The organism is Tistrella mobilis (assembly GCF_041468085.1).
In the GTDB taxonomy this organism is placed as follows: Bacteria; Pseudomonadota; Alphaproteobacteria; order Tistrellales; family Tistrellaceae; genus Tistrella; species Tistrella mobilis_A.
Genome location: NZ_CP121017.1, coordinates 4,464,536 through 4,521,545 on the forward strand (window position 1 = coordinate 4,464,536; position 57,010 = coordinate 4,521,545).

Annotated in this window: 51 protein-coding genes, 1 tRNA gene and 2 pseudogenes (1 of these 54 only partly in view); 27 read left to right on the plus strand and 27 right to left on the minus strand. The window is 67.8% G+C overall.

Annotated features, from left to right (window positions below; genetic code table 11):
- Positions 1–28: 28 nt before the first annotated feature.
- Both P7L68_RS25710 and P7L68_RS25715 read left to right on the plus strand, forming a co-directional pair.
- On the plus strand, positions 29–592 hold the full coding sequence (locus tag P7L68_RS25710) for an SCO family protein (RefSeq protein WP_372002643.1): 564 nt from the start codon (positions 29–31) through the stop codon (positions 590–592).
- Positions 593–960: 368 nt separating this feature from the next.
- Positions 961–2,187, plus strand: coding sequence for a polyhydroxyalkanoate depolymerase (locus tag P7L68_RS25715; RefSeq protein ID WP_372002644.1), 1,227 nt, complete (start codon positions 961–963; stop codon positions 2,185–2,187).
- Between the two features lie 91 nt (positions 2,188–2,278).
- Here P7L68_RS25715 and P7L68_RS25720 read toward each other — a convergent pair whose 3' ends face one another.
- The 9 genes from P7L68_RS25720 to P7L68_RS25760 all read right to left on the minus strand — a co-directional run bounded on the left by P7L68_RS25720 (position 2,279) and on the right by P7L68_RS25760 (position 13,053).
- A complete protein-coding gene (locus tag P7L68_RS25720) occupies positions 2,279–3,694 on the minus strand; it encodes an alanine/glycine:cation symporter family protein (protein WP_372002645.1) in 1,416 nt (471 codons plus the stop codon).
- A gap of 156 nt (positions 3,695–3,850) precedes the next feature.
- Positions 3,851–4,462: a hypothetical protein gene (locus tag P7L68_RS25725; protein WP_372002646.1), complete on the minus strand. Its 612-nt coding sequence runs from the start codon at positions 4,460–4,462 to the stop codon at positions 3,851–3,853.
- Between the two features lie 24 nt (positions 4,463–4,486).
- On the minus strand, positions 4,487–5,272 hold the full coding sequence (locus P7L68_RS25730; protein ID WP_372002647.1) for a gamma-glutamyl-gamma-aminobutyrate hydrolase family protein: 786 nt from the start codon (positions 5,270–5,272) through the stop codon (positions 4,487–4,489).
- A 56-nt stretch (positions 5,273–5,328) separates the two neighbouring features.
- On the minus strand, positions 5,329–6,705 hold the full coding sequence (locus tag P7L68_RS25735; protein WP_372002648.1) for an MATE family efflux transporter: 1,377 nt from the start codon (positions 6,703–6,705) through the stop codon (positions 5,329–5,331).
- A 24-nt stretch (positions 6,706–6,729) separates the two neighbouring features.
- On the minus strand, positions 6,730–7,410 hold the full coding sequence (locus tag P7L68_RS25740) for an outer membrane lipoprotein carrier protein LolA (RefSeq protein ID WP_372002649.1): 681 nt from the start codon (positions 7,408–7,410) through the stop codon (positions 6,730–6,732).
- Positions 7,411–7,435: 25 nt separating this feature from the next.
- Complete coding sequence (locus tag P7L68_RS25745) at positions 7,436–9,853, minus strand: DNA translocase FtsK (RefSeq protein WP_372002650.1); 2,418 nt, start codon at positions 9,851–9,853, stop codon at positions 7,436–7,438.
- A gap of 68 nt (positions 9,854–9,921) precedes the next feature.
- Positions 9,922–11,133, minus strand: coding sequence for an aminotransferase class I/II-fold pyridoxal phosphate-dependent enzyme (locus P7L68_RS25750; RefSeq protein WP_372002651.1), 1,212 nt, complete (start codon positions 11,131–11,133; stop codon positions 9,922–9,924).
- A 228-nt stretch (positions 11,134–11,361) separates the two neighbouring features.
- On the minus strand, positions 11,362–12,687 hold the full coding sequence (amt, locus tag P7L68_RS25755) for an ammonium transporter (protein ID WP_372002652.1): 1,326 nt from the start codon (positions 12,685–12,687) through the stop codon (positions 11,362–11,364).
- A gap of 27 nt (positions 12,688–12,714) precedes the next feature.
- Entirely contained in the window at positions 12,715–13,053 is a 339-nt protein-coding gene (locus P7L68_RS25760) for a P-II family nitrogen regulator (RefSeq protein ID WP_372002653.1), read from the minus strand.
- 358 nt (positions 13,054–13,411) lie between these two features.
- On the opposite strand from P7L68_RS25760, the gene P7L68_RS25765 reads away from it, so the two are divergent.
- Together P7L68_RS25765 and P7L68_RS25770 are read left to right on the plus strand one after the other, a co-directional pair.
- Positions 13,412–14,635 carry a UbiH/UbiF/VisC/COQ6 family ubiquinone biosynthesis hydroxylase gene (locus P7L68_RS25765; RefSeq protein ID WP_372006963.1) on the plus strand — a complete coding sequence of 408 codons (1,224 nt, stop codon included), beginning with the start codon at positions 13,412–13,414 and terminating at the stop codon, positions 14,633–14,635.
- Positions 14,636–14,771: 136 nt separating this feature from the next.
- Positions 14,772–14,966 (plus strand): hypothetical protein, encoded by a 195-nt coding sequence (locus P7L68_RS25770; protein WP_372002654.1) that lies wholly within the window; start codon positions 14,772–14,774, stop codon positions 14,964–14,966.
- Positions 14,967–15,116: 150 nt separating this feature from the next.
- On the opposite strand, the gene P7L68_RS25775 is transcribed toward P7L68_RS25770, so the two are convergent.
- The 10 genes from P7L68_RS25775 to P7L68_RS25820 all read right to left on the minus strand — a co-directional run bounded on the left by P7L68_RS25775 (position 15,117) and on the right by P7L68_RS25820 (position 22,513).
- Positions 15,117–15,533, minus strand: a complete 417-nt coding sequence (locus P7L68_RS25775; protein WP_372002655.1) for a gamma-butyrobetaine hydroxylase-like domain-containing protein — start codon at positions 15,531–15,533, stop codon at positions 15,117–15,119.
- A gap of 4 nt (positions 15,534–15,537) precedes the next feature.
- On the minus strand, positions 15,538–15,768 hold the full coding sequence (locus P7L68_RS25780) for a Trm112 family protein (RefSeq protein WP_372002656.1): 231 nt from the start codon (positions 15,766–15,768) through the stop codon (positions 15,538–15,540).
- A 20-nt stretch (positions 15,769–15,788) separates the two neighbouring features.
- Positions 15,789–16,457 carry an LON peptidase substrate-binding domain-containing protein gene (locus tag P7L68_RS25785; RefSeq protein WP_372002657.1) on the minus strand — a complete coding sequence of 223 codons (669 nt, stop codon included), beginning with the start codon at positions 16,455–16,457 and terminating at the stop codon, positions 15,789–15,791.
- Between the two features lie 115 nt (positions 16,458–16,572).
- Positions 16,573–17,490 carry a thioredoxin gene (gene trxA / locus P7L68_RS25790; RefSeq protein ID WP_372002658.1) on the minus strand — a complete coding sequence of 306 codons (918 nt, stop codon included), beginning with the start codon at positions 17,488–17,490 and terminating at the stop codon, positions 16,573–16,575.
- A gap of 167 nt (positions 17,491–17,657) precedes the next feature.
- Positions 17,658–18,158 (minus strand): prolyl-tRNA synthetase associated domain-containing protein, encoded by a 501-nt coding sequence (locus P7L68_RS25795; protein ID WP_372002659.1) that lies wholly within the window; start codon positions 18,156–18,158, stop codon positions 17,658–17,660.
- Positions 18,159–18,254: 96 nt separating this feature from the next.
- A complete protein-coding gene (locus P7L68_RS25800) occupies positions 18,255–19,325 on the minus strand; it encodes a TRAP transporter substrate-binding protein (protein WP_372002660.1) in 1,071 nt (356 codons plus the stop codon).
- Between the two features lie 75 nt (positions 19,326–19,400).
- Positions 19,401–19,895, minus strand: coding sequence for a DUF3237 domain-containing protein (locus P7L68_RS25805; RefSeq protein ID WP_372002661.1), 495 nt, complete (start codon positions 19,893–19,895; stop codon positions 19,401–19,403).
- Between the two features lie 23 nt (positions 19,896–19,918).
- Positions 19,919–21,238, minus strand: a complete 1,320-nt coding sequence (locus tag P7L68_RS25810; RefSeq protein ID WP_372002662.1) for a TRAP transporter large permease — start codon at positions 21,236–21,238, stop codon at positions 19,919–19,921.
- Entirely contained in the window at positions 21,238–21,876 is a 639-nt protein-coding gene (locus P7L68_RS25815; RefSeq protein ID WP_372002663.1) for a TRAP transporter small permease, read from the minus strand. Before P7L68_RS25815 ends, P7L68_RS25810 begins: the two co-directional genes overlap by 1 nt.
- 139 nt (positions 21,877–22,015) lie before the next feature.
- The gene (locus P7L68_RS25820; protein ID WP_372002664.1) at positions 22,016–22,513 is read right to left on the minus strand and encodes a MarR family winged helix-turn-helix transcriptional regulator; all 498 of its coding nucleotides are present in this window, start codon (positions 22,511–22,513) and stop codon (positions 22,016–22,018) included.
- A 233-nt stretch (positions 22,514–22,746) separates the two neighbouring features.
- On the opposite strand from P7L68_RS25820, the gene P7L68_RS25825 reads away from it, so the two are divergent.
- From P7L68_RS25825 to P7L68_RS25840, 4 genes are all read left to right on the plus strand, one after another.
- Positions 22,747–24,024: a flavin-dependent oxidoreductase gene (locus P7L68_RS25825; RefSeq protein ID WP_372002665.1), complete on the plus strand. Its 1,278-nt coding sequence runs from the start codon at positions 22,747–22,749 to the stop codon at positions 24,022–24,024.
- Positions 24,025–24,119: 95 nt separating this feature from the next.
- Positions 24,120–24,194 (plus strand) — tRNA-Gly (locus P7L68_RS25830).
- Between the two features lie 203 nt (positions 24,195–24,397).
- The gene (locus tag P7L68_RS25835; RefSeq protein WP_372002666.1) at positions 24,398–25,267 is read left to right on the plus strand and encodes a DMT family transporter; all 870 of its coding nucleotides are present in this window, start codon (positions 24,398–24,400) and stop codon (positions 25,265–25,267) included.
- Positions 25,268–25,475: 208 nt separating this feature from the next.
- Positions 25,476–30,317, plus strand: a complete 4,842-nt coding sequence (locus P7L68_RS25840; RefSeq protein WP_372002667.1) for an NAD-glutamate dehydrogenase — start codon at positions 25,476–25,478, stop codon at positions 30,315–30,317.
- A gap of 84 nt (positions 30,318–30,401) precedes the next feature.
- Here P7L68_RS25840 and purH read toward each other — a convergent pair whose 3' ends face one another.
- Both purH and P7L68_RS25850 read right to left on the minus strand, forming a co-directional pair.
- On the minus strand, positions 30,402–31,985 hold the full coding sequence (gene purH / locus P7L68_RS25845; RefSeq protein WP_372002668.1) for a bifunctional phosphoribosylaminoimidazolecarboxamide formyltransferase/IMP cyclohydrolase: 1,584 nt from the start codon (positions 31,983–31,985) through the stop codon (positions 30,402–30,404).
- A gap of 107 nt (positions 31,986–32,092) precedes the next feature.
- Complete coding sequence (locus P7L68_RS25850; protein ID WP_372002669.1) at positions 32,093–33,121, minus strand: YbhN family protein; 1,029 nt, start codon at positions 33,119–33,121, stop codon at positions 32,093–32,095.
- Positions 33,122–33,234: 113 nt separating this feature from the next.
- On the opposite strand from P7L68_RS25850, the gene P7L68_RS25855 reads away from it, so the two are divergent.
- Positions 33,235–33,882 carry an SOS response-associated peptidase gene (locus P7L68_RS25855; RefSeq protein WP_372002670.1) on the plus strand — a complete coding sequence of 216 codons (648 nt, stop codon included), beginning with the start codon at positions 33,235–33,237 and terminating at the stop codon, positions 33,880–33,882.
- A gap of 56 nt (positions 33,883–33,938) precedes the next feature.
- On the opposite strand, the pseudogene P7L68_RS25860 reads toward P7L68_RS25855, so the two are convergent.
- Positions 33,939–34,883: pseudogene (locus tag P7L68_RS25860) on the minus strand (adenylate/guanylate cyclase domain-containing protein); the annotation flags it as partial.
- Between the two features lie 98 nt (positions 34,884–34,981).
- The gene (locus P7L68_RS25865) at positions 34,982–35,701 is read right to left on the minus strand and encodes a Bax inhibitor-1/YccA family protein (protein ID WP_372002671.1); all 720 of its coding nucleotides are present in this window, start codon (positions 35,699–35,701) and stop codon (positions 34,982–34,984) included.
- 274 nt (positions 35,702–35,975) lie between these two features.
- On the opposite strand from P7L68_RS25865, the gene P7L68_RS25870 reads away from it, so the two are divergent.
- From P7L68_RS25870 to pqqE, 7 genes are all read left to right on the plus strand, one after another.
- Complete coding sequence (locus tag P7L68_RS25870; protein WP_372002672.1) at positions 35,976–36,530, plus strand: invasion associated locus B family protein; 555 nt, start codon at positions 35,976–35,978, stop codon at positions 36,528–36,530.
- Positions 36,531–36,597: 67 nt separating this feature from the next.
- On the plus strand, positions 36,598–37,863 hold the full coding sequence (rlmN, locus tag P7L68_RS25875; RefSeq protein ID WP_372002673.1) for a 23S rRNA (adenine(2503)-C(2))-methyltransferase RlmN: 1,266 nt from the start codon (positions 36,598–36,600) through the stop codon (positions 37,861–37,863).
- A 113-nt stretch (positions 37,864–37,976) separates the two neighbouring features.
- Positions 37,977–38,102 (plus strand): pyrroloquinoline quinone precursor peptide PqqA, encoded by a 126-nt coding sequence (gene pqqA / locus P7L68_RS25880; protein ID WP_372002674.1) that lies wholly within the window; start codon positions 37,977–37,979, stop codon positions 38,100–38,102.
- Positions 38,103–38,108: 6 nt separating this feature from the next.
- A complete protein-coding gene (pqqB, locus tag P7L68_RS25885) occupies positions 38,109–39,020 on the plus strand; it encodes a pyrroloquinoline quinone biosynthesis protein PqqB (protein ID WP_372002675.1) in 912 nt (303 codons plus the stop codon).
- A 17-nt stretch (positions 39,021–39,037) separates the two neighbouring features.
- Positions 39,038–39,781: a pyrroloquinoline-quinone synthase PqqC gene (pqqC, locus tag P7L68_RS25890; protein ID WP_372006965.1), complete on the plus strand. Its 744-nt coding sequence runs from the start codon at positions 39,038–39,040 to the stop codon at positions 39,779–39,781.
- Positions 39,778–40,068, plus strand: coding sequence for a pyrroloquinoline quinone biosynthesis peptide chaperone PqqD (pqqD, locus tag P7L68_RS25895; protein ID WP_372002676.1), 291 nt, complete (start codon positions 39,778–39,780; stop codon positions 40,066–40,068). The genes pqqC and pqqD overlap by 4 nt, the downstream gene beginning before the upstream one ends.
- On the plus strand, positions 40,065–41,129 hold the full coding sequence (gene pqqE / locus P7L68_RS25900; protein WP_372002677.1) for a pyrroloquinoline quinone biosynthesis protein PqqE: 1,065 nt from the start codon (positions 40,065–40,067) through the stop codon (positions 41,127–41,129). Before pqqD ends, pqqE begins: the two co-directional genes overlap by 4 nt.
- Positions 41,130–41,133: 4 nt before the next feature.
- Here pqqE and P7L68_RS25905 read toward each other — a convergent pair whose 3' ends face one another.
- Both P7L68_RS25905 and P7L68_RS25910 read right to left on the minus strand, forming a co-directional pair.
- The gene (locus P7L68_RS25905; protein WP_372002678.1) at positions 41,134–42,036 is read right to left on the minus strand and encodes an MBL fold metallo-hydrolase; all 903 of its coding nucleotides are present in this window, start codon (positions 42,034–42,036) and stop codon (positions 41,134–41,136) included.
- A 6-nt stretch (positions 42,037–42,042) separates the two neighbouring features.
- Positions 42,043–42,735, minus strand: coding sequence for a glutathione S-transferase family protein (locus tag P7L68_RS25910; RefSeq protein ID WP_372002679.1), 693 nt, complete (start codon positions 42,733–42,735; stop codon positions 42,043–42,045).
- Between the two features lie 155 nt (positions 42,736–42,890).
- On the opposite strand from P7L68_RS25910, the gene P7L68_RS25915 reads away from it, so the two are divergent.
- Complete coding sequence (locus tag P7L68_RS25915; protein ID WP_372002680.1) at positions 42,891–44,222, plus strand: adenylate/guanylate cyclase domain-containing protein; 1,332 nt, start codon at positions 42,891–42,893, stop codon at positions 44,220–44,222.
- A 60-nt stretch (positions 44,223–44,282) separates the two neighbouring features.
- Here P7L68_RS25915 and P7L68_RS25920 read toward each other — a convergent pair whose 3' ends face one another.
- Positions 44,283–44,798, minus strand: coding sequence for a hypothetical protein (locus P7L68_RS25920; RefSeq protein WP_372002681.1), 516 nt, complete (start codon positions 44,796–44,798; stop codon positions 44,283–44,285).
- A gap of 284 nt (positions 44,799–45,082) precedes the next feature.
- Here P7L68_RS25920 and P7L68_RS25925 point away from each other — a divergent pair, with 284 nt between their 5' ends.
- Positions 45,083–46,198 carry an ISAs1 family transposase gene (locus tag P7L68_RS25925; protein WP_372006792.1) on the plus strand — a complete coding sequence of 372 codons (1,116 nt, stop codon included), beginning with the start codon at positions 45,083–45,085 and terminating at the stop codon, positions 46,196–46,198.
- A gap of 451 nt (positions 46,199–46,649) precedes the next feature.
- Positions 46,650–46,970 carry a hypothetical protein gene (locus P7L68_RS25930; RefSeq protein WP_372002682.1) on the plus strand — a complete coding sequence of 107 codons (321 nt, stop codon included), beginning with the start codon at positions 46,650–46,652 and terminating at the stop codon, positions 46,968–46,970.
- 201 nt (positions 46,971–47,171) lie between these two features.
- Here P7L68_RS25930 and gluQRS read toward each other — a convergent pair whose 3' ends face one another.
- On the minus strand, positions 47,172–48,080 hold the full coding sequence (gene gluQRS, locus P7L68_RS25935; protein WP_372002683.1) for a tRNA glutamyl-Q(34) synthetase GluQRS: 909 nt from the start codon (positions 48,078–48,080) through the stop codon (positions 47,172–47,174).
- Positions 48,081–48,381: 301 nt separating this feature from the next.
- Between gluQRS and P7L68_RS25940 the strand changes: the two genes are divergently transcribed.
- The 8 genes and pseudogenes from P7L68_RS25940 to P7L68_RS25975 all read left to right on the plus strand — a co-directional run.
- Positions 48,382–49,368: a hypothetical protein gene (locus P7L68_RS25940; protein ID WP_372002684.1), complete on the plus strand. Its 987-nt coding sequence runs from the start codon at positions 48,382–48,384 to the stop codon at positions 49,366–49,368.
- 69 nt (positions 49,369–49,437) lie between these two features.
- Positions 49,438–50,202 (plus strand): TenA family transcriptional regulator, encoded by a 765-nt coding sequence (locus P7L68_RS25945; RefSeq protein WP_372002685.1) that lies wholly within the window; start codon positions 49,438–49,440, stop codon positions 50,200–50,202.
- A 90-nt stretch (positions 50,203–50,292) separates the two neighbouring features.
- A complete protein-coding gene (locus P7L68_RS25950) occupies positions 50,293–51,246 on the plus strand; it encodes an aminotransferase class IV (RefSeq protein WP_372002686.1) in 954 nt (317 codons plus the stop codon).
- A gap of 50 nt (positions 51,247–51,296) precedes the next feature.
- Positions 51,297–52,685, plus strand: a complete 1,389-nt coding sequence (locus P7L68_RS25955) for a hypothetical protein (RefSeq protein WP_372002687.1) — start codon at positions 51,297–51,299, stop codon at positions 52,683–52,685.
- Between the two features lie 41 nt (positions 52,686–52,726).
- Complete coding sequence (locus tag P7L68_RS25960; RefSeq protein ID WP_372002688.1) at positions 52,727–53,437, plus strand: RraA family protein; 711 nt, start codon at positions 52,727–52,729, stop codon at positions 53,435–53,437.
- Positions 53,438–53,558: 121 nt separating this feature from the next.
- Positions 53,559–54,968 (plus strand): sensor histidine kinase, encoded by a 1,410-nt coding sequence (locus tag P7L68_RS25965; RefSeq protein ID WP_372002689.1) that lies wholly within the window; start codon positions 53,559–53,561, stop codon positions 54,966–54,968.
- A 96-nt stretch (positions 54,969–55,064) separates the two neighbouring features.
- Positions 55,065–55,682: pseudogene (locus tag P7L68_RS25970) on the plus strand (HNH endonuclease); the annotation flags it as partial.
- A 239-nt stretch (positions 55,683–55,921) separates the two neighbouring features.
- Positions 55,922–57,010, plus strand: partial view of a pyridoxal phosphate-dependent aminotransferase gene (locus tag P7L68_RS25975; RefSeq protein WP_372002690.1) — the 5' portion only. 120 nt of this gene lie beyond the right edge of the window; only the first 1,089 of its 1,209 coding nucleotides appear in the window; the start codon lies at positions 55,922–55,924; the stop codon falls past the right edge of the window.

Consider the following 57,010-nt stretch of genomic DNA (forward strand, 5'->3'; position numbering starts at 1 on the left):
CATTCTGGCCGTTATCGCAATCGCGGCGGTGGTCGCGATCGGCGGCGTGCTCGCACTGCGCTGGGTGGAGATGTCGGCGGATCGCGCCGGCGGCGTTTCCTCCGGCCGGGCGCTGATCGGCGGACCCTTCGCGCTCAACGATCAGACCGGCAAGCCGGTCACCGACAAGGATTTCCGCGGCCGGCTGATGCTGGTCTATTTCGGCTACACCTTCTGTCCTGACGTCTGCCCCACTGATCTGCAGAAGATTTCGGCGGTCATGGAGATACTTGGGGCAGATGCCGACAAAGTGGCCCCTGTGTTCATCACCGTCGATCCAGAGCGTGATACCACCGACCAGATTGCACGCTATCTCAGCCTGTTCAACGATCACATCACCGGGCTGACCGGAACGCCGGAAGCCATTGCGGCGGCGGCCAAGGAGTATCGGGTCTATTATCAGGCAGTCCGCGACGACGCCAGCGCCACCGATTACCTCGTCGACCACAGCGCCTTCATCTATCTGATGGATCGCGAGGGGGCGTATCTCACCCATTTTAACCGCGGAGACACGCCCGATACGATCGTGGCGGCAATAAAACAGCGTCTTTGATGGCGCATGGTTGCATTTTGCAACGGGTCCTGCCGTTCCGGGTGACCATTCCGGGTCGTTGTCGTGGATTTTCGGCAACGTCTTCGGAACTCATTTACTTTTTCAGCGGATAATGCCTAATTGAAACAGATGTTTAACACGGGCGCTCTCCGACAGCGCGCGAAGGGGCCTTTTCGGCCGTCCACGCAGCGGATGTAAAGCCCGGACCGAAGACCGTACCAGCCTCGACCGACCGAGCCGGCGCCCGCGAATGGCGCCGGTCGCATCAAAGATCGACAGTGACAGACGGCATCGACCACGAGGGAGGTGGACGATGCCGCCGCAGCCGGCGGCTCTCCCCAGCTCCGCCGGACAGCGCGTGAGGGGTCATGCTTTACCAACTCCACGAACTGCACGCCGCGACCGTGACGCCCATCCGTCTGATGGCGAAGGCCGCGCAGCGCATCCACAGTTCGCCGTTCAATCCGATGTCGTACTCGCCCTATGGCCGCATGGTTGCGGCCGCGGCCGAGGTGATCGAGCGTGTCACCGACCGCTACGAGAAACCCGCCTTCGGGCTTGACCACACCGTCATCGACGGCCGCACCGTGCCGGTGGTCGAAGAGATCGTCCACGATCTCACCTTCTGTAAACTGCTGCATTTCCGCCGCGACACCGAGGGTCTGAACGACCCGAAGCTGCTGCTGGTGGCGCCGCTTTCGGGGCATTACGCCACCCTGCTGCGCGGCACGGTCGAGGCCCTGCTGCCCGATCACGACGTGTACATCACCGACTGGGTGGATGCCCGGATGGTGCCGGTCTTTGAAGGGCCGTTCCATTTCGACGACTATGTCGAATACGTCATCGAATTCCTGCACCTGCTGGGCCCCGGCACCAATGTGATGGCGGTCTGCCAGCCCTCGGTGCCGGTGCTGGCGGCTGTGTCGCTGATGAACGCGGCCGACGATCCGTGTGCGCCGGCTACCATGACCCTGATGGGCGGCCCGATCGATACCCGCGAGAGCCCGACCCAGGTCAACCAGCTGGCCATGACCCGGCCGTTGAAGTGGTTCGAAGACAATGTCATCCACTCGGTGCCGGGCATCTACCCGGGTGTGATGCGCAGGGTCTATCCGGGCTTCGTACAGCTCACCGGCTTCATGACCATGAACCTGGAGCGTCATATCGGCGCCCATGTGAAGCTCTACGAGCATCTGGTGCGTGGCGATGGCGACAGTGCCGAGGCACACCGGTCGTTCTATGACGAGTATCTGTCGGTGATGGACCTGCCGGCGGAATACTACATCGAGACCATCGACCGTGTGTTCCAGCGCCACCTGCTGCCCAAGCGCGAGATGGTTGTGAACGGCAAGCTGGTCGATCCCTCGGCCATCACCCGGACCGCGGTGATGACGGTGGAAGGCGAGCTGGACGACATCTCGGGCATCGGCCAGACCCGTGCCTCGCATAAGCTGTGCAACAATCTGCCCGAGCATATGCATGCCCATTATGAGCAGGCGGGCGTTGGCCATTACGGCATCTTCAACGGCCGTCGCTGGCGCGAACAGGTGAAGCCGCGTATCGCGGCCTTCATCCGGGCGCATGCGCCGGCCTGATTGATCCCGGTCCCCGACCGGACGGATCCGATGGCAGAAAGGCCGGCCTCCCTGCGGGGAGGCCGGCCTTTCTTTTGGTCTGTCCGTCTGATCAGCGGCTCCAGATGTCCTCGTCGATCTCGCCCGCCAGTTCGGGATAGTCGGCGGCGTGGAAGACGGGGGTCTGGCCGCCGCGGCGCTGTTCCAGATAGTCGCGGGTGAGCTTGGCAACCGTCCCCGACAGCAGGACGATGGCGATCAGATTGATCACCGCCATCAGGCCCATGGAAGTATCGGCGGCATTGAACACGGTGGAAACGCTCTCATAGCTGCCCCAGAGCACCATGGCGAGGGTGCCGCAGCGCAGGATGGTGATGCCGATCGTGCTGTCCGCCTTCACGAAGACCAGGGCGTTCTCGGCATAGGCGTAGTTGCCGATGATCGAGGTGAAGGCGAAGAAGAAGATCGCCACCGCCACGAACCAGGCGCCGGCATCGCCGATATGGGCGGTCAGCGCCTCCTGGGTCAGCTGGGTACCGGTGACGCCCGAGCCGGGCACCAGCCGGTCGGAGAGCAGGATCATGATCGCGGTCGCCGTGCAGATCAGCAGGGTGTCGATAAACACGCCCAGCGACTGCACGAAGCCCTGCGAGGAGGGGTGGTGAGGGTCGGGTGTTGCGGCGGCGGCGATGTTCGGTGCCGAGCCCATGCCGGCTTCGTTCGAGAACAGACCGCGCTTCACACCGTTGAGCATGGCGGCGGCCATGCCACCGACGATGCCGCCTGCCGCCTGCTCCAGGCCGAAGGCGCTGCGCAGGATCATGCCGATCGCCGCCGGCACTTCCGTGATGTTGACGGCGATCACATAGAGCGCCACGGCCAGATAGACCACCGCCATGAACGGCACCACCAGCTCTGCCACCCGGGCGATCTGGCGGATGCCGCCGAAGATCACGACCGCGGTCAGCACGGCGATGGCGAGGCCGATCCAGATCTTACCCAGGCCGAAAGCCGCCTCTCCGGCCTCGGCGATGGAATTCGCCTGGACCGCGTTGAAGACCAGGCCGAAGGTCAGGATCAGGAAGACCGAGAACAGCCAGCCGGCCCAGGGCGCCTTCAGCCCCTTGGCCATGTAGAAAGCCGGCCCGCCACGATACTGCCGGTGGCCGTCGCGCACCTTGTAGAGCTGGGCGAGGCTGCTTTCCGCATAGGCGGTTGCCATACCGATCGCCGCCACCACCCACATCCAGAAAATCGCGCCCGGCCCGCCCAGATAGAGCGCCACGGCCACGCCGGCCAGATTGCCGGTCCCGACGCGCGAGGCGAGGCTCGTGCACAGCGCTTGAAAGGGTGAGATGCCCGACCGGTCATTGTCGCCCGAGCCGATCACCGCCCGAATCATCTCGGGGAAGTGCAGGATCTGGACGAAGCGCAGACGGAGGGTGAAGTAGATGCCCACCGCCAGCAGGCCGTAGATCAGCACATAGTTCCAGAGCAGGGTGTTGAGAAAATCGATGACTGCATCCATGCGGGCCGGACCCCTTTCGGCTGGTCGGACCCGTGGTTGGAGGTTTCGAATTCAGGCCCGACCGCCCCATTTGAACCGATGACGCGAACTGGCGCCAGTGACACGGCGATCTCCGCCATGCCGCTGTCCGGCCATCGGCATAGGCGGGTCTTGTGATCAGAACAGGTTGAAGCTCTCTCCGGTGATCGAGACCGGCCAGCGGCCTCGCTCGTAGAGCCGGAATTTCAGCGCGAAGGGATGCTCGGCCCCCAGGCCTGCGGCCAGGACCAGCGCCGCCTGGTGGCAGGCCTGAACCGCATGGCCGGCTGCGGCCCGGGCCAGAGCTTCGTCGTCGAGCCCGCCCACCCGCATCGAGAGCACCGCCGCCGGGCCGACCAGAGAGGCGGCCTGATGAGCGACATGGGAGAGCGCCACGTCGAGCGCCTCTTCATCGGTGATCTCAAGCGCGGTTTCATGGGCGACCGCGCGGAGATGCTCCTCCTCCTCCCAGGAGAGGGAGTGCATGTCCAGCGCCTCGGCGCAGTCCGCCGCCTCATACCAGTCGCCGACCGGGACCACTGCGGCGCCGGGGAAGCCCAGCGCCGAGAGGTAGTCTTCCGCAGCTGCCCGGTCCTCGGCATCCAGCCGGTCACCGACGCGCGAGAACCAGGGGATGGTCTCCAGCATGCGGGCGAAGCGGGCGACCGCCGCCAGTGCCGGCTGATCGGCCAGCGGGTGATCGGGGTCGAAACCGTCGTCGTCGTCGAAATCGTCGGGCAGGCGGGGCATGAGGCAGGTATCCGGGGCAGATCGTCAGGCAGCAGCTTCGGCACGGGCGGCACGTTCACGGGCAGCCTGTCCGAAGGCTTTCAGGATGGCGTCGTGGGCGGGATCGATCCGCCACAAGGCCTCGGGATGCCACTGCACGCCCAATACGAAGCGGCGGCCGGGTACGGAAACCGCCTCGATCAGACCATCTTCGGCCCGGGCCTCGACACGAAGCCCGGAAGCGAGCCGGTCGATGGCCTGGTGGTGCAGGGAATTGACCAGGAAGGGCGTGACACCGCCCTGAATCCGGGCAAGGAGGCCGCCGGTTTCGGGCGTTACCGGATGGGCATGGCCGAAGCGTTCTTCCCAGGGCAGGCTGGCATCGTCGCGATGATCCATCATGCCCGGCACCTCGTGGACATGCTGGTGCAGACTGCCGCCCAAGGCGACGTTCAGCTCCTGATGGCCGCGGCAGATTGCAAGCAGCGGCAGGTCGCGGTCGATCGCCCTGCGGATCAGCGGCAGGGTCGTGGCATCGCGTGCCGGATCGGCCTTGTTACCGGGCCGCGGTGCCGGTCCGCCATAGATTTCGGGGGCCACATTCGAGGTACTGCCCGTCACCAGCACGCCGTCGGCGAGGTCGAGCACCTGATCGATGTCGATACCCGCGCCAAGCGCCGGCAGGATCAGCGGCATGCCGCCGGCACCATCCGCCGCGGCTTCGACATATTTCATGCCTGCAGCATGGGAGGGGCTGCCCTCCACCAGCTTGATGCAGGCGGTGACGGCGATGACCGGCCGACGGCCGGAGGGAATGGGCGCGCTCGACAAGGCGATCGGCTCCGATGGCTGGTGCGGCCGCTGCGACAGGCCGCGAGGTGGCGTGGTCAGATGCTGGGTCGTTGAGGCTGGGGGGAGAGGCGTCGCCGGCGGGCCAGGTACCAGCCGGCCATCGCCAGACCGCGTGCCGCGAACAGGCTGAGGAAGGCGATCCACAACCCGTCCGCTCCCATCATATCGGGCAGAAGCAGTGCGGGTCCAAGGTGTATCGCGAAGGCGATCAGCATGGCGTCGCGCATGGCACCCGACCAGGTGACGCCAATGAACACGCCGTCCAGCCAGAAACAGACCCAGGCGATCAGCGGCAGGATCACGACATAGGGCAGAAGGTCGCCTGCCGCCCGCCGCACTTCCGCGAGATCGGTGAGGGCCGCGATCAGGGTCGGGCCGGCGAGCGCGAAGATCAGCGCGGTGAGCAGGCCCAGCATGGCTGTCCAGAGCCCGGTCATGCGCACCGCGCGATCGAAGCCCGCCAGATCGCCGGCGGCAAGCGCACGGCCGGCAAGCGACTCTGCGGCGTAGGCCATGCCGTCCAGCCCCTGCGAGGCCATGCTGAAGAAGGTGAGCAGCAGGGCGGTGGCTGCCAGCTGGGTGGTGCCGAGCCGGCCGGCCAGGCTCATGAACAGGGCGAAGCCGCCGATCAGCAGCAGGGTGCGGACGAAGATGTCGCCATTGATCCGGGCCATGCGGGCGATGGCTTGCCAGTCGAGCAATGCCTTGCCGTCGGGGCGGGGCGTGCGCTCACGGGCAAGGGTGCGGAGGGCGGCGGCAAGTCCGATCAGACAGCCGGTCCAGTCCGCCACGGCGCTCGCGATCGCCAGCCCGTCGAGGCCGAGGCCGATATGCAGGGCCAGCAGCAGATCGAGGCCGGCATTGACCAGATTGGTGGCCAGAATCATGGCAAGTGGCAGGCGGGCCTCGCCCCGGCCGACGAACCAGCCGACCAGCACCAGCATGCCGAGGGCGGCCGGTAGCCCCGTAAGGCGGATCAGGATATAGCCGGCTGCCAGATCCCTGACGGCGGGTGCCGGACCGAAGAGGCCGAGCAGCAAGGGCAGGGCGATGCCCAGGACGAGGCCGAGCAGGGCAGAAAGCCCGAGCGCCAGCGCCAGCCCGCGCCCCAGCACGGCAGCCCCTTCCGGACCATTCCCCCGGCCGGCGGCCCCGGCGGAAAGGCCGGTGGTGCCCATGCGCAGGAAGCCGCAGCACCAGATGAAATACGACAGCAACTGCCCGCCGATCGCGGCGGCGGCAAGGCTGTGTGCCGACCCCAGATGGCCGGCGACACCGGTATCGACGGCGCCGAGGGCCGCGACCGACAGGTTGGAGAGGATCATCGGCCCGGCGATCCGCCAGATCGCGCGGCTGTCGATCCCAGGCCGCGCCGCGTGACCGGCACCGGCCATTCCGGCGGTGCCGGTCACGGGGCAATCACGTCCCGACCCTCGTCACTTCTTCGGCGCGAAGCGGTTGAAGACGAAGAGGTCGCTGTCCAGCGTCGGGTCCAGCTTCACGTCGGTCAGCGTAACCCGGGTGACCCCGCGCTGCGGATCGGTCACCACCCACTGGCGCAGCTGCACCGGGTTGTCGGTGAAGACCAGGGCCAGCGAACCCAGATCGGGGTTCTTGGCATCGCGGAGCGTGATGGCGAAGGCATTGGCGTCGCGTTCGTAGCCGGCGAATTCGAGCAGCGGATCATCGAAATCGAAGGTCTCGCGGGTCAGCAGCCCGGCGGGCGTCTGGCTGAGCGGGATGTAGGAGGGCTGATCGAGCTTGCGGTCGTAATGGATCAACTGCGCGCCGTTCGCGACCAGAAGCTGATCGACCGGCGGGTCGTAATCGACCCGGAGCCGGCCCGGGCGGGACAGATAGAAGGTGCCTTCCGAGGTCGAGCCGTCGGCGGCGACCTGGGTGAAATGCGCCTTCATGCGCCGGAAGCCGTTCAGATAGGCCTCTGCGCGATCCATGTCGCGTCTGGCCTCGGCCGCGGCGACATTGGGTGCCTTCGCAGGAGCGGCAGCCGGCTTCTGCTGCGCGAGGGCGGCCTCGGGCAGGGCCGTGGCGATCACCGCGAGGGTACCCGCGGCGAGAGCGGCACGGCGAAGGGTGCCTGGCAGGCGAAGGGACATGGGGGGAAACTCCTCGTATCGGCGCTCAGTCGTCGCGGGGCTCGCCGAGCAGCACTTCCCGGCGGCCGGTGCGATCGGCCCGGCTGACGACGCCTTCGTTCTCCATGCGCTCGATCAGCCGCGCCGCCCGGTTGTAGCCGATCTGCAGGTGGCGCTGGATGAAGCTGGTCGAGGCCCGGCGTTCCCGGAGCACGACGGCAAGGGCCTGATCGTAGAGATCATCCTCGCCGCTGCCGCCGCCGGCTCCACCACCCTGGATGATGTCGGCGGTGCTGCCGGAGGCAAGCTCCGGATCGTCGGTCACCGCTTCGATGTAGGTTGGCGCACCCTGTTCTTTAAGGGCCCGCACCACCTTCTCCACCTCTTCATCCGAGACGAAGGGGCCGTGGACGCGGGTGATGCGGCCGCCGCCTTCCATGTGCAGCATATCGCCCTGGCCCAGCAGCTGTTCCGCGCCCTGCTCGCCCAGAATGGTGCGGCTGTCGATCTTGCTGGTGACCTGGAAGGAGATACGGGTCGGGAAATTGGCCTTGATCGTGCCGGTGATCACGTCTACCGACGGCCGTTGCGTGGCCATGATCAGATGGATGCCGGCGGCGCGCGCCATCTGGGCCAGGCGCTGGATCGCCGCCTCGATATCCTTGCCCGCCACCAGCATCAGATCGGCCATTTCGTCGACCACGACCACGATATAGGGCATGGGTTCAGTTTCGAGGGTCTGTTCCTCGAAGATCGGTTTGCCGGTCTCGGGATCGAAGCCGGTCTGGACGGTACGGGTCAGGATCTCGCCGGCGTCACGGGCCTCGGCGACACGCTTGTTGTAGCCCCCGATATTGCGCACGCCCAGGTTCGACATGGCGCGGTAGCGGCCTTCCATCTCGCGCACTGCCCATTTCAGAGCCACCACCGCTTTGCCCGGCTCGGTCACCACCGGTGCCAGCAGATGCGGAATGCCCTCATAGACCGACAGCTCCAGCATCTTGGGGTCGATCATGATGAACTTGCACTGGTCGGGCGACAGCCGGTAGAGCAGCGACAGGATCATGGTGTTGATCGCGACCGACTTGCCCGAGCCGGTGGTGCCGGCGACCAGAAGATGCGGCATGCGGGCGAGGTCGGCGATCACCGGCGCACCGCCGATATCCTTGCCGAGTGCCAGTGCCAGCCGAGAGGCGGTGACCTCGTAGGCCTCGCTTGCCAGCAGCTCGCGCAGGAAGACCATCTCGCGCTTCGGGTTGGGCAGTTCGATGCCGATGGCGTTACGGCCGGGGATGACCGCGACGCGCGCGGAAATCGCGCTCATCGAGCGGGCGATGTCGTCGGCAAGGCTGATCACGCGCGACGATTTGATGCCGGGCGCCGGCTCCAGCTCGAACAGCGTGACCACCGGCCCGGGGCGGACTTCCACGATCCGGCCCTTGACGCCGAAATCGTCGAGCACCCCTTCCAGCGCCCGGGCCTGTTCGGCAAGCAGCCCCGGGTCCTGGCTGCCGGTGCCGCCCCGCGGTGCCAGTGCCAGCAGATCCAGGGCCGGCAGCCGGTAGTTGGAGGCTTCGTCCAGGTCGAGCGGGTTGCGGCGACGGGCCTCGGCAGCAGCTGCCTCGACATTGCGTCGGGGCGTGCCGATCCGCGGGCCACCGGCAGCGGGCATCTCGGCGGGTTCGGGGGCGCGCCGCCGCGGCGGCGCGGGGACCGGTCCGGCATCGTCGTCGAAACGTGGTTCTGCCATCCGGCGGGCAGTGTCGCTTCGCGCGGGGCGCCGACGGGCCGGCGCTGTGTCGTCTTCGGCAGTGTCGCGCCGCCGCAGCAGGGCGGCCAGGCGGTTGCCGCCACGGCCGGCGAGGCCACCGGCGGATCCGATACCCCGGCCGATGCTGCGCCAGTCACCGAGACCCATGCCGGCAGCGGCCAGCATGCCGCCGAGCGCCAGGCCAAGGGTGACGACCAGATAGGGCCCGACGCCGGTGACGGCGGTCAGCCGGGCGTAAAGCAGCATTCCGACCACGCCGCCGAGCCCGCTTTCCAGCGGCCAGCCTTCAGGCCGGCCGAAGGCGGCGGCGAGGCCGGCGGTCGCGACCAGGGCGACGGGCAATACGGTCAGGTTCAGCCACAGCATCGGCAGCCCGCGGCCGCGCATCAGCCGCCAGGACCAGCCGAGCATCACCATCGGCAGGATCAGGGCGCCCAGCCCCAGCGCCTGCAGGGACATGTCGGCGAAATAGGCGCCGGCCATGCCCATCATATTGGCGACAATGGGGAATTCTGCCGTGTGGTTCAGCGACGGATCGTTCTGGTCATAGCTCGCCAGGGCCAGGATCAGACAGATCGCGATCACCGCCAGAACCAGCCCGCCGGCGGCGCGGGTCAGGCGCTGGGCAAGGCCGGCGGCGCCGGCGGGCAGGAAGCGGGTCGTCCGATCGGTTCCGGTCGAGCGTGCGGCCATGGGTCTCGGCTGATCGTGTCTGGAAGACGGGATGTCCACGGGGGGACGGTGGCGGAAGGCGGCGGCGGTCAGCCGGCGAGGGTGCGGGCGATGCGGGTCAGCCCCTCCTCGACGACATCCGGTGCGTGGACGAGCGCGATGCGAACATAGCGGGCGCCGGGATTGTCTGGTGCGAAGCCATGGGCGGGGTCGCCCTCGCGGGAAAGATAGGCGCCGGGCAGGACTTTGACACCGGCTGCGGCCCAGAGCCGGCGCGCCGCGGCCTCGCCATCGCCGACATCGGCCCAGGCGAAAAAGCCTCCGGCCGGCATGGTCCAGCCGAAGGCCGGTCCCAGGATCCGTTGCGCGGCCGCCATCGAGGCCCGGTACCGGGCGCGATTGATCTCGACATGGGCTTCGTCGGACCAGAGCGCTGCCGCAGCGGCCATCAGCGGCGGCGACAGGAAGCCGGTCGAATAGGTGCGCATCCGCAGCAGGCCGGCGATCAGTTTCGGGTCACCGGCGATGAAGCCCGCACGCAGCCCCGGCGCACCCGAGCGCTTGGACAGCGAATTCATGACCAGCAGATTGTCGAGGCCGAGCCCGTGCTTCGCCGCCACTTCGAGCAGGCCCGGAGGCGGGGTCTCGACCCAGATTTCAGAATAGCATTCGTCCGCGATCAGCACCGCATCATGCGCACGCGCCATGCGGATCAGATCGAGCATCGCTGCCTCGCTCAGTACCGTCCCCTGGGGGTTGGCGGGTGAGCAGACGATGGCCGCCGAAGCGCGCCGCCAGAGATCGGGCGAGACGGCGGCGAGATCGGGCTGGAAGCCGGTCTCTGCGATCGCCGGCACGAAGACCGGTTCGGCCCCGGCCATCACCGCGCCGCCGGCATAGACCTGGTAGAAGGGGTTGGGCATCAGCACCACCGGGCGGGCACCGTCCTTCGTCTCGGGCGTTACCGCCTGAAGGGTGGCGAACAGCGCTTCGCGGGTGCCGGCCGCGGCCAGGACCGAGGTCTCGGGGTCGAGGAAGCCGTCGGGCAGGCCGTAGCGGCGGGTGGCCCAGGCGGTGATCGCCCGGCGCAGATCCGGCGTGCCGGCCACCGCCGGATACTTTCCGAAGCCTCCAGCCTCGGCTGCCAGGATCTCGGCGATCATGGCCGGGGCGCCACCCTGCGGCTCCCCCAGCGACATCATCAGCCGCGTGATGCCTTCCGGCGGCTCGGCGCCGGCGATCAGCGCGTCCAGGCGCCTGAACGGGTAGTCGGTGAGCGCGGCGAGCCGGGGATTGAGCATGGATGACGCCAGAGGATTGAAGTCGTTCCGAAACCGCCGTCCGTCGGTCGTGCCGCCAGGGTGGTGGCCTGGGGCGCCAAGGGTGCGGGCCGCGGGGGTGCCGGGGCACCTTACGGCGCATAACCGCCTCGCCGCAAGAGCGGACGCCCCGGCCTTCACCAGAAGACCGGGGCGTCGGAGGCGGGACCGGCTGCCGGGGCAGCCGGGTTGTTCCGGTGGGCGGTGGCGTCAGAGGGTCTGCGACCCGCGGCCGAACTCGGGGTAGGCTTCGAGGCCCAGCTCTGCCTTGTCCATGCCGCCATGCTCGACCTCTTCCGAGACCCGGACACCGACGGTGAACTTGATCAGCAGCCAGGCGACGGCCGAGAACACCGCAGTGAAGGCGCCGATCGCGATGATGCCGACGATCTGGGTGCCGAAACTGGCGTCCGCGTTGGTGATCGGCACGGCGATCGTGCCCCAGATGCCGCCGACGAGGTGCACCGGAATGGCACCGACCACGTCGTCGATCTTCAGCTTGTCGAGCAGCGGCACCGTCAGGCTGGCGAGCACACCGCCGACCGCGCCGATCAGAATCGCCCCGCCGATGGAGGGGGTGTCGGGACCGGCCGTGATCGAGACCAGGCCGGCGAGGGCGCCGTTCAGCGCCAGAGTGAGGTCGACCTTCTTGTAGAGCAGCTGCGAGAGGATCATCGCGGCGACGATGCCGCCGGCAGCTGCCATGCTGGTGTTCGCCACGACATTGGCCATGCCGGTGGCGTCGGCACCGGTACCCAGCGCCAGCATCGAGCCGCCGTTGAAGCCGAACCAGCCGAGCCAGAGAACGAAGGTGCCGAGGGTGGCGAGCGCCAGGTTGGAGCCGGGCATCGGGTTCACGCGGCCGTCACGGCTGTACTTGCCGATGCGCGGGCCGATGATGATGGCACCGACGAGCGCGGCCCAGCCGCCGACGGAATGCACCAGGGTGGAGCCGGCAAAATCGACGAAGCCCATTTCCGACAGCCAGCCGCCGCCCCAGACCCAGGAGCCGGTGATCGGATAGCTGATGGTGGTGAGCAGCACGACGAAGAGCAGGAACGACCAGAGCTTGCTGCGTTCCGCAACCGTGCCCGACACCACCGAGGCTGCGGTGGCCACGAAGACCATCTGGAAGAACCAGTCCGACGCCGAGGCGTAGGTGCCGGCCTCGTAGACGATCGCGTCGCCCGTAGCGTCGCTCTGCGACCAGATGGCCAGGCTGCCGATCCAGCCGCCGTCGACGTTCATGTACATCAGGTTGTAGCCGACGAGGTAGAAGGTGATGCCGGCCACGGCGAAGAGCGAGATGTTCTTGAGCAGGATGGTGGCGACGTTCTTGGTCCGGGCCAGGCCGGATTCGAGCATCGCGAAGCCCGCGGCCATCCACATGACCAGGGCGCCGTTGATGATGAACGAGAAGGTGTTGAGGATATACTGAACCTCGGGGTCGACTTCGGCCCGCGCCGGTGCCGCGACGAGGGTGAGAGCGATCGCCGCAAGGGCGGCACGCCGGAAGTTGGTGGCCGTCAGCGCCATCTCTGGTGGGTCTCCTTCCCAGTTGGCTCAGAGAGCGTCCTTGTCGGTTTCGCCCGTGCGGATGCGCACCACACGTTCGAGGTCGAACACGAAGATTTTGCCGTCGCCGATCTTGCCGGTCTGGGCATTGGTCTGGATCGCTTCGATCGCTGCTTCCAGCAGATCGTCGTTGAGGGCGATCTCGATCTTCAGCTTGGGCACGAAATTCACTTCGTACTCCGCGCCGCGATAGATTTCGGTCTGGCCCTTCTGCCGGCCGTAACCCTTCACCTCGGTGACGGTCAGGCCCTGGATGCCCAGATCGGTCAGCGCCTCGCGAACGGCTTGCAGCTTGAAGGGCTTGATGATCGCAGAGATCAGCTTCATGGCGCCCTGTTCCTTTCCCCCGCAGCCTCGATGTTCTGGCGGCCGGCGCCCTGGGCGCCGGCGGTCCGGACGGGACACTTCAAGACCCGTGCCAATTTCGTGTCACCGGCGGGATTCTGCCCTGCAATGCACGATGGACGGGCAATTCACCCGGGGCGGCCCGGCCCGGATGGGGCGATGGCAGATGATTTTGTCTGTTTTTTGTGCAGATTATCCAGCGATGGGCAATTCCTGGTCACGCCATGAATTGCCGGCCATGGCTGGACTTTCGGAACCGGCGGGCCGATCTTGCGCGTCGGGGCCGGGCAAAGCGGCCCGGCGTGACCGAGCAGGCGTGACGGAGCGGAGGCCTATGGAGATGATCACGGGGCAGATGACGGCGGGCGACCTGGTGATCGTGGGCGGCGGGCTGGTCGGCATGACGCTGGGCGTTGCGGCTGCCGCGGCCGGGCTCGATGTGATCATCGTCGATCGTGAGGATCCTACGGCACAGCTCGATTGCGGCTTCGACGGCCGGGCCAGTGCCATTGCCCATGGGTCGAAGCAGGTGCTGGCGGCGATCGGCGTCTGGCCGTTGGTGACGGAGACCGGCGCGATCGAGCACATCCGGGTCACCGACGGCCCCAGCCTGATGCATCTGCATTTCGACCATGCCCAGGTGGGGGAAGAACCGCTGGGCTGGCTGGTCGAGAACCGCCACATGCGAGCTGCCCTGGCGCAGCGTGCCGCGGCACTTGCCGATCGGCTGACCGTGGTGGCCCCGGCAGGCGTGGTCGCGGTGGACCGGCAGGGCGCGCGGGCGACCGTCACCCTGGCCGATGGCCGGGTTTTGCGTGCACCGCTGGTGGTGGCGGCCGATGGCCGCCGGTCACGCCTGCGTGACGAGGCCGGGATCGCGGTGACCGAATGGGGCTATGGGCAGACCGGGCTGGTCTGCACGGTGGCCCATGAATACCCGCACGAGGGTGTGGCGCATGAACGCTTCCTCACCCCTGGCCCCTTCGCCATCCTGCCGCTGGCCGGCAACCGCTCATCGATCGTCTGGACCGAGCGGCACGAAGATGCGGCCCGGATCCAGGTCCTGGACGATGTGCGGTATCTGGAGGAACTGCGTATCCGCTTTGGCGATTTCCTGGGGCAGCTCCGGCTGGAAGGCCCGCGCTTCGCCTATCCGCTGGCGTTGACGCTGGCGCGGCGCTTCGTCGACCGGCGTCTGGCGCTGGTGGGCGATGCCGCCCATGCCATCCATCCGATCGCGGGGCAGGGCTTCAATCTGGGCATCCGCGACGTGGCGGCCCTGGTCGAGGTGATGGTGCAGGCGCGGCGCCTGGGCGGCGATGTCGGGGCACCGGATGTGCTTTCCAGGTACGAAGGCTGGCGCCGCACCGACACCATGGCGCTGGTGGCAGCGACCGACGGGCTGAACCGGCTGTTCTCCAACGATGTGGCGCCGGTACGCCTGGCGCGTGATCTGGGGCTTGCCGCGGTGAACCGGCTGGGGCCGGTGAAGAGGCTGGCCATGCGCCACGCAATGGGCGAACTGGGCCGCCTGCCGGCCCTGGTTCAGGGACGTATGCCCTGAAACGCATTTTCAGGGCGCCCCCCATGATCGGGGGCTGGCCGTCTTCCGCTACCGCTGGTAATCATCAGACAAACTAACAACGTGGCGGACCGGATGGGCGCATCCCGTCGGGCCGATGTGTGCAAGGAATGCCCTCATGACCATGGTTCGCCCCCCGCGCGGCCACGCCATCTCCACCCCGGCGACGGGCCGCGTCGCCGTGCCGGCACCACGTTCCGCCGGTCTGCGTGCCGCTGCCGAGACGCCGCGGCGCGGCCGCACCTACCGCGGCCCCGGCACGGGTACGGGCACCGGCAGCCGCAATCCGCGCCGCCGCCGCATCGCCCGCTAAGGCCGCACCAATCTCCGGACAGAAGATCGCGGGAGGGAAGGTTTTCCGATCCCGTACCGCCTGACTTCAGAAAGCTCGGGCCCGATCACCCGAAGCCTGGCCGTCGCGACATGCCCCGTCGCGGCGGCCATTTTTCATCGGCCGGTGCGGTCAGCCCCGGCTCTGTCCCGCGGCGGCAAGGGTGTCGAGATAGGTTTCCCAGCGCCGGTCGTGCTCGCGGGCGAGTTCGGCCAGATAGCCCCAGCCGTAGATGCCGGTGGAATGGCCGTCATCGAAGACCAGCCGCACGGCATAGTTGCCGACCGGCTGAACGTCGACGATTGCCACATTGCGTTTGCCGGCCGGCACCTTCTTCTGCCCCGGGCCATGACCCTGGACTTCGGCCGACGGGCTTTCGACGCGCAGATATTCGGCGCCCAGCCGGACGTGGTTGCCGTCGTCGAAAGTGACCTCCAGAACCCGTGCCGACCGTTTCAGGCGGATGTCCACCGGCCAGGGGGCAACGGGTGCGGGCGTGTGGCTGTGCCCGTGGTCATGCTCATGATCATGCCCGTGAAGACCGGCCATCGGATCAGGCTCCGGCCGCATCGTCGAGTGAACGGGCTTCATCGACCAGCATGATCGGGATGCCGTCGCGGATCGGATAGGCGAGCTTTGCGGCGTCGCTGATCAGCTCCTGGGCGGCGGCGTCATAACGCAGCGGCTCACGGGTCAGCGGGCAGACCAGAATCTCCAGCAGGCGCGGGTCGACGGTCGCGGGCGGCACGGCGGTCTGGTCGGCAATGGGGGTGGCGTCGGACATGGGGCATGAAATCCTTGCGGTCAGTGACGCGGCGCGTCGTCGTCTTCCTCTCCGGTATGCAACGCCATCTCGATCATGTCGAGGATCAAGGCGGCGCGTTCCGGCAGCGAGGGCGCCTCAAGCAGGGCCTGCTTTTCCGCCTCCGAGAAGGGGCAGATCATCGCGAGCGAGGTGATCAGTGCCTGATCCGATGCCTGATCGATCGCCTGCCAGTCGGCAGACAGTCCCTGCAGAGAGAAATAGCGCTTCAGCCGGTCGGTCAGCAGGGCCCTGTCCAGCCCGGTCGGCGCCGGTTCACCTCGATCTGCCTCGAAGGCGGTAAAATCGGTGCGGACCTGGCGATACGGGGTGGTGACGGCCAGTTCCTCGGCCACCCGGAACCGGGCAACGCCGGTCAGGGTGATCAGATAGCGGCCGTCGCCGCTTTCCTGGAAGCTGCTGATCCGGCCGGCACAGCCGACACCGTAGATTTCCGGCGTGCCGGAGACGAGACCCAGATTGGTGCCGAGCCCGGCGCGGGCCGGCTGGACCATGCCGATCAGCCGGTGGCTGCCGAGCGCGTCGTCGATCATCGCCAGATAGCGCGGCTCGAAGATGTTCAGCGGCAGCCGCCCGCCGGGCAGCAGGATGACACCGCCGAGCGGGAAGATCGGCAGCACCGGCGGCAGGACGTCATGGGCACGGATCATGGCAGGTTCGGGCTCTGCTCGGTCGGCCGGCGGGGTTGCGGGAGTGGGATCCGGAAGGCGGGGACGCGCCGGTCGCCCGCCGCCTCGTCCGGGATCCCCCAGACATGCCAGAAGATCAGGCGAACAGGATCGAGGTCAGCTTGCGGCGGCCGCTCTGGGCCACCGGGTCCTTAGGGCCGAGCGCATCGAAGATCTCGAACAGCTGGGTGCGGGCGGCATTGTCGTTCCACTCGCGGTCGCGGCGGACGATCTCGAGCAGCTGGTCGATCGCGGCTTTTGCGTCACCTGCGGCATAGAGCGCCATGGCGAGCTCCATGCGGGTGGCATGGTCGCCCGGGTCGGCCGCAAGCTTTGCTTCCAGTGCCGCGGTCTCACCGGCACCGGCTGCCTTCTCGGCCAGGTCGATCGCCGTGCGGGCGCGAACCAGATGGGGATCTTTCGCCATCTCTTCAGGGGCGTGGGCCAGCACCTCGCGGGCCTTTTCCAGATCGCCCATCTTCACGTAGACCTGGGCAAGTCCCGCCAGTGCCTCGGTGCGCGAGGGATCGGCCTGCAGAACCTGAGTGTAGAGGCCACCAGCCATGCGCACATCGCCGGCTTCCAGCAGCTCGGCCGCCTGGGCCAGCGCCTCGTCGATCATCCGGGTTTCGTCGTCGCCGCCCGCGCGAAGCAGGTTGTCGACGAACTGCCGGATCTGGCTTTCCGGCAGTGCCCCCATGAACCCGTCGACCGGCCGGCCGCCCACGAAGGCATAGACGGCCGGAATCGACTGGATGCGCATCTGCTGCGCCAGTTCCGGGTTCTCGTCGATGTTCATCTTGACCAGCCGCACCTTGCCCTTGGCGGCCAGGACCACCTTTTCGAGCACGGGCGTCAGCTGCTTGCAGGGCCCGCACCAGGGCGCCCAGAAGTCGACGATGACCGGCGTCTCACGCGAGGCCTCGATGACGTCGGCCATGAAATGCGCGGTGTCGGTGTCTTTGATCACATCCGCCGGGGCAGTGCCCCTGGCGCCGCCGATGATGGTCTGCATGGCAACGGTCCCGTTCTTTTTCGAAGCGCGATGGCGAAACTCTGCCTGCGCCCGGAAGGCCGGCCGCGGCCTCCCGCTTGTAGCATGAAAGATGGCACGGCGCGCGTCTCCAGCAAGGGGCGCCCCAGCCGGATTACGCCTCAGACGCGATCCGTCGCCGTCACCGCTCAGCTGAGAGCGTCGAGATCGACGATCCGGACGTCATGGCCGAAGCTTGCCACGAAGCGTTTCAGCCCGTCGCCCGAGACCACGGTCGAGGCATCGTTGAACAGCGGATGGGCGTTGACCCGATCCGCATCGGCCACCCGCCGGTCGAGGGCGAACACCACCCGGCGATCGGGATCGTTGATCAGTGCGAAGGGCGTGACCGAGCCCGGGCTGACGCCCAGCACCTCCATCAGCAGATCCGGCTTTCCGAAGGAGAAACGGCCGGCGCCGAGCAATGCCTGAAGATGCTTCAGATCCACCCGCCGGTCGGCGGCGACGGTGGCCAGCCAGAGATCGCCACGCTTGTCCTTCAGGAACAGGTTCTTGACGTGCAGCCCCGGCACATGGGCAGTCTCTGCTTCCGCCTCTTCGACGGTGAAGACCGGCGCATGGTCAAAGGTCTCATGCGCGATGCCCAGGGCATCGAGACGGGCGAAGAGGTCGGCACGGGTGGCAGGCATGGCGGATCCGATGGTTCTGGCGGCAGAAAAGACGAGGCGGGGAAGCGGATCATCGCCGCTTCCCCGCCCCGCCTGCAAGTCCCCTTGCCGGCCCCGTCAGGGCCGGGCGGCATGCTTTGCGACCAGAGCCTTGGCTTCTTCAATCAGCGCCGGGCCGTCGATGCCACGAGCGGTCATGCGCTCTGCCCAGGCCTTTTCGACCTCGGCGCCGACGGCGCGGAAGCGATCAGTCTCTTCAGGCGTCAGTGCGATGATCCGGTTGGTGGTCGACTTTTCGATCGAGGCGACCACCGGCGCATCGGCCTGATCCATCACGCGGCCGATCGCGCGGGCCTCGGCGATGCCGGCATTGTCGTCGATGACCTTCTTCAGGTCGGCGGGCAGGCCGTCATATTTCGCCTGGTTCATCGCCACCAGCATCATGGTGGTGTAGAGCGCATTCTCGCCTGCGAACACCATATGACGGTGAACCAGTTCCTGCAGGCGCAGCGCGTCCAGCCCTTCCATCGGCAGCACGGTGCCGTCGATCACGCCGCGCGACAGCGCTTCTGCGGTCTGCGGCACCGGCATGCCGACCGGCTCGGCACCAAGCGCTTCGATGAAGGAATTGATCAGCCGCGACGGGCCGCGCAGCTTCAGCCCCTTCATCTCTTCGGGCGTGCGGACCTCGCGATCGCGGGTGTGGATCAGCCCGGGGCTGTGGGTATGGGCCGCGATCACCTTCACGCCCTCGAAGCGGCCGGTGAGGTGCTTCATCGCGAATTCATGCGCGGCCTGGCTGGTGATCTCGGCCGAGCGCGGCAGGAAGGGCAGATCGAAGACCTCCGCTTCGGGGAAGCGGTCGGGGGTGTATCCCACCACCGTCCAGATGATGTCGGCCTGGCCGGTGCGCGCCTGATCGAACAGCGAGGGCGGAGTGCCGCCCAGCTGCATGGCCGGGTAGATCTTGACCTCGATCCGCCCGGCGGACTGGCTCTCCACCCGCTGCTTCCAGTCGGCGAAGTACTTGGAATGAACCGCCGACGTCGGCGGGAAGAAATGGTGCAGGCGCAGCGTCACCTCTGCTGCGGCCGCCTGGCCGGCGATGCCTGCCGCCAGCACCATGCCGGCTGCGCCGGCTGCCATTCGTGCGGCGAGCCGCCGCCAGCCCGTTGCAATCCCCGTCATCGGTCTTTCCTCCCTGATCTTGCGGATGTTGAGGGGCTGCCGCTTCTGGACGGGCGGCATGCCCGGCTGCTGCGGTCAGCCGACCGCGAAGACCTCGATCTCGACCCGCGCCGCCAGACGTCGGCCCCGGGCCACGAACAGCGTCCGGTTCATCCAGCCGAGAACCGGATGACCGGTGGTGAAGCGTGGGGTGGTGCGGAAGTAATAGAGCGCCGGGTCGACGTCCTCGCCCGCCGCCACCCGGGCCAGCACGTCGGCCGGACCGTGGCGCATGCCGGGATTGCGGATGTCGACCAGCGCCTCGACGGCCATGCCGTCGACCTCGGTGAGGGCGAGAGTGTAGCGGGCCTCGATCTCGGCCAGGCCGTCGGGCCGCACGGTCTGCCAGTCGGCCCCGCCGGGCAGCACCCGCCCGGCCAGCCGGGCGCCGGAGACCCGACCACCCAGGATCGGGATGATCCGGCGCTGGCCGTCGACAAGCGTCCCCAGTTCCTGGGGCGCGCCGATCTCGGCCTCGATCAGGGCCACGGGGGAGAGCACGGGCGGAGTGGCGGGAAAGCCGGTGGTCATGGGCGGCGGACCTTTCCTGAAGATCAGTAGAGCAGGCGCATCAGGCCAAGCGTGATGCCCGGAAAGGCCACCAGTGCCAGGATGCGCAGCACGTCGGAGACGAGGAACGGGATCACGCCGGCGAAGGTGTCGCGCATGGGGGTGCCGCCCGACATGGCGTTGATCACGAAGACATTGAGCCCGACCGGGGGGGTGATCATGCCGACCTCCACCACCACCAGCGCCAGAATGCCGAACCAGATGGCGGCTTCTGCGGGCGGCAGGCCGAAATCCAGCGCCATGATCAGCGGGTAGAAGATCGGCACGGTCAGCAGGATCATCGACAGGCTGTCCATGATGCAGCCGAGCGCCAGGTAGAGCACCAGGATTGCCGCCAGCACCACGATCGGCGGCACGTCGAGCCCGCCGATCGCCTCGGCCGCCTGCATCGGCAGGCCGGTGAGTGCCAGGAAGCCGTTGAAGGCGGCGGCCCCCAGCACGATCATGAAGATCATTGCGGTGCCGGATGCGGTCTCCATCACCACCTCGGTGAAGGCACCGCGGCGGAGCCCGCCGCGGACCAGCGCGAACAACCCGGTGGCGGCAGCCCCCACCGCGGCTCCTTCGGTGGGCGTGAAGACGCCGGCATAGATGCCGCCGATGACCAGCACGAAAATCAGGAAAACCGGCCAGGTGCGGGCGAGGCCGCGGAGACGTTCCGACCAGCCGATCCGGGCGACGGCCGGCGCGGCTTCCGGCTTCAGCATCACCTGAACCCTGATTGCTGCCATATAGCCCAGAGCGGCAAGCACGCCCGGCACCAGGGCGGCAATGAACATCCGGTCGATGTTCTGCCCGGTCAGCACCGCATAGATCACCAGCACCACCGAGGGCGGGATGAGGATACCGAGCGTACCGCCGGCCGCCAGAACGCCGGTCGCCAGCCCGTCGTCATAGCCATGGCGGCGCATTTCGGGCAGGGCGACCCGGGTCATGGTCGCGGCGGTGGCGAGTGACGAGCCGCAGATCGAGCCGAAGGCGGCGCAGGCGCCGATCGCGGCCATGGCGAGGCCGCCGCGGCGATGGCCCAGCCAGTCGCGGGCAGCATCGAACAGCAGCTGCGACAGGCCGGCCCGCCCGGCGAAGGCGCCCATCAGCAGGAAGAGCGGCACGATCGACAGCGCGTGATTGGAGAACTGCTCCACCGGCAGGGTGGTGAGCCCGGCCATGATGCCCATGGGGCCTGCGACCGCCATACTGCCCAGGATGCCGGCCAGCAGCATGGCGAGCCCGACCGGCACGCGCAGGGCCATGGCGATGAGCAGACCGGCAATGCCGAGAAGACCGATGGTGGTATCGCTCATCACCGGTTCTCCGCCCTGGCCGGTCCGGCCTCTGCCGCCGCGATCTCGGCTTCGGTCGGCGGCACGGCGCCGCGCAGCGTGGCGCCAAGCGTGGTCAGGCAGGCGAGGGTTGTGAGGGCCATGAAGGCCACCCCCGGCACATAGACCCACCATTGCGGCAGACCCAGAATCATCGTGGTCTCGCCATAAGTCAGCCGTTCTTCAAGACCGATGGTCAGCCGCCAGGCGAGCAGGGCGGACGTGACGGCGAAGAGGAGATCGGCGATGACGCCCAGCGCCCGGCGCAGGCCGGGGCCGGCGCGCATGGTGAAGAGGTCGACGGTGACATGGGCGCGGGCGAGCTGGGCCTGGGGCAGAAAGCAGAAGACCGCGATCGCGGTACCTGTTTCGACCAGTTCGAAATCGCCCGGCACCGGCCCCAATTCCAGCCCGGCGATGCCGGTGCCGGCAAACCAACGGCCGATGATGCTGATCACCGACATCGCGGCGATCGCAACCAGCATCAGCCCGCCGGCCATGGCGACCAGACGGCACAGGACCCCGACGGGGCCGAAACCGGTACGGAAGGGGCCGCCGGACCGCGACGCCTTCCGACCGCGGCCCTGCACGCTGTGCGGGGCCGGGTCTGCCCTCGACATGGGGCGCCTCTCCTCCCTGGGCGGCGGGATCTTGTTGCCCCGCTCGTCTCCGGCATCCGCCAGTGCGGATGCCGCCTTGTGTTGTCTCAAGCCCCGCGAGCAGATCGCGTGCTCAAAACCTCGCGAGCAGATCGCGTGCTCAAAACCTCGCGAGCAGATCGCGGAGCGTGACCTTCTCCGCCTCGCTCAGCCGCGCCGAGACGCGGTCGTCATGGGCGCGGATCCGCCGGATCAACTCGTCGAGCACCGCCTCGCCATCGGGCGTGAGGGCAAGCTGGTTGACCCGCCGGTCGCCGGGGGTCGGCCGGCGCTCGACATAGCCCGCACGTTCCAGCCGATCCACCAGGGCCATGGTGCCCGAGCGGGCGATGCCCACCACCCGGCCGAGCCGGCTCTGGTTGAGGCCGGGGTTGTTCCGGATCAGCACCATCGACGAGAACATCGGCGGTGTGATGTCCAGATCTGCGACGGTGGCGAAGAAATCCTCGTAGATGGCGATCTGGGCCCGGCGCAGCGCATAGCCCATCAGCTCGCGCAGCACCCCGAACTCAACATCCTCCGGCCATTGCTCAAAAGCATCGCCGCGACCGGCCGGCCGCGGCAGGACGCTGGAGGTCGTCCGCCGTCCGCGTGTCATTCCCGTCTCCCGATGATCCGGCCCCGGGCTGGCTTCGTTCTGATCCCGGGCGGTGCATCGGCCACCATAAACCGGTTTTCTGCCGGTTTCCTCAGATTAGTTCGCAGAACGGATGATCGTCAATTCGGATTGTAATGACATCGTACATTCTACGGATATATCCTGTCCCGAAACACGCAATGCGCCCGGGCCGGAGCCGGAGCCGAGGGCGCCGGATGGGAGGAGAGGATCCGATGAAGGTGATCATCGCAGGCGCTGGTATCGGCGGGCTGACGGCCGCGCTCAGCCTGCACGCCGCCGGGATCGAGACGGTGATATACGAGGCGGTGCCCGAGATCCGGCCGCTGGGCGTGGGGATCAACCTGCTGCCCCATGCGGTGCGCGAGCTGACCGAGCTGGGCCTCGCCGACGAACTTGCCCGCACCGGCGTCGCCACCTCGACACTGATTTACACCAACAAGCTGGGACAGGAGATCTGGCGCGAAGCGCGCGGGCGCGAGGCCGGCTACAACTGGCCGCAATATTCGATCCATCGCGGTCGGCTGCAGATGCTGCTGTTCGAGGCGGCACGTGCCCGGCTGGGTGCCGATCGGGTGCTGACCGACCATGCCGCCGCCCGGGTCTCCACCGATGCCGACGGCCGGGCGCGGATCGATCTGGTCTCGCGCACCACCGGTGCCCCGCTTGGCCACGATACCGCCGATCTGATCATTGCTGCCGATGGTATCCATTCGGCGGTGCGGGCGCAGTTCCATCCGGATGAGGGGTTGCCGAAGTGGAACGGCCGCATCCTCTGGCGGGGCGTCAGCGAGGCGCCGCCCTATCTGGATGGGCGCAGCATGGTGATGGCCGGGCATCAGGATCAGAAGTTCGTCTGTTATCCCATCGATCCCGACATCGCGGCGCGCGGCGCATCGCTGATCAACTGGATCGCCGAACTGAACCTGCCCGACCGGAAGCTGGAGCGCGAGGACTGGAACCGCCCCGGCGTGCTGGAGGAATTCCTGCCCGCCTTCGAGAGCTGGAATTTCGGCTGGCTGGACGTACCGGCGATCATCCGTGCCGCGATCCGGGTGTTCGAGTTCCCGATGGTCGATCGTGATCCGCTGGAGGCCTGGACCCATGGTCGTGTGACGCTGCTGGGTGATGCCGCCCATCCCATGTATCCGATCGGCTCCAACGGCGCTTCGCAGGCGATCCTGGATGCCCGGACCCTGGTCTGGCGGCTGGCGACCATGGGCGATGTCGATGCGGCCCTTGCCGCCTACGAGGCCGAGCGCCTGCCGGCCACTGCCCGCATCGTGCTCGCCAACCGTGCCAATGGGCCCGAGAAGGTCATGCAGCTGGTCGAGGAGCGGGCGCCTGAGGGGTTCGATGCGGTCGAAAAGGTGCTGCCGGCGGCGGAACTGAACGGAATCATCGGCGATTACAAGCACATCGCCGGCTTCGATCGGGATGCCCTGAATGCCCGGCCGTCGCTGCATCCGGTGCCTCTTCCGGCCTCGGTCTGAAAATCGTCGTCAAACTGAAAAAAACCTCTTGCGCCAACCGCCGCCGTGAATATTATCCCGCACACAGACGGCAGCGACGCTGCCTGACGGAGCGGGCGGGAGTAGCTCAGGGGTAGAGCACAACCTTGCCAAGGTTGGGGTCGAGGGTTCGAATCCCTTCTCCCGCTCCAGAGATTGCGGAAACGCAAACGACAACGGGCTGATCGGTGACGATCAGCCCGTTTTCTTTTGTCCGATCTCTGGCCGCTCTTGTGCATGTGATGAGACAATCGTCGCAAAGACTGCCGACGACCGTGCCTCGTGGAAGCTCTGGAAGGACATGCGCGTTTCGGGATAAAATTTCCGGATCGCATTCCCGCAAGGGTTCCGGAACATGGGCGTCACCTCCCTTCTGTTCATCTCCACCGCCCTTCTCTGGGGCGGCGGGGCGCTCGCCACGGCTTTTCAGGCGGGGCCCGTGCCGGCGGTGGTGTCGGTGGGTTGGCGCATGGTCGCGGCCGGGCTGTTGATGATGGGCTGGGCGCATATCCGGGGGGTGCGGCTCAGGCTTACAGCCGCCGACTGGCGGTGGACGGCGCTGCAGGGCGTCGCCTTCTACGGCCTGGCCTTCGTCGCCTTCTACAGCGCCGTTCGTCTGATTCCCAGCGGCCCGGCGGCGCTGGTGCTGTCCACCTCCTCGGTTTTTGCAGGGTTGATCGGTTGGGCGCTGCTGGGCACCTCGCTGACCCGCCGCCATCTGGCCGGGCTGGTGCTCGGCATCGGGGGCGTCGCCCTGGTCTTCGCTCCCGACATCGCCCGTCTGGGAGAGGGGCCGCGGGCGCTTGAAGGGCTGGCCTGGGCAGCGGTCTCGGCCGTCGCTGCGGCGCTTGGCACGGTGATCGGCGCCCGACATCAGGCGCGGGGGCTGGCCCCCGAAGCAGCCATCGCCTGGGGCGGGCTGATCGGCGGCGTCACCGCCTTCATGGTCGCCCTGCTTCAGGGGGCATCATTCAGCTTCGACTGGTCATGGCGCTATGGTCTCAGTCTCGCCTATCTGGCCCTTCCGGCCTCGTGCCTCAACTTCCTGATCTATTTCGAGCTGGTCAGGCGCGTCGGGCCAGGCAGGGCCGCCTATGCAATGACCCTGGTGCCGGTGGTTGCCCTGACCCTCTCCTGGGGGTTCGAAGGGCTGGTGCTCACGCCTGCCATGCTGGCAGGTGCGGCGGTGATCCTTTGCGGCAATCTGCTGGTGCTGCGGCGCTGAGCGGAACGGCCTGTCCACTTCCGTGGAAAATTCACGCCATTGCTGCTGATCCGTCACGGGTCTGCGCTTGCGTCGAACGGCGTTCGATACCACCCTTAACCGGGCCGTCGACGTCCCATCACGGGACGTCGTTCCAGCAAGAGCCCGAAGGGGAGGAAACATGCCGGAGGCAAGTCAGGCGGGTGTCCAAGACACCGGGGCCGTGCCGATGGACGCGATCGCCGCGCTGATCGAGGCGCGCCTCGCACCCGAAGACGCCCGAGAGGCGACGGAGTTCGTGAAGGCCTATTACGCCGCGGGGCTCGACGAGCTGCCGGCGGGCGGGCCGCGGCGCCTGGCGGGCGCCGCACTCGGCCATCTTGCCTTCGCCCGCAGGCGGGCGCCGGGCGAGACCCTGGTCGACGTCTTCAATCCCGACATCGACCGTCATGGCTGGCAGAGCCGTAACAGCGTGGTCATGGTCACCACCGACGACCGGCCTTTTCTGGTGGACAGCACCGTCGCGGCGCTGAACCAGATGGGGCTGGCGCTACACGGCCTGATCCATCCGATCCTGACCGTGCGTCGCGACGTCGATGGCCGCTATCTGGGGCTGGCCAGTGCCGGGGAGGCCGCAGCCGGGCCGGGCGGCCGGGCGGTGGCCGAGAGCTTCATGCTGATCGAGGTCACCCGTCGCCCCGATGCGGCGGCGCTGGACCAGGTCCGTCACCGGCTGGTCGAAGTGCTGGACGATGTGGCGGCGGCCGTCACCGGCTGGCAGGCGATGCGCGACGAGATCGACCGGGCGATCGCCGATGTCGAAACTCTGCCGGATGCTGTTCTGTCTGAAGACCTGCGCAGCGAGCATGCCGCCTTCCTGCGCTGGATCCGCGACGACAATTTCACCTTCCTGGGCTTCCAGGACTGCCGCTTCTCGGAAGCCGACGGCCAGGGGCAGCGCCGGGTCGAGGTGTTGCGTACCCTGGGGGTGATGGAAGGGACCGGCGGCGATGACGGCCGCGAACGGCCCCGCGGCCTTGCCGGCTTCACCCTTCACGGCGATCAGAGCTTCGGCGACGAGCCGGTCACGATCACCAAGTCGCGTTTCCGGGCGACGGTGCATCGCGCGGTGCCGATGGACTATATCGGCGTCAAGATCTACGGCCCCGATGGCCGGGTAGAGGGCGAGCGCCTGTTTCTGGGGCTGTTCACCTCTGCCGCCTATCACAGCAATCCGCGCGCCATTCCGCTGATCCGCCGCAAGGTGCGCGGCATCATAGAGCGGGCAGGCTTCGCGCCCGGCAGCCATGACGCCAAGTCGCTGCTCAACGTGCTGGAGACCTATCCGCGCGACGAACTGCTTCAGATCGGCACCGACGATCTGTATGAAACCGCGATCGGCATTCTGAAGTTGCAGCTGCGGCAGCGGCTGCGGCTGTTCCTGCGTCGCGATGTTTTCGGACGGTTCTGGAGCGCGCTGGTCTATGTGCCGCGCGATGCCTTCGACAGCCGGCTGCGGCGGCGTGTGCTCGCGGAACTGGAAGCGGCAACCCATGGCACGCTCGCCGAGGAAACCGCCGATCTGGCCGAGGTGCAGCTGTCCGAGGCGCCGCTGGTGCGGCTGCGTTTCGTGCTGATGGTCGACCCCGAGGCCGAGCCGGCCCAGGTCGATGCGGCGGCGCTGGAAGCCCGGCTGGCCCGCATGGTGCGCGGCTGGGCCGACGAGCTGCGCGAGGCGCTGATCGATGCGGTGGGCGAGGAGCGCGGCCTGACCCTCTGGCGCGGCATCGGCCGGGGCCTGCCGGCACTCTATGCCGAGCGGTTCGGCCCGGAACAGGCGGTGGCCGATCTGCTGCGGCTTGAGGCGCTGGCCGGCGATCCGCAGGCGATCTCGATTGCCTTCTATACCCCCGTCGGCGGCGGGGCCTCGGTGGCGCTGCGGCTCAAGCTCAGTCGGCCCGGCGGGCCGATCGCCCTGTCCGACGTGCTGCCGATGATCGAAAATCTCGGCTTCCGCGTCATCGACGAGCAGCCCTATGCGATCGAGGATGCAGAGGCCGGCGGAATCCGCGCCTGGCTGCATGATTTCGGCCTGGTCGACCAGCAGGGCGGCGCGGTCGATCCGGCGCGGCTGGGGCCACTGCTTGAAGATACACTCGCACGGGTCTGGCGGGGTGAGGTCGAAAACGACCGCTTCAATGCTCTGGTGCTGCGCGCCGGTGTCACCGCCGACGAGGTGGTGATCCTTCGGGCGCTCTATCGCTATATGCGCCAGATCGGCCTGCCTTTCGCCCAGAACACGGTGGAGCAGACGCTCGCCCGTCATGGCGAGCTTGCCCGGCTGATCGTGCAGCTCTTCCATGCCAGGCTCGATCCTGCCCGCCACGAGACGGCGGAGGCCTCAACCGCGGCCGAGGCCGAGGCGGACCGGCTGGTCCAGGCCTTTGCCCAGGGGCTCGACACCGTCACCAATGTGGACGAGGACCGCATCCTCAGCCGCTATCGCGACGTGGTTCTGGCGGTGCTGCGCACCAATGCCTATCTGCGCGAGGCGGATGGCGGCCGCCGGCCGGTGCTGGCGATCAAGCTGGACGGGCAGAGCCTGCCCGACCTGCCGCCGCCCCGGCCGTTCCGCGAGATCTTCGTCTATTCACCCCGGGTGGAGGCGGTGCATCTGCGTGGTGGTCGCGTCGCCCGTGGCGGCATCCGCTGGTCTGACCGGCTTGAGGATTTCCGCACCGAGATCCTGGGCCTGATGAAGGCACAGATGGTCAAGAATGCGGTGATCGTGCCGACCGGCGCCAAGGGTGGCTTCATCGTCAAGCGTCCGCCTGCGACCCGGCCCGAGCTTCAGGCCGAGGTGATCGGCTGCTATCGCGCCTTCGTCGGCGGCATGCTCGACATCACGGATGATCTGAAGGCGGGGGAGCCGGTGCCGCCCCGGGGTGTCCACCGACGTGATGGTGACGATCCCTATCTGGTGGTCGCGGCCGACAAGGGCACGGCGACCTTCTCGGACATCGCCAACGGAATTGCCGAAGAACGCGGCTTCTGGCTGGGGGACGCCTTCGCCTCGGGCGGATCCGCCGGCTATGACCACAAGAAGATGGCGATCACCGCGCGGGGTGCCTGGGTGTCGGTCCGTCGGCATTTCCGCGAGGCCGGCATCGACGTGCAGCGGGATCCGGTAACCGTGATGGGCGTCGGCGACATGGGCGGCGACGTCTTCGGCAACGGGCTGCTGCGCTCGGATTCGGTAAAGCTGGTCGGCGCCTTCAACCATCTGCATATCTTCCTGGACCCCAACCCCGATCCGGCACGGAGTTTCGCCGAGCGTGCCCGGCTCTTCGCCGCCCAGCGCTCCGGCTGGAATGATTACGACCCGGCGGTGCTGTCGCCCGGCGGGCGGATCTATGACCGCGCGGCCAAGACCGTCGAGACCACGCCTGAAATCCGTGCCCTGCTGGGCATTACCGAACCCCGCGTCACGCCCTCGGCGCTGATCCGGGCGATGCTGAAAGCCCGGGTCGACCTGCTCTGGTTCGGCGGCATCGGAACTTTCGTGCGGGCCTCGCAGGAGCGTGATGCCGATGCCGGTGACCGCAGCAATGATGCACTCCGCGTCACCGCGGCGGAGCTGCGGGCGAAGGTGGTGGGCGAGGGCGCCAATCTGGGCTTCACCCAGGCGGCGCGGATCGAATTCGCCCTGAACGGCGGACGGATCAACACCGATGCCATCGACAATTCCGGCGGCGTCGACTGCTCCGACCACGAGGTCAACATCAAGATCCTGCTCGGCCGTGTGCTCGAAGCGGGCGACATGACCCGCAAGCAACGGGACCTGCTGCTGGCCGAGATGACCGAGGAAGTGGCGGCTCTGGTGCTCGCCAACAACGAGTTGCAGAACCAGGCGCTGTCGGTGGAAAGCCGCGAGGCCGGGCGAAGGCTGGATCGCCATGTCCGGCTGCTGCACGGGCTGGAGCGGGCCGGCCGGCTGGACCGGACGCTCGAACGCCTTCCGGACGAGGCCGAACTCGCCCGGCGGGCGCGCGAGGGATTGGGGTTGACCCGGCCCGAACTGGCGGTGCTGCTCGCCTATGCCAAGATCGAACTGACCCAAAAGGTGGCGGAGGATCCGCTGCTGGAGGATCCGGCGCTGGCCGGTGATCTGGCGGCCTACTTCCCGCGACCGATCCGGACGCGCTTCCCTGAGCATATCGCGGCCCATCCGCTGAGGGCCGAGATCCTGGCGACCCATCTGGTCAACGAGATGGTCAATCGCGGCGGCCCCTGCCTTGCGCGGGAACTCGCCGACGAGACCGGTCAGGGGCCGGCCGAGATCCTGCGTGCCTATGTCGTCGCCCGCGATGTGCTGGGCCTGCCGGTGCTCTGGTCGGCACTGGATGCAGCCGAGGCGACGATGCCTGCGGACCGGCGGCTGGACGCGCTCGACCGGCTGTCGCGGCGTCTGACCCAGGCCATGCGCTGGCTGCTGGTCCGTGGCGGCCGGGCCGCCACGGTGGGAGAGGTCATCAGCCGCTTCCAGCCGACCGCGGCGGCGCTTCAGGCCGTGCTGTCCCAGGTGCTGCCGACGGAAGTTGCCGAGGCGATCGGCGCCGATGCCACGGGGCTTGCCTCGGCCGGCCTTGATGAAGGGGCGGCTGTCTGCCTGTCGCAGCTGGGCTCGCTGGTCTCGGTCTTCGATCTGACGGCGCTGTCCGAGAATCTGGGACTGCCGGTGGAGAAGGTGGCGCCGGTCTATTATGCCGTCGACCCGAAGCTGCACCTGCATGCCCTGCGCCATGCCGCCCGCACCATCGTGGTCGACGACCCCTGGGAGCGGCTGGCGGTCAGCAGCGTGATCGACGACCTCTATGGCGTCCAGCGCCGGGCCACCCAGTCGATCTTCATCCGCGATGCAGCGGGTGATGTCGATGTCTGGGCAGAGGCGGAGGCTGCGGCACTGGCCCGGGCCGCGGCAGCGGTCGACGAGGTGCTGTCGGCCCCCGATGTGACGCTGGCGATGCTGATCGTCGCGGCACGCCGGCTGACGGCGCTGGCCGGCGGTTGAACGGCCGATCCGCCTGATGTGATGTCGAACGGCCCCGATCCTGATGGACCGGGGCCGTTCGACAGACAGGTCCGTCCGGTGCGATCAGTGCCGGAAGTGCCGCATGCCGGTGAAGACCATGGCCAGGCCATGCTCGTCGGCGGCCTTGATCACCTCTTCGTCGCGGACCGAACCGCCGGGCTGGATCACCGCGGTGGCGCCGGCCGCGGCGGCGGCCAGCAGGCCGTCGGCGAAGGGGAAGAAGGCGTCGGAGGCGACGACCGAACCCTCGGTCAGCCGGCCGGTGCGACCCAGCGCCTCGGCGGCATCCTCGGATTTGCGGGCGGCGATGCGGGCGCTGTCGACGCGGCTCATCTGGCCGGCGCCGATGCCGACGGTGGCGCCGTTCTTCACATAGACGATGGCGTTCGACTTCACGTGTTTGCAGACCCGGAAGGCCATCAGCAGGTCGTCCAGTTCCTGTTCGGTCGGGGCGCGCTTCGTCACCACCTTCAGATCGGCGCGGGCGATGCGGCCGGAATCGCGGGTCTGGACCAGCAGACCGCCGGCGATCGAGCGCACGGCAAGGCCCGGTGCCGACGGGTCGGGCAGGGCTCCGGCTTCCAGCACGCGCAGGTTCTTCTTGGCTGCGAACACCTTGCGGGCGGCTTCGGTCACCTCGGGGGCGATGATCACCTCGGTGAAGATCTTCGCGATTTCGATCGCCACCGCCTCGTCCAGCGGCCGGTTGACCGCGACGATGCCGCCGAAGGCCGACACCGGGTCGCAGGCCAGCGCCGCCTCGTAGGCGGTCTTGAGATCAGCGCCCTCGGCGACGCCGCAGGGATTGGCGTGCTTGATGATCGCCACCGCCGGCCGGTCGAACTCGGCGACGAGTTCATAGGCCGCGTCCGTATCGTTCAGGTTGTTGTAGGACAGCTCCTTGCCCTGAAGCTGGGCGGCGGAGGTGACACCCGGGCGCTTTTCGCCGGTGACGTAGAAGGCTGCCTGCTGATGCGGATTCTCGCCATAGCGCAGCACCTGGCCGCGGGCGCCGCCCACCGTCAGCCGCTCGGGCAGGGTGTCTTCGGCCTGCCCGGCGAACCAGCTGCCGATGGCGGTGTCGTAGGCGGCCGTGCGGCGATAGGCGCGGCCGGCAAGCGCACGGCGCAGGGCCGGGGTGGTGGCGCCGCCATTGGCCTGCATCTCGGCCGTCACCGCCGCATAATCGGCGGCATCGACCACGACCGTCACCGAATCATGATTCTTGGCCGCGGCCCGGATCAGGGCGGGCCCGCCGATGTCGATGTTTTCGATCACGTCATCCCAGCCCGCACCCGAAGCGACGGTCGCTTCGAAGGGGTAGAGGTTCACGACCACCAGATCGATATTGCCGATGCCGTGCGCGGCCATGGCCTCGCGATGGCTTTCAAGGTCGCGACGGCCCAGGATGCCGCCATGGACCTTGGGATGCAGGGTCTTCACCCGGCCGTCCAGCATCTCGGGGAAGCCGGTCATATCGGCGACGTCGAGGACCGGCAGGCCGGCCTCGCGCAGCAGCTTTGCCGAGCCGCCGGTGGAGACGATCTCGACGCCGCTTTCCACCAGGAAACGGGCAAAATCGACCAGACCGGTCTTGTCGGACACCGAGATCAGGGCGCGCGAAATGCGGTTGCCGGCGGGTGCCATCCGAAGGGCCTCCGTTCGATGCATCAAGGGCTTGGGATACGCCAACAGGCGAATGGCCGGGGCTATAGCAGGAAATCGCCCGCGGCGCCAGACGGGTGGCGCGCAGGTCAGTCGCCCGCCGGAAGCAACCAGGCCGCCAATCCGGCGATGCCGGCGGCAAGCAGCATCAACCCGAAGGCGATCGAGACGGCGAAGGCATCGGCGGCTGACAGGCCGGCAAGCGGCAGCAGGGCGACGGCGGCGCCTTCCCGCACACCCCAGCCGGCAATGGCGATCGGCAGGGTGGCGGCGGTGGCGAGCAGTATGCCGAGGGCAATGCCCGCCAGAGGGTCCAGCCCCAGCCCCAGCGCCCGGGTCACCGCCCAGAAGGCGAGGCCGGTGAGGGCGTGAACGACGAGCGTCGGCGCGAGCAGCCGCCAGGCCAGTCGGGGACGTCGTCCCAGCCGGGCGAGATCGTCGAGGACCCGCCCCGCCCCGGCAGCCAGACGGGCCTTGCGGGTGGCGGCGGGGGCATCCGGATAGCGGGTTGGCCGACGGCGGGCGAGAAGCGCGGCCGCAAGCACCGGGGCAAGGCCGATCACCGCTGCGGCCAGCGGCAGCAGGCCGAACTCGGGCGCGGCTTCGGCATGGACGCCGATATGGGGCAGAAGGGCGAGGGCTGCCGCTGCCGCAATGGCGAGCCCCGTCAACCCCGCCGCCCGGTCGAGCACGACGCCTGAGACCAGTGCCGCTATTGGTCGATCGGGCCGGCGGACCAGAGCGAGCCGCGCCGCGTCGGTCCCGATCGACGCCGGCAGCGCCTGACCCAAGCCGTTTGCGACCAGCAGCGCCCGAAGGGCCGTGCGGGTGCGCAGCCGGATACCGGTGGCGCGGGCGGCCCGTCGCCAGCGATGGGCGGAGACGATGGTCTGCACCAGCACGATCGCGATCGCAAGCGCGATCCAGCCGGGTTCCGCCGCAGCAAGCCGTGCAGCCACCGCGCGACCATCGGCATCGGGCAGGGCAATGGCCAGGGCCGCCACGGTGATCACGAGCTTGACGGCAAAACCGCCCCAGCGCCGTCGACGCGAGGGCCGGACGGGATTGTGGCGGGCGGTGGCGTCGAGCGCCGGTGGCGGAAACAGGTCGGCTGTCATCCCGAAGATTATGGGGCCGGGCGCGCCCAAGTCGAGGGGCGCCTGTACTTGCAGCCTGATGCGTCACTCCCTAGGCTGATGACCGGCTCCGGCGGATGGAATCGGAACGACCGATGTGCTCGCGCTATGAATTGACGGTGAACGCAGGGGACCTGGCCGCCGTACTGGCCCGCCTGCTGGGCCGGCTGCCGCGCCTGCCGGCTGCACTCGACACAGCCCTTGGCGTTCAGGCATTCCGACCGACGGACAGGGCGCCGGTGCTGCTGATCGATGCTGGGGGCGAAGCGGCGGTCGGGCTGGTGCCCTGGGGCTGGCCGGCACCCTGGGACGGCAGCCCGCTGTTCAATGCCCGGATCGAACGCCTGGCGGAAGCGCCGAGCTTCCGGCCGCATCTGGGCCGGCGCTGCCTGGTGCCGGCCACGGCCTGGACCGAAGGCCGCGGCCGCAGCCGGGTCCGGATCGGCCGCCGGGACGGCGGCCTGTTGACGATGGCCGGGCTCTATGGCTGTGACGCCGCCGGCAATCCGGCCTTTACCGTGATCACCCGGCCGGCCGTCCCCGCCATTGCCCATATCCATCCGCGCATGCCGGCACTGATTGACGGCGATGATCAGGCGATGGTCTGGCTGGACCCGGCTATGTCTGCTCCGGCGGCGCTTGGCCTGCTGGAGGCGGCCGTGACCCCGGACCTCTCGGTTGCAGAAGCAGCCCCCGCGGCGGCCATGCCGGATCTGTTCGGCGGCAGCGCGCCGAGCCCATAAACTTCCAGCGGTTCCCGCCGGCCGCGGATATCGATGGTGCCCAGGCGGCGCATGGGGACCGGCGACGGGATTTGCAGGCGCCGGACCAGTTCGGCGCTCGCCACTGCGTCTTCGCCGGTTGCGCGGGCATGGTCGACCAGTCGGGCCGTGACGTTCACCGCATCGCCGATGAGCACGATTTCCTGGCGGATGTCGCCCAGTTCGCCCACGGCGACCCGGCCGCAATGGAGAGCCGCGCGCCAGGCCGGGACCGTCCCGTAGGTGCGCTCGTAATGGGCTGCATGCTGGGCGATGACGGCCTCGGCGAGCTGGAGCAGGCGGAAGCAGCCCGCATTGCGCGCGGCCCGCTCCAAGGGCCAGGTCACGATGATCTCGTCGCCGACATAGCGGTAGATCTGGCCGCCCGTTTCCAGAATCGGTTCCGAGAGATCGGCATAGAACCGGTTCAGAAAATCGAGAAAGCGCAGCGCCCCGATCTGCTCGGCGATCGCGGTTGAACCGCGGATGTCGAGGAAGAGGATCACGCGCTCTTCTTCCCGCGGATGGTGATAGCGCCCGGTCAGAAACTGAACCATCACATCCGGGCCCAGAATGCGGCGGATCTGGAAGATGAGGTTCATCAGCAGCGAAATCGCGACGGCGAAGGCGAAGCTCTCGTCCGAGACGACGCCCAGAAGGCCCTCGGCTTTGTCGGGGTCGTCGAACAGCACTGCGCCGGTATGGATACCGAACAGGATCGAGGAGAGGTAGATCGCGCTGCTGATCAGCACGGTGACGGCGGCACGCTGGCGCCGCACGAACCGCCCGATCGCTGCAGTCGACAGCCAGGTCTCCCAGAGGCCGATCGGCAGTACGACCAGCAGGCCGGTGACCGTGCCGCGCAGCTGAGTCTCCAGTCCCACGCCATAGTTGAAGCTGTAGAGGAAGCCGTCGATCAGGCCGACCGCCATGATCACCAGGAAGATCCGGATGCGGAAACGCTCGCGATGGGTGAGGGTCATCGGGTACCGGTGCGGCGGCGCGGGACAGGTGCTGATAAAGGAAAGGCCCGCCTCCGGAGAGGCGGGCCGATCATAGCACGGATCAGGGATCCGCAGCGTCAGTTGCGCTGGCTGCCCATGAACTGCAGCAGCAGCATGAACAGGTTCAGGAAGTCGAGATAGAGCCGCAGCGCGCCCATCACCTTGAGCTTGCCGGCGGTCTCGTCGTCCATGTTCGCCGCATACATCTGCTTCAGCTGCTGAGTGTCGTAGGCGGTGAGGCCGGCGAAGATCAGCACGCCCGCCACCGAGACCACGAACTGCAGCATCGTGGAGCCGATGAACAGGTTCACCAGGCTGGCGAGGATGATGCCGATCAGCCCCATGATCAGGAACGAGCCGAGGCCGGAGAGCGAGCGCTTCGTGGTGTAGCCATAAAGGCTGAGGCCGCCGAACGCCGCTGCGGTCACGAAGAAGGTCCGCGCGATGCTGGAGCCGGTATAGGCCATGAAGATGGTCGACAGCGACAGCCCGACCGAGGCCGCGTAGAGCCAGTAGAGAATCTGGGTGGTGGTCTTGCTGAACCGGTTGATGCCGGCCGACAGCGCCAGCACGAAGCCCAGAGGTGCCAGAATGGCGACCCAGCGGAAGCCGGTGCCCATGATCGCCGTGTAGACATCCGGCGAGCTCGCCACCGCAATGGCGACGATGCCGGTCAGCGCCAGCGCCGAGGCCATATAGTTGTAGATGCCGAGCATATAGGTGCGCAGCCCGGCATCGAAGGCCACCGCCCTCGACGCCGCCCCCGCGTCGTATGCCCTGCGGGTGTCGTAGGCCATGTGCCGCATCCTTGAAAACGTTTATGGGCCTGTGCGATAACCCCCGTGGCCGGGGGCCCGTTGCAAATATGGCCGGGCCTGGCCGGCCGATCAAGGGAGGCGGCCCTCCCGATCCGTGGCAACATCCGGACCCGTGCTTGAAATCAGGCCCCGTCGGGACCAGTCTTTCCGGGTCCGGCCGGCGGTGCCGGCGACATATCCTGGTTCCCCCGCTGCCGCGGACTGCCTTCTCCCCTGCCCCGCCTCGGTGGACCCACCAACCTCCGGTGATCCGATGAACCGTCCGTCCGCTTTCGCCTTCCGCCGTCTCGCCATGGTCGCCGTCGTCGCGGCCATGGGTCTTGTCGCCCTGCCCGTAACCGGTGTTGCACCGGCCCAGGCGCAGGAAATCAGCCTGCTTGGTACCTTCGGCGACTGGACCGCGTTCAAGTCCGGCTCGGGCAAGGCCGTCTCCTGCTGGATCGCGACCGCGCCCAAGCAGCGCCAGGGCGAGGTGAAGGGCCGCGGCGACGCCCGGGTGATGGTCAACCGCCGCAACAGCGGCGGCCGGATGGTCACCGAGGTCAGCGTTTTCGCAGGCTACGCCTACAAGCCCGGCAGCGAGGTGGCCGTGACCATCGGCGGCAACAACTTCTCGCTGTTCACCGACGGCGAAACCGCCTGGGCACGCGATGCCGACACCGACCGCAAGCTTCTGGATGCCATGCGCGCCGGTGCCAACATGGTGGTGAAGGGCACCGCTCGCGAGGGCAGTGTTTCGACCACCGACACCTACAGCCTGAGCGGCGTCACCGCCGGCATGAGCGAAATCGCCAAGTGCGGTAGCTGATGATCCCCGGCGGCAACCCGTTCCGGCTGCCGCCTCCCACGACCTCCAACCCTGGCAGACCCTGTTCATGACCATCGTCGTCCAGCCGGTGCCCGAGGGCACCACCGCCACTGCGGCGCTCCGGCGCCCGGCCGCGGCCGAAAAGATCGCGCAGACCACCGCCCCGGTCACGCTGGTGCCCGGTGACGGCCGGCGTACGCTGATCGGGCTGGACCGCCAGGAACTGGAAGCCGAGATGGCGGCCCTGGGCGAGAAGCCGTTCCGGGCCAAGCAGCTCTGGCATTGGATGTATTTCCGCGGCGCCCGCGACTTCGACGACATGACCAATGTGCCGAAGGCGTTCCGGGCGAAGCTGGCCGAACATTTCGTCATCGGCCGGCCGGAGGTCACCACCGATCAGCTGTCGAGCGACGGCACGGCCAAATGGCTGCTGCGCTTCGCCGACGGTCGTGAGGTTGAAACCGTCCACATTCCCGATGACGGCCGCGGTGCGCTCTGCGTCTCGTCGCAGGTGGGCTGCACCCTGACCTGCAAGTTCTGCCATACCGGTACCCAGACCTGGGTGCGCAACCTTTCGGCAGCCGAGATCACCGCCCAGATGCTGGTCGCCCGCGACCGGCTGGGTGAATGGCCGACGCCGACCGATGCCAACCGGCTGATCTCGAACATCGTCCTGATGGGCATGGGCGAGCCGCTGTACAATTTCGACGCCGTCGCCAAGGCCATGCGCATCGTGATGGACGGCGAAGGCGTGGCGCTGTCGCGGCGGCGGATCACGCTCTCGACCTCCGGCGTGGTACCGATGATGCAGCGCTGCGGCGAAGAGCTGGGCGTCAATCTGGCGGTGTCGCTGCATGCGGTGACCGACGATGTCCGCGACATGCTGGTGCCTATCAACCGTAAGTACCCGATCGCCGAGTTGATGGAGGCCTGCAGGACCTACCCGGCGGCCAGCAATGCCCGGCGGATCACCTTCGAATACGTCATGTTGAAGGGCGTGAACGACAGCCTGGCCGATGCGCGTGAACTGGTCCGTCTGCTCGACGGCATTCCGGCCAAGGTCAATCTCATTCCGTTCAATCCCTGGCCGGGCTCGACCTTCGAATGTTCGTCCTGGACCCAGATCCGCAATTTCGCGACCTATCTGAACGATCAGGGCTATTCCTCGCCGGTGCGCACGCCCCGCGGCCGTGACATTCTGGCCGCCTGCGGTCAGCTGAAATCTGCCAGCGAGCGCGCCCGCAAGAGCCGTGAGGCCGTCCCGCCCCCTGAGCCGGAGGTGATGGACGCTGCCGAGCGTGAAGCCATGGCCGCGGCACTCGCCCTGCACTGACGGGGCGTCGTCAGGGAACCGGCACGGTTTTCCGCAGGTTGGGGGTGTCGACGGTACGCAACGGCTCCATATGGAATCAGGCGCACCCACACTTCTCGCGGAGATCCTGCATCATGAACTGGACCACGCCCCAGATCGTCGAGACCCGGGTTGGCATGGAAATCAACGGCTACATGCCGGCCGATTTCATCACCCCGGAAGACGCGACCGACGCGGAGACCACCGGCGTCGAAGGCTGACGACGGGTGCGGATCCTCGTGCTCGGTGCCGCGGCGGGTGGCGGCTTCCCGCAATGGAACTGCCGTTGCCCGGTCTGTGCGCTGGCCTGGGCGGGCGACGCGCGGGTGCGGCCGCGCACGCAGTCCAGCCTGGCACTCTCGGGCGATGATGGCCGATCCTGGGTGCTGCTCAACGCCTCGCCCGATCTTCGGGCCCAGATCCTGGCCACGCCGGCCCTGCATCCGGCACAGGGGGCCCGGCACAGCCCGATTGCCGAGGTGGTGCTCGCCAATGGCGATGTCGATCATACCGCCGGCCTGCTGAGCCTGCGTGAGCGTCAGCCGTTCCGCCTGCATGCGGCCCAGGCCACGCTGGACATCCTGGCCGCCAACCGGATCTTCGACGTGCTGGCCGAGGGGATTGTGGAGCGGCGGCCGCTGCCCCTCGACCGGCCGGTCGATCTGGTGGGCGGGCTGACGATGACGGCCTTTCCCGCCCCGGGCAAGGTGCCGCTCTATATGGAAAGCGGTACGGTCGATCCGGCGGAGACGGCGGTCGAGGATGGCCGGGTGCTGGGTTTCGTGTTCGAAGCCGGCGGCCGGCGGGCCGTGTGCCTGCCCAATTGCGCCGCGATCACGCCCGCGGTTCTGGCGCGTGCCCGCGGGGCGGAGGTGTTGTTCTTCGACGGCACCACCTTTACCGACGACGAGATGCCGCGGCTCGGCCTGTCGCCGAAGACGGCGGCGCGCATGGGTCATCTGGCGATCGACGGGCCCCGGGGCTCGCTCGCCGGCCTTGCCGATATCCGCGTCGGCCGACGGGTCTATGTCCATATCAACAACACCAACCCGATCCTGATCGAGGGCGGGCCCGAACGTCGTCTGGTGGAGGCGGCAGGCTGGGAGGTCGCCCATGATGGTATGGAGGTCCTGCTGTGAACGACCCGCTGCCCCGGATCGAGGCCCCGCTGACGCCCGACGGGCTGGAGGCGGTACTGCGCGAGGTGGGTCGGCGACGGTATCACGACCGCCATCCCTTCCATCGCCGCCTGCATGGCGGCGGCTGTACCCGCGTCGAGGTCCAGGCCTGGGCGCTGAACCGCTATCTTTATCAGGCGGCGATCCCGCGCAAGGATGCCACCATCCTGGCCCGTATGGACGACCCGGCGCTTCGCCGCGCCTGGCGGCAGCGGATCATCGATCATGACGGTGAGGCAGATGGGGAGGGGGGTATCGCCCGCTGGCTGCATCTGACCGATGCCCTGGGACTGGACCGGGAGCTGGTGGTCTCCGGCCGGGCGGCCCTGCCTGCGACGCATTTTGCGGTCGAGGCCTATGTCCGGTTCTGTGCCACCCGGCCGCTGCCCGAAGCCATTGCCTCCTCGTTGACCGAGCTCTTTTCACCGAAGGTCATCGGCGAACGGGTGAGCGGCATGCTCGCCCATTACGATTTCGTCGACGAGCGTGCACTCGCCTATTTTACTGCCCGCCCGCCCCAGGCGGAGCGTGACGTGGTCTTCGCCCTCGATTATGTCCGCCGGCATGCGACGACAGTCGAGGCACAGCAGGCGGTGGTCGACGCGCTGGTCTTCAAGACCGGGGTGCTCTGGGCGCAACTGGATGCGCTCTGGCATGGCTATGTCACCGGCCAGCTGCCGCCCGGCGCCTGGGCCCCCCATGTCGACGGGGTGTGGACGTGAGCGGCTGCGACCTGCCCGATCCGTCTGTGCGGCCATTGCTGGCGCGCGGTGTGCGATTGCGCCGGGATCCGGTGCGGGATCGCGTCGTTCTGCTGGCGCCGGAAAGCGTGGTCGAGGCCAATCCAAGCGCCCTGGCGGTGCTTGAGGCCTGTACCGGCGAGGTCTCCATCGCAACCATGGCCTCGGATCTGGCCGGCCGCTTCAGTGCCGACCCAGCCCGGGTCGAGGCGGATATCCGGGCCCTGATCGCCGATCTGGTTCGCCGCCGGCTGGTGGTGCTGGCATGACGGAAGCTCTTCCGCCACCCCTCGGTCTGCTTGCGGAGTTGACCCATCGCTGCCCGCTGGCCTGCCCGTATTGTTCAAACCCGCTAGCCCTGGAGCGACGTTCCGACGAACTCGATACCGCCGGCTGGTGCCGTGTCTTCGATCAGGCGGCGGCCCTCGGGGTCTTGCAGCTGCATCTCTCGGGCGGCGAACCGGCTGCGCGGCCCGATCTGGTCGTTCTGGCCGGTCATGCCGCCCGCGCCGGGCTCTATACCAATCTGATCACCTCCGGGCTGGGGCTGACCCAGGCACGGATCGAGGCGCTGGCGGCAGCCGGGCTCGACCATGTCCAGCTCTCGATCCAGGATGCCGACGACCTGTCGGCCGACCGGATCGCGGGTCGCGAGGGGGCGGCCCGGACCAAGCGCCGGGTTGCGGCCGATGTGGTGGCGGCCGGCCTGCCGCTGACCGTCAATGTCGTGGTCCATCGCGCCAACTTGTCCCGGCTGGCAGACATGATCGCGCTGGCGCGTGAGTTGGGGGCGGGGCGGGTGGAAATTGCCCATGCCCAGTATCACGGCTGGGCATCGGTGAACCGGGCGGCGCTTCTGCCCGACCGCGAGGCGGCGCTGGATGCGGTCCGGCTGGTGGAGCGGCTGATGCCCGCCGCCGGCATCGCCATCGACCATGTCGTTCCCGACCAGTTCGCGGATACACCCAAGCCCTGTATGGGCGGCTGGGGGCGGCGGGTGATCAATGTGACGCCGTCCGGCCGTGCGCTGCCCTGCCATGCCGCCGAGACCATTCCGGGGCTGGCGTTCTGGTCGGTGCGCGACCATACGCTCGACCGGATCTGGGCGGAGTCTCCCGCCTTCCGGCGTTTCCGCGGCACGGCCTGGATGCCAGAGCCCTGCCGGTCCTGCGCCCGCCGCGAGATCGACTTCGGCGGCTGCCGCTGTCAGGCCCTGGCGCTGACCGGCGATGCCGCTGCCACCGATCCGGTCTGCCATCGCTCGCCGCATCGCGCCCGAGTGGCGCCGCCGCCACGGCCGGTCGACAGCTATGTCTATCGGGGGCGGTGATCCCTCAGACCCGCCGCCAGACCGCCTCCAGCCCCGGCACGCCATCCGCCGTCACCAGACCGCGGTCATGCATGTGCAGCAGATGGGCCAGCACCGAGCGGGCGGCAGCCGGATGCAGCCGCGGATCGACCGCGGCATAGATCTCGCGGACCATGCCCATGATGCTGGCCGGCCCCAGCGCCAGCCTGTTCAGGATCTGGGTCTCGCGTTCGGCGCGGTGGGCGATGAAGGCCCGGACATGGGCATGGGCATCGGTGATCACCGGCCCGTGGGTCGGCCAGTAGACCGTCTCCGGCCGGTCGAGCAGCTTCGTCAGGCTGTGCAGATAGCTGCCCATCTCACCGTCGGGTGGAGCAATGACACTGGTCGACCAGCCCATGACATGGTCGCCCGAAAACAGGATCCCGGCCTCTTTCCAGGCGAAGCAGAGGTGGTTGGAGGTGTGGCCGGGGGTGTGCACCGCCTCGATCGTCCAGCCGTCGCCGTGTACGACGTCGCCATCGGTCAGGCGGTGGTCGGGATCGAAATCCAGATCGCCGCCTTCCTCGACGCGGGCTCCGCCCTCGTCACGGCCTGTGCCATGAGGGCCGAAGCCCCAGCTCTCGGCGCCGGTCGCCGCCTTGAGCAGAGTGGCTGCAGGGGAGTGGTCGGTATGGGTGTGGGTCACCAGGATATGGCTGACCGTCTCTCGCCCAAGCCCGTCGAGCAGGGCGTCGATATGGGCGGCGATGCGCGGCCCCGGATCGATCACCGCCACCCGGCCGCGGCCGACCACATAGGTACCGGTGCCGTAATAGGTGAAGGCCGAAGGATTGCGGGCCACGATCCGGCGCAGGCCCGGCGCAACCTCCTCCAGGCGGCCGTAATCGAAGCTCATCTCGCGGACATAGGGGATCTCGACGGCCATCCGCGATCAACCTTTCAGGGGTGCGCGGAGGTCGGCAAGCACCGTGCCGGTCGCGGCGATATCCGTCTCGTGAGCGGCATCTCGCCAGGGTTCGGCCAGACCGGCCGCATACCAGTCTGCCATCGCCGGCAGGGCGAGCAGATGACGGGTATAGACATCGGCGGTACCCCCCGGGACGAGGCCGTAGCTCTGGATACGGAAGGCGACCGGAGCGAAGAAGGCATCCACGGCGCTGAACCGGTTGCCGGCAAGGAAGGGGCCGCCGAAACGGGTGAGGCCCTCGTTCCAGAGTTCCGCCAGCCGGGCCAGATCGCGGACCAGCGCCGGGGGATGGTCGCGGAGCCTGACACGTACCCCCACCGCCATCGGGCAACGGTTGCGCAGAGTGGAGAAGCCGGCATGCATTTCGGCTGCGGCGGCGCGCGCCCAGGCACGGGCGGCCGGATCTGCCGGCCAGACCCCGGCATGACGCTCCGCCAGGAATTCAACGATGGCGAGGGATTCCCAGACCACGACATCGCCGGCGTCCAGACATGGAACCGTGCCGGTAGGGGAGAAGGCCCGGAAACGATGCCAGTTGCTGCTTCCGTCGAAGGGAGTCAGCACCTCCTCGAACGGGATGCCCAAAGTCCGCATCAGCACCCAGGGGCGGAGTGACCAGGACGAATAGTGCTTGTTGGCGATGTGCAGACGGTACATGCGGGCGACATCTCCTGATCGGGGCGGCGCCACATGATGCGGCCGAAATGTGGTCGCTGTCGACCAGGACCGTCTCACCCTTGGCCCCGAAACCGGCTCGCCCTAAGCTCGGGTCTACGAGGTTGTGCGGGGGATCAGGGATGAGGTTCGGGTGGATGCGCCGGCCGCCGGGTGGCATGCCGGCGCGGTTGCAGATGGCGATTGCCGAGGCCGAGGCCGGGGCCGAGCGTCTGGTCGGCTGGGCGCAGGTCGGCATCATCCTGCTGTTCGGCACACTCTATCTGGTCAGCCCCAGGGCCGGGGGCTCGGACCTCATGTTCATGCCGGTGCCCTGGGCGCTGGGGATCTATACGGTCTTCACCGCCATCCGGCTGAAACTCGCCTATCTGGGGCCGCTGCCGGGCTGGTATCTGGCGCTGTCGGTGGTGGCCGATATGGCGTTGCTGATCGGGCTGATCTGGAGCTTCCATATCCAGTACCACCAGCCGGCCGCCTTCTATCTGAAGGCGCCGACCTTCATCTATGTGTTCATCTTCATCGCCCTGCGCTGCCTGCGCTTCGAGCCGCGCTATGTGCTGCTGGCGGGGATGGCGGCTGCAGGCGGCTGGCTGGCGCTGCTGTTCTATGCCCTCTGGGAGGGGGGCGGCATGGGGGTGATCACCCGCGACTATGTCGCCTATATGAGCGGGCCGCTGGTTCTGATCGGCGCCGAGATCGACAAGATCGTGGTCATCCTGGTGGTGACGGTGGTGCTGGCGGCGGGGCTCGCCCGGGCGCGGGCCCTGCTGGTGCGTGCCGAGGAAGAGGGTGCGGCACGGGCTTCGCTCGCCCGCTTCTTTGCGCCCGACGTCGCCCGGCGCATCGCCGAGACCGGGCTGGCGATGACGCCGGGTTCGGGGGCCGAACGCGAGGCGACGATCATGATGATCGATATCCGCGGCTTCACCCGGATGAGCGAGCGGCTGGCGCCGGATGCGTTGATGAGCCTGCTTGCCGAGTATCAGGCCCGGCTGGTGCCGGTGATCCAGGCCGAGGGCGGTGCGATCGACAAGTTTCTGGGCGACGGCATCATGGCGACTTTCGGCGCCGTCGCGCCCGACCCGGCCCATGGCGCCCGGGCGATGGCGGCGGCCACCGCCGTGCTCGATGCGATGGCCCGCTGGAACGAGGCCCGCCGGCTGGGCGGGCTGGATCCGGTCGCGGTCGGCATCGGCATTGCCGGAGGCCGGGTGGTCTTCGGTGCGGTCGGCGATGAAAGCCGGCTGGAACTGACGGTGATCGGCGCCCCGGTCAACCTGGCGGCCAAGATCGAGAAGCACACCCGCAGGGCCGGCGTCGCCGCCCTTGCCGAGGCGGCAGTGGTCGATGCCGCGGAAGCGGCCGGCTGGCGGGCCGGGCCGGGTGCTGGCCTCCGGCGGCTTGGGGCACAGCCGGTCGACGGGCTCGACGGGGCGGTGGCGCTGGTGGCGATCGAAGCTACCTCGTGATGCTGGCGGCGGCCGACGCGGCACGGAAAGGTAGCTGTCCCGAATACCCTGGAGCGGGCTTTACCGGCTGGTTCTGAGCGTCCGGAAGTACCTGCCCGATGATCCGTCGTCATCGCGAGTCGACAGGGATGTCCTGGCGAGTTCGGCGAGCAGGCAGGCGGCCGCGAACGGCACCAGCGCCAGCGCGGTGCCAAGCCCGCCGACGATCCGGGTTGCGCCGGTACCGGTCAGCAGCGGCCAGGCCGCACTCGTCACCAGCAGGGCGCCCAGTACCATGCCGGCCCGGCAGACGCCGGTGCCCAAATGCCGGGCGGCGCGGGCGATCGCCGCGAAGCCGGCTTCGGTTTCCGGGGCGGGCTCGGTGAGATGGCCGGATGCCGTGCAGCCCCTGGCAAGGCGGCGCATGTCCAGGATCATCATGCTGCCCGCAAGAATGATCAGGGCCGTTACGCCTGCGCGGTCCATCATTTCAGCCGAATGCATCGATGCGGCCAGCGCCATGATCGTCACGGCCGGCAGCAGACGCCGCCCGATGACGCTGCCTGGCGCGCCCGATATCACGGAGGATCGCGGCATGGCGACAGCCGGATCGCGGAGCAGAGACAGTGTGAAGGCCGTATACAATATGCGGGCCCTCTGTCGGCGGATCTGTTGCAGGCAGCGGGATGTGCCACCCTTCAGGCAGATGATCCTCCGATTATGCGCTCATGCAGATCAGGTACACACAGGTTTTGCAGTCGTCCGGCTGATCGCCTTTCCCGGGCCGTCCTGCCGGACCATCCCAGGGGAATCGCATTTGAAAATCCCGGGTAGCGGAATGGTCAGAGATGGATTCTTTATTCGGTTCCAAGGAGGAACCGATGCCATCTCTGATCACCATCCTGCGCCAGGTGCCCGACCCGCGCACGGGTAACGCGAGACGCCATGAGCTTCTGGACCTCCTGGTGATCGCGCTGACGGCTTCGATCTGCGGCTGCGAGAGCTGCGTCGATTTTGCCGACTTCGCAGAGGACCGCGAGGAGCTCTTCCGGGAGTTTCTCAGCCTTCCCAACGGCTTGCCAAGCCATGACACGTTCTCGCGGCTGTTCCGCCTGATCGATCCCGCAGCGTTGTCGGCGTGCTTCTCACAGTTCCTCGACGATCTCGGAGCCGATGGTCCCGGCGTAATCGCCATTGATGGCAAAACGCTCCGGCGTTCGTTTGACCGGGCTGCGGGTAAGAGCGCGCTGCACGTGGTGAGCGCCTTTGCCGGCGAGGCCGGGCTGGTGCTCGGCCAGGCGGCGGTTCCAGAGGGCGGCAACGAGATCACCGCCGCCCGCGCCCTCCTCGCCATCATCGATCTGAAGGGCATGCTCGTCACCGCTGACGCGATCCACTGCCAGGGCGAGACGGCGCGCCTCGTGCTGGAGCGCGGCGGCGACTACCTCTTCGCGCTGAAGAAAAACCGCCCCGCCACCCTTGCCGACGTCGAGACCTGGTTCGCCGATCCGGCGACGGCGCCGGCCGAGACGCTGCAAACCACCGACGCAGACCACGGCCGTCTGGAGATCCGTCGGCACGAGGTGGTTCATGACGTCGACTGGCTGTTCCCGGAAAAGCGGGACCCCGACCGGCCTGCCATGCCGGCGCTCGCCACCATCGCCCGGGTCGTCGCCACCGTCGAGCGGGACGGAAAGACAAGCACATCTACCCGCTATTACCTCTCCTCCGCCCGCTTGTCCGCCGCCGCCTTCGCCAAGGCCGTCCGCGGCCACTGGGCCATCGAGAACGGCCTGCACTGGGTTCTCGACACCACCTTCCGCGAGGACGAGGCCCGCGCTCGCAAGGACCACGGCCCGGAAAACCTCGCCATCATCCGAAAACTCGCCCTCAACGTCCTCAAAACTGCCAGGCCAACCATCTCCATCCGTCGCAAGCGAAAGCGATCCGGATGGTCCGACGCATTCGCCCGATCCGTCATCGGGCAAATGCGATAGCCCTGAGTGCCGCGGCCGCGGGGCTTGACAGCCCGACACATCGGTATACCATCGCTTCCATGAGCATGATCGTATATCGCCATACGCGCAGCTTTGCGCGAATTACGGGCCCGGTCCTCTTCTGAGAGGGCCGGGGGTTTTCCCGTCTTGCGATGAGGGTTGCTGCAACTTTACAGCGTCTGCGGCCCACCACCAGATCGATGCGTTGGTCCCGATGACCTCTCCTGCCTTCGTCTCTGTCCGACATCACCGGCTCCGTCACGCCTGCCGGGCCGGTCTTCGAATTATCGGCCCGGTTCTCCGCTGAGAACCGGGAGACCAGAGGACGATATTCGATATCCCCTGCCCGCCGGTGATGGTTGCGGCAGGCGGATGTCAGGACAGAGACCGTGACCGGAGAACGGCCCCCGACAGGTGCGGGCTCCCGGTCACCGACGACGAGGACCACGCGATGTTGACCGCCCCCCTGACCACCACCGCTGCCCATACCACCCCGGCCACCGAAGCGGTGGCGCCTGCCACTGCCTGTTTTTTCGTGGTCGCCGCCGCAGAAGTCGGCACGATGTCTCGGGTGCTTGAAGTCTTCGCCCTGCGCAGCCTGCTGCCGTCGCGCTGGCACAGCCAGCGGGTCGGCGGTCGTGCGGACGAGGTTCATATCGACGTCCAACTCGATGATGTCGTGCCGGGCGAGGCCGAAAAGCTGGCCCGCAAGCTCCGTCAGCTGGTCGAGGTCCGCCAGGTGCTGATCACCTTCAAGGCGATGGCCGACTAAGGCCCCCGCCATCCCCGCACCCGTCCCGACCCGCATCCGCCCCTCCGATGATGCCCCGGGACGGCGGCGGCATGTCTCCGCCTGCGATCCACGCCCCCTTCCCCCGGATCGTGCGCGCTGATCCCCATGACATGCCGGCCCCGAAGCCCGGCCCGCGGCGCCCCACCGCGCGGCCGGGCTTTTCGCGTCCGGCAGCCGGGATCAACCGGGCCGCGCCAGCCCCAGCCGCCGGCGGATCTCCGTCGGCGTGATCCCCGCCTCACGCAGATCGGCCAGCCGCACGCCGGGCGTGCGCTTCGCCAGCCGGCGCCCCTGATCGTCGGTCAGCAGGTGGTGATGCCGCCAGACGGGCACCGGCCAGCCCATCAGCGCCTGAAGCAGCCGGTGGAGATGGGTCGCCGCCTCAAGGTCACGGCCGCGGATGATGTGGGTGATGCCCTGCAAGGCATCGTCATGCGTGACTGCCAGGTGATAACTGGCCGGCACGTCCTTGCGCGCCAGCACGACATCGCCATGAATGGCGGGCGACGCCCGCACCGACCCCGCATCCATGTCCGTCCAGGTGAGGTCGGCAGCGTCCTGCCCCAGGGCGGCCAGCGCTGCCGCCATGTCCAACCTGAGCGCGTGGGGGTGCCCGTCCGCCAGCCTTGCCGCGCGCACGGCAGGTGCGAGCCTGCGGCAGGTGCCGGGATAGAGTGGACCGTCGGGTCCCGCAGGCGGCGGGCCGTGTGGTGCCGAGGCACTGGCCGCAATCTCGGCCTCGATCTCCGACCGGGTGCAGAAGCAGGGATAGACCAGATCCCGTGCCGTCAGCTCGTCCAGGACGTTGCGATAGGCGTCGAAGTGCTCCGATTGCCGGCGTACCTCGCCATCCCAGCCCAACCCCAACCAATCCAGGTCCCGGAAGATCGCGTCGACGAATTCAGGGCGGCACCGGGTGATGTCGATGTCTTCGATCCGCAAGACGAAACGCCCGCCATGCGCCCGGGCGTAATCATAAGACAGGATCGCAGAAAGTGCGTGGCCCAGATGCAACAGCCCCGTCGGGCTCGGCGCGAAGCGGGTGACCGGCATCAGGGCCGGAGGCACGGGATCGATCGTCTGGCTCATCCGGCCTTCTCCGGGTCTTTCAGGTGCATATGCAACCATGGGACGATTAATAAAAACGATAATTGACTCACGGTCCTGTCCTGGCAGAGGATATCAACCAGAGGTCGTTATGGTTTGGGTTTCATATTGCAATAAAGCTGTAAAGGGTCTGCAGCAAGGACCATGAAACCCCCAGGCGACGCGGAATGTCCATCACGGGCGACGCGGGCGGCGCGTGCCCTGTCTCCATGGCCTTACGTCTCCGGGCGGGACCGGGGCAGCCGGGGCAGGCAGGGCTCGGGCCAGCTTGAGGAGTGGTATCATGACGATCAGGGTCATCGACGTGACACTCCGCGACGGCGGATATGTCAACGATCACGGCTTCACGCCGCAACAGGCCGCCGCACTGGTGGCAGGGCTTGCGGCATCCGGCCTCGACTATGTGGAGATCGGCTATTACCGACCCCACGACGAGGCCCTGTATGACGGCCGGCCGGCGGCCTGCTGCCCGGCCTGGTATATCGACCAGATGCGCAGGGTTTCGGATCGGACCGGCCTGACGGTCATGGCGCATGTTCACCAGGTGGTCCTGGACGACTATGCCCGCCTCGCCGATCAGGGCGTGCGGCTGGTGCGCATGCCGGCGACCCCGGCCCGGCTTGATGCCGCCCTCACCCATGCCGAGCGCATCCGCTCTCTGGGCATGGAGGCGGCGATCAATCTGATCCGGGCCTCGGAACAGCCGCTGGATCTGGCGCCCGAGGTGGCGCGGCGGGCCCGGGATGCCGGCGCCAACTGGTTCTATATCGCCGACAGCAATGGCGGGCTCTATCCCCACGAGGTTTCGCAACGCATCTCCGACATCGTGGCAGCCACGGATCCCGTCGGGCCCGGTATCGGCTTCCATGCCCATGACGGGCTCCGTCTCGGCTTCGCTAATACGCTCGCGGCCATGGAGGCCGGCGCCGTCATTGTCGACGGGTCTCTCGGCGGCATGGGCAAGGGCGGTGGCAACTGCCAGACCGAAGCGCTGGCCGTGCATCTGCACCGCAACCAGGGCCGGGCCTTCGCTCATGAGCGCCTGGCTCGGCTGATCTCGGAGCATCTGCTGGACTGGGTCGACCGGCGGGCCTTCGCACTCTACGAGAACTGCCTGGCCGCCTCGATGAACCTCAATCTCGATGATCTGAGGGCGCTGCGCGAAGACGCAGTTCGTGACGGCAGCGCCTTCCTGGATGTGCTCGCCGGCCGGCTGGCCGGTCTGACGCAGGCTGCAGAGGCAGACGCTCTGGCACGCGGCGCAGCCTGAGCCGCCACGGCCCCCGTTTTCCCGTTCTACCCACCCGACTCCACCCACGCGACGACTGGAAGGTTCGACATGACGGACTTCGTCGAAACGCTCGACCGCATGATCGCCGAGCGCAAGAAGATGACCAGCCCTCTCTATCAGCTGATCATGAGTGGCAAGGCGACGCAGCGGCTGCTGCAGAACTTCGTCATCCATCGCTGGCCGATCAAGAACTTCTGGACCCGCAACATCCTGGGTATCGCCTCGCGGATCGACGACTACGAGCTGCGCATCTCGCTCGTCGAAAACATTTATGAGGAAGAGACGGGCCGGCTGACCGACAGCCGCCGCCATCTCCTCTCTTTCGTCGACTTCGGCAATTCGGTCGGCGTCACCATGGATGACATTCAGGCGGCACCGCTGCTGCCCGAGACCCAGGCGGTGATCGACCACAATGTCGGCGTCTGCAACAACACCGCCGTCCATTTCACGGCCGGTGTCGCCTCGGTGCTGCTGCTGATGGAAGGCCAGCCGCCGATCGTGAACCCGCAGAAGCGCTCGATGCTCGACGTCATGCGCGACGTCTATCAGCTGCCGCCCGAGGGCTATGACTATTTCGTTCACCATGCCTCGTCGACCGAAGGCGACGATCATGTGAGCGAGCTTGAGGACGAGCATGCCTCGGTCGCACGGGAGCTGCTGCGCCGCTACGCCAACACACCTGAGCTGCAGGACCAGTGCGTGCGCATGCTGAGCCGGGCGCTGGATCTGCGCCATGCCCATTTCGACGCCATGCTGCGCAACTTCTATGACCCGGCCGAAGCGCCGTTCCGCTACCAGGACGTCGCTGCCTGAGCCGTCCAGACCGGCCCCGGGGCCGGGGTAGCCGTCATTCGTCTGCTCCGGCCCCGTCCATCCCGACGCACCGCCCCCGGAAGCCGCCCCATGCCCACACCCGTGCGTTCACCGAAGACCTTTCCGCTCTGCCATCACGACGGCGCCCTGGTGCCCTGGGAAACCGCGACCCTGCATGCCGCCAGCCTTGCGCTGCGCTATGCGGTCTCGGTCTTCGAGGGCATCCGCATCTACCGCACGGCCGATGGCCGCGGGCTGAAGGTGCTGGAACTGCACCCCCATCTCGACCGGCTGGCAGCTTCGGCAGGCATGATGTGGCTGCCGGACCCCGGGATCGACCGCATCCCCGACATCATCGCCGAACTGGTGGCCCGCAACGGCGTCACCGACGACGCCTATATCCGCCCGTCGATCTCGGCCGGCAATCCGGGGGAGCTTGGCCAGGCGGCCCAGCCGCTGCTGACCGTCACCATCACCGCCCAGGGACGCAAGACCTGGCTGGCCGACGACAGGCGGATGAAGGTGAAGCTCTCTGCCTGGCAACGCGCCCATGATCTGGCCTTCCCGTCGGCGGCGAAGAACATCTCCAACTATGCCGGCGCGCGCATCGCGATGCTGGAGGCGAAGTCCCAGGGTTTCGACAATGTCGTACTCGCCAATGCCGACGGCTATCTCTCCGAGGCGCCGACCGCGATCCTGTTCCTGGTGAAGAACGGCCGGCTGATGACACCGGCGCTGTCGGAAGGCGTGCTGCCCAGCATCACCCGGGCGCTGACCCTCGACATCGCCACGGAACTTGGCATTCCCACGGCCGAAACCCGGCTGACCCGCGCCGATGCCTGGACGGCGGATGAGGCCTTCCTTTGCGGCACCGGGCTTGAATATGCGCTGATCGGCCAGATCGACGGCCACAAGCTGAAGCGGGCCGATGCGGCCCCGATCTCACAGCAGATCATCACGCGCTATTTCGAACGCGCGCGCGACATCCGGGCCGGGGCGGGCGATCTGATCCTGCCGCTTCCCGATACAGCCGCCGTCGCCTGACCGCCGCACTTCCCCGTCCGGGACATATCCCCGAAGAAGGGTCCAGAGCCATGATCGACTGGCATGCCGCCGCCACCGTCCTCGCCGGGCTGACCGCCGAGGGGGCCGGCCTCGCCCGGCGCGTCTCCGCCGCCGTTGCGGCAGCCCCCCGTTTCCAGAACAAGGCCTTCGACCTGGCCCCGGCACCGCTGATGGTGCGCGCCGACCGGGTAGAGGCCCATGCCCGCGACCTTGAAGCCTATGTGGCGCTGCTGGAATCGGCGGTCGAAGCCTATCGCGCCGACCCGGAGGTCCGGGCCTATATCGCCCTCGACCCTGCCGAAGAAGCGGCATCGCTTGCCGCTCATGGGCTGCCCTCCAGCGTTCGCGTCTGCCGGATCGATGGCTATCCCGCCCTGCCGGACGGCCGGGTGGTGGTGCTGGAGAACAATGCCGACAGCCCGGCCGGCACCATGTTCACCGGCCGGATCAATGCCGTGGTCGATGATCTGATCGAAGCACCACTCGCCGCTGCCGGGCTCGGCATCTGCAAGCTGCCGCTCGACAAGGGTGCCCCCCTGCTCGAACGCTTCCTGGAAGACTACAGGCTCTGGGGCGGCACCAATCCGGATCCGGTGCTGGCCGTGCTGCAGGAAGACGGCAAAGCCAATGTCGAATCGGTCGAAATGGCCGCCGCCTATACCGCACTCGGCACCCGCACCCTGGTGGTCGACCCGCGTGCCGTCGAGTTTCGCGACGGTGGCGCCTGGACGGACGACACCCGCATCGATCTTTGCTGGAACAAGATCAACACCGTCTACTGGCGCCGGCTGACCGCGGACCATCCCGATCTGCTGCCGCGCTGGGTGGCGGCGATCGAGGCGCGCGCCATCCTGCACCTCAACCCCTTCCCGGCCCGCTATGTGGCCGAGAGCAAGCGCACCCTGGCGCTGGTGCGCGAGCCGCGCTTCGCCCATCACTTCACCGAAGATGAACGTGCACTGGCCGAGCGCCTGCTGCCCTGGGCATCGAAACTGGAGCCGGGCAAACAGGTCCTGTTCGACGGCGCCGCCCGCGACCTGCGCGACCTGCTGATGGAACGCCCGCAAGACTGGGTGCTGAAAGAGCCCTACGACATCCGTGGCGACGGCGTCACCATCGGTCGCGACACCGATCACGCCACCTGGATCGCGAAGATCGAACAGGGTTTCGCCGAGGGCAATATCGCCCAGCGCTATGTGCCGCCGCTCACCTATCCGATCCTCACCGATCCGGCGAGCGGTGACTGCGTGCCGATGAAGGTCAGCCTGGATACCTTCGTCTTCGGTGGCCGTTTCATCGGCTTCGGCGCCAAGGCGAGCAACAACGAACGGGTCAACGTCTTCCAAGGCGGGCGCAAACTCGCCGTCCGGGTGGCGGAGCCGCGCCGGGCCGCCGGCCTCGCCTCAGACGCCGCCTGATCCCTGTCCCCTGACCCGACGACAATGGAAGAACCATCCCCATGACCGACCAGAGCCCCGCCGCCACCGCCGACACCCTGCCGCTCGACGATGCCGGTGTCCTTGCCGTGCTCTCGCGCGCCTCGACCGCCGCGGTTTCCGACGTGCTCGACATGCTTGGCTACAACAACGGCCTCCTCGGCATTCGGCCGCTGAAGCCCGGCCATCGGGTCTGCGGCCCGGCCTTCACCGTCGCCTTCGAACCGGTGGCCCCGGGCGAGCCGGCCCCAGCCGCCGATTACATCGAACAGGTGCCGCCGGGCCATGTGGTGGCCCTGGCCAATGACGGCCGCACCTGGTGCACGGTCTGGGGTGACATCCTGTCGGCACTGGCGCAGAGCCGCGGCATCGCCGGCACGGTGATCGACGGCGCCTGCCGCGATGCCACCGAGATCATGGCCCTCGACTATCCGATGTTCTCGCTGACCGCCTATATGAAGTCGGGCAAGAACCGGGTGCGCATGGTGGCGGTCCAGGTGCCGGTCACGATGGGGGGCACGCGCGTGGAACCGGGCGACTGGCTGGTCGGCGACGATTCGGGCGTGGTGGCGGTGCCCGCAGCGCGTCGCGCCGAAGTCGCCGGACTGGTGCGCGAGGTGGAAGCGATGGAAGCCCGGGTGATCGCGGATGTCCGCGCCGGCATCCCCCTGGCCGAGGCACGCCGCCGGCACGGCTATAACCGCTTCGCCCTGAAGGTCGACCCCAGGCCCTGACGGATCAGGGCGGGCGAGCCTGCCCCACTTCGCACGGTTTCTGCCGGTCCCGATTGACTTTCCCTCCCCGGCTGTCGCCATGATGTACGCACCTGATCATGGCGGTGGACGACGGAGACGGATGGGAGAGCGGGACATACGCGACGGCCTGCGCAACGCCCGGGTGGCGATGGAGGCCGAACTCTCCAGGCGCGCCGCAATCGCCACCTTCCCGGGGGCAGCTGCGGCCGCCGCCCTGATGTGGCCCTATGTCGATCATCTCTGGACGATCGGCTGGGTGGTCCTCATGTGGGCAATTTCGGCGATCCGGATCCCGAGTGCCGTCCTCGTCCTGCGCGCGGCCGAAGCCGACGCGGTGACTGAAGCGCAGCGGATCATGATCGCCGGCGGTATCGCCGTGGCGTCCTTCGGCTGGGGGCTTGGCGTTGCGATCGGTCTCACGCTCGACAACCCGGGCGCCACGATGATCGCCATATCGGTCCTGCTGGCGATCTCGTCGGTCGGCATCGCCTATGTGATGGACCGGGCGATGCTGCTCGCCTTCATGGTCCCGCTGGCCATTCCACCCATCGCCCTCCTGCTTGTCCGTCACGAGGGGCAGGATGTGTCGGTAGCGATCTGCTATATTCTTTACCTCATTGTTTTCGGCAACTTCGCCGGCCGCCACCACCGCTGGATCGCCGATATGCTGCGGCTCAATATCGAGAACCGGCAGCTGCTGGACCGGCAGGCCCGCGATGCCGGGCGGATCCGCGCCCTGGTCGATGAATTGACGGTCACCAATGCCCGGCTGGAACGCTCGTTGCACGATGCCCAGGCGGCCAACGACGCCAAGAGCCGCTTCCTCGCCCAGGTCAGCCACGAGTTGCGCACGCCGCTGAACGCGATCCTCGGCTATTCCGAAATCATCCGCGACCAGTTGTTCGGGTCGGATGCCGCCACCTTCCGCCGCTACTCCGAACAGGCCGGCTATATCCACCAGTCCGGGCAGATGCTGAAGGCGCTGATCGAGGATCTGCTCGATGTCGCCCGGATCGAAAGCGGCCGCACGGATGTCGAGATCAGCACCGTCGATCTTGCCCGCGCGATTGAAGGGGCACTCACCGCCATCCGCCCCCAGGCTGCCGCCAAACGCCAGTCCCTGCTGGTCGATCTGCCCCCGGGCCTGCCGGCGGTGGCGGCCGACCACCGTGCTCTTGGCCAGATCCTGAACAACCTCCTCGGCAATGCGGTGAAGTTTACGCCCGAGGACGGTCATATTGCCGTCGCCGCCCGCAGGACCTCCGAACCGGGCCGGCAGATGATCGCGATCACCGTCAGCGATGACGGCATCGGCATTCCGCCCGAGGCGATCGACCGGGTGTTCGAACCCTTCGAGCGGGGCGGCAACGTCGTCCGGCGAAGCATCGAGGGCACCGGTCTCGGGCTCGCAATCAGCCGGCGTCTGGCCGAGGCCATGGACGGCAGCGTGACGATCGAGCGTCAGCGTCGTGTCGGCACCGCGATCACGCTCAGGCTGCCGGTCGCCTGAGCCTGTTTCTCCATATGGCCCGCACCACATCCCCCTGCAGTTGAAACCATGCCACATGGATGCCAGGCCTGCCCGCGCACAGGCTCTTGATCTTTCATGCAAGCATCACAAATCACTGATACCATAAGATCGCGAGGCGGGCGTCCTCCACGCCCGCCCGGTTCAGGGGAGACGGAGCCTGTGGGCCTATCCGCGAGCACCTGTCCGGCGCTGGTATTGAACGCCGACTACCGACCACTCAGCTACTTTCCGCTGTCCCTGTGGTCGTGGCAGGACGCGATCAAGGCAGTATTCCTCGATCGCGTGAACATCCTTTCCGAATACGACTCCGTGGTGCACAGCCCACGCCTGGAGATGCGCTTGCCCAGCGTCATCTCGCTGCGCAGCTATGTGCCGGTGAACCGTCGCCCGGCCTTCACCCGTTTCAACGTCTTCCTGCGCGACCGTTTCCGCTGCCAGTATTGCGGCCGGCGTTTCGCCACGGAAGAGCTGACCTTCGACCATGTGGTCCCCCGCGCCCGAGGCGGCACCACGACCTGGCAGAATGTCGTCACCGCCTGCACGGCGTGCAACACCGCCAAGGGTGCCCGAACGCCCGAGCAGTGCGGTCTGACCCTCAGGTCGGTGCCCAAAGCCCCGGACCTGACCGAACTCCAGGAAGCCGGGCGCCACTTTCCGCCCGGCAATTTGCATCCAAGCTGGCGCGACTACCTGAACTTTGCCGGGCTCCCCGACATCCGCTCCGAGGAGGATGCGATGGATGGGGCACTTGCCGCACAGACCACCCTGCGCGCCATCCAGAGCGAGGCCCAGGGCCGCGCCTTCCCTCCCGACATGACCGAGGGAGAGTATTGGGGGGTCCAGCTGGAGGACGATTGATCGCCCGTTGCGTTCATGCCCGTGATCCGCGAGGATCAGCGCCCTGAAACTGGTGTCAAACGGGGTGAGGCATCATGAACGGGCATGAAGGCGGCACGGATGCCGGCATGGTCGGCGGGCTTGGGCTCTCGGCGCGGATGACCGCGATGCCCACCAACAAGATCGCCGACATCGCCGATCTGGCGCGCGAAGATCCGGCGGTGATCCGACTCTGGATCGGCGAGGGCGATCTGCCGACGCCGGATTTCATTCGCACGGCCGCCGAGCAGGCGATGCAGGCCGGCCAGACCCGCTACACCTATGCCCACGGCCTGCCCGCATTGCGGCAGGCTCTTGCCGACTATCACACCCGTCATTGGCGTGTGGCCGTCGATCCCGGGCGGTTCAGCGTCACCGCCGGCGGTGTCCAGGCGATGATGCAGGCCTTCCAGGCCATCCTGGAGCCAGGCGACGAAGTGATCGCCCCGGTGCCGACCTGGCCCAATCTGGCCGAAATCGTGCGCATCAATCACGGTCGGCTGGTACCGGTGCCCTTCCGGGTGAGTGATGGCCGCTTTTCGCTCGACCTCGATGACCTGCTGGCGGCGATCGGACCGCGGACCAGGGCGATCGCGATCAACTCCCCCTCCAACCCCACCGGCTGGATGATGCCGAAGGTACAGATGGCAGAGTTGGTGCGGATTGCCCGCGACCGGGGGCTCTGGATCCTGTCGGACGAGGTCTACGGCCTGTTCGTCGATGGCGGCCGCCCCGCCCCGTCCTTCCTTGAGGTCGCCGAACCGACCGACCGGCTGCTGATCACCAACACCTTCTCCAAGAACTGGTGCATGACCGGCTGGCGCGCCGGCTGGGTGATCTTCCCCGAGGGGATGTCCCGCATCTTCGAGAACCTCTCCCAGTACAACACCACCGGCGTCGCCACGTTCATCCAGCATGCCGCCATCGCAGCCCTGAACGAGGGCGACCCGGGGATAAGGGCACTGGTCACCCGCACCATGACTGCCCGGGACGTGCTGCTCGACGCCCTTGCCGCCATTCCCGAAGTGACCGTGGTGAAGCCGGATGGCGGCTTCTACCTGTTCTTCGGCGTGCGCGGCATGAACGACGCCTTCTCGACCGCCGTGCGCATCCTGCGAGAAGCCGGGGTCGGCCTTGCCCCCGGC

Coding starts and splice junctions, on each gene's coding strand:
- P7L68_RS25715 (WP_372002644.1), top strand. CDS start 961: ATGCTTTACCAACTCCACGAACTGCACGCCGCGACCGTGACGCCCATC.
- P7L68_RS25720 (WP_372002645.1), bottom strand. CDS start 3,694: ATGGATGCAGTCATCGATTTTCTCAACACCCTGCTCTGGAACTATGTG.
- P7L68_RS25725 (WP_372002646.1), bottom strand. CDS start 4,462: ATGCCCCGCCTGCCCGACGATTTCGACGACGACGACGGTTTCGACCCC.
- P7L68_RS25740 (WP_372002649.1), bottom strand. CDS start 7,410: ATGTCCCTTCGCCTGCCAGGCACCCTTCGCCGTGCCGCTCTCGCCGCG.
- P7L68_RS25745 (WP_372002650.1), bottom strand. CDS start 9,853: ATGGCCGCACGCTCGACCGGAACCGATCGGACGACCCGCTTCCTGCCC.
- P7L68_RS25750 (WP_372002651.1), bottom strand. CDS start 11,133: ATGCTCAATCCCCGGCTCGCCGCGCTCACCGACTACCCGTTCAGGCGC.
- amt (WP_372002652.1), bottom strand. CDS start 12,687: ATGGCGCTGACGGCCACCAACTTCCGGCGTGCCGCCCTTGCGGCGATC.
- P7L68_RS25760 (WP_372002653.1), bottom strand. CDS start 13,053: ATGAAGCTGATCTCTGCGATCATCAAGCCCTTCAAGCTGCAAGCCGTT.
- P7L68_RS25765 (WP_372006963.1), top strand. CDS start 13,412: ATGATCACGGGGCAGATGACGGCGGGCGACCTGGTGATCGTGGGCGGC.
- P7L68_RS25770 (WP_372002654.1), top strand. CDS start 14,772: ATGACCATGGTTCGCCCCCCGCGCGGCCACGCCATCTCCACCCCGGCG.
- P7L68_RS25775 (WP_372002655.1), bottom strand. CDS start 15,533: ATGGCCGGTCTTCACGGGCATGATCATGAGCATGACCACGGGCACAGC.
- P7L68_RS25780 (WP_372002656.1), bottom strand. CDS start 15,768: ATGTCCGACGCCACCCCCATTGCCGACCAGACCGCCGTGCCGCCCGCG.
- P7L68_RS25785 (WP_372002657.1), bottom strand. CDS start 16,457: ATGATCCGTGCCCATGACGTCCTGCCGCCGGTGCTGCCGATCTTCCCG.
- trxA (WP_372002658.1), bottom strand. CDS start 17,490: ATGCAGACCATCATCGGCGGCGCCAGGGGCACTGCCCCGGCGGATGTG.
- P7L68_RS25795 (WP_372002659.1), bottom strand. CDS start 18,158: ATGCCTGCCACCCGTGCCGACCTCTTCGCCCGTCTCGATGCCCTGGGC.
- P7L68_RS25800 (WP_372002660.1), bottom strand. CDS start 19,325: ATGACGGGGATTGCAACGGGCTGGCGGCGGCTCGCCGCACGAATGGCA.
- P7L68_RS25805 (WP_372002661.1), bottom strand. CDS start 19,895: ATGACCACCGGCTTTCCCGCCACTCCGCCCGTGCTCTCCCCCGTGGCC.
- P7L68_RS25810 (WP_372002662.1), bottom strand. CDS start 21,238: ATGAGCGATACCACCATCGGTCTTCTCGGCATTGCCGGTCTGCTCATC.
- P7L68_RS25815 (WP_372002663.1), bottom strand. CDS start 21,876: ATGTCGAGGGCAGACCCGGCCCCGCACAGCGTGCAGGGCCGCGGTCGG.
- P7L68_RS25820 (WP_372002664.1), bottom strand. CDS start 22,513: ATGACACGCGGACGGCGGACGACCTCCAGCGTCCTGCCGCGGCCGGCC.
- P7L68_RS25825 (WP_372002665.1), top strand. CDS start 22,747: ATGAAGGTGATCATCGCAGGCGCTGGTATCGGCGGGCTGACGGCCGCG.
- P7L68_RS25835 (WP_372002666.1), top strand. CDS start 24,398: ATGGGCGTCACCTCCCTTCTGTTCATCTCCACCGCCCTTCTCTGGGGC.
- P7L68_RS25840 (WP_372002667.1), top strand. CDS start 25,476: ATGGACGCGATCGCCGCGCTGATCGAGGCGCGCCTCGCACCCGAAGAC.
- purH (WP_372002668.1), bottom strand. CDS start 31,985: ATGGCACCCGCCGGCAACCGCATTTCGCGCGCCCTGATCTCGGTGTCC.
- P7L68_RS25850 (WP_372002669.1), bottom strand. CDS start 33,121: ATGACAGCCGACCTGTTTCCGCCACCGGCGCTCGACGCCACCGCCCGC.
- P7L68_RS25855 (WP_372002670.1), top strand. CDS start 33,235: ATGTGCTCGCGCTATGAATTGACGGTGAACGCAGGGGACCTGGCCGCC.
- P7L68_RS25865 (WP_372002671.1), bottom strand. CDS start 35,701: ATGGCCTACGACACCCGCAGGGCATACGACGCGGGGGCGGCGTCGAGG.
- P7L68_RS25870 (WP_372002672.1), top strand. CDS start 35,976: ATGAACCGTCCGTCCGCTTTCGCCTTCCGCCGTCTCGCCATGGTCGCC.
- rlmN (WP_372002673.1), top strand. CDS start 36,598: ATGACCATCGTCGTCCAGCCGGTGCCCGAGGGCACCACCGCCACTGCG.
- pqqA (WP_372002674.1), top strand. CDS start 37,977: ATGAACTGGACCACGCCCCAGATCGTCGAGACCCGGGTTGGCATGGAA.
- pqqE (WP_372002677.1), top strand. CDS start 40,065: ATGACGGAAGCTCTTCCGCCACCCCTCGGTCTGCTTGCGGAGTTGACC.
- P7L68_RS25905 (WP_372002678.1), bottom strand. CDS start 42,036: ATGGCCGTCGAGATCCCCTATGTCCGCGAGATGAGCTTCGATTACGGC.
- P7L68_RS25910 (WP_372002679.1), bottom strand. CDS start 42,735: ATGTACCGTCTGCACATCGCCAACAAGCACTATTCGTCCTGGTCACTC.
- P7L68_RS25915 (WP_372002680.1), top strand. CDS start 42,891: ATGCGCCGGCCGCCGGGTGGCATGCCGGCGCGGTTGCAGATGGCGATT.
- P7L68_RS25920 (WP_372002681.1), bottom strand. CDS start 44,798: ATGCCGCGATCCTCCGTGATATCGGGCGCGCCAGGCAGCGTCATCGGG.
- P7L68_RS25925 (WP_372006792.1), top strand. CDS start 45,083: ATGCCATCTCTGATCACCATCCTGCGCCAGGTGCCCGACCCGCGCACG.
- P7L68_RS25930 (WP_372002682.1), top strand. CDS start 46,650: ATGTTGACCGCCCCCCTGACCACCACCGCTGCCCATACCACCCCGGCC.
- gluQRS (WP_372002683.1), bottom strand. CDS start 48,080: ATGAGCCAGACGATCGATCCCGTGCCTCCGGCCCTGATGCCGGTCACC.
- P7L68_RS25940 (WP_372002684.1), top strand. CDS start 48,382: ATGACGATCAGGGTCATCGACGTGACACTCCGCGACGGCGGATATGTC.
- P7L68_RS25945 (WP_372002685.1), top strand. CDS start 49,438: ATGACGGACTTCGTCGAAACGCTCGACCGCATGATCGCCGAGCGCAAG.
- P7L68_RS25950 (WP_372002686.1), top strand. CDS start 50,293: ATGCCCACACCCGTGCGTTCACCGAAGACCTTTCCGCTCTGCCATCAC.
- P7L68_RS25955 (WP_372002687.1), top strand. CDS start 51,297: ATGATCGACTGGCATGCCGCCGCCACCGTCCTCGCCGGGCTGACCGCC.
- P7L68_RS25960 (WP_372002688.1), top strand. CDS start 52,727: ATGACCGACCAGAGCCCCGCCGCCACCGCCGACACCCTGCCGCTCGAC.
- P7L68_RS25965 (WP_372002689.1), top strand. CDS start 53,559: ATGGGAGAGCGGGACATACGCGACGGCCTGCGCAACGCCCGGGTGGCG.